The organism is Streptomyces sp. NPDC031479 (assembly GCF_055581065.1).
In genome coordinates, this window is sequence record NZ_JBVIKC010000050.1 from 1 (window position 1) to 56391 (window position 56391).

Here is a 56391-nt window from a genome sequence, read left to right on the forward strand (position 1 = left end):
CCCCCCCCCCCCCCCCCCCCCCCCCCCCCCCCCCCCCCCCCCCCCCCCCCCCCCCCCCCCCCCCCCCCCCCCCCCCCCCCCCCGCCCCGCTGCCGGCCCCGGCCGTCCCCGGTCCCGCGTACCCCGGGAAACCCGGCGCCCGGGGACTCGTAGAATCGGGGGATCATGGCCTACCTCGACCACGCCGCGACCACGCCGATGCTCCCGGAAGCCGCTGCGGCGATGACCGCGCAGTTCGCCGCCACGGGTAACGCGTCCTCCCTGCACGCCGCCGGCCGCCGGGCCCGCCGCACCGTCGAGGAGGCCCGCGAGTCCCTCGCCGAGGCACTCGGCGCGCGCCCGAGCGAGGTGGTCTTCACCGCGGGCGGCACCGAGGCGGACAACCTCGCCGTCAAGGGCCTCTACTGGGCCCGCCGCGACGCCGACCCCGCCCGCACCCGCATCCTCGCCAGCCCCGTCGAACACCACGCCGTCCTCGACGCCGTGCACTGGCTGGGCGAGCACGAGGGCGCGCGGGTCGAGTACCTGCCCGTCGACCGCTACGGGCGGGTCCACCCCGAGGCCTTCCGCGAAGCCGTCGAGCGGGCTCCCGAGGACGTGGCCCTGGCCACCGTCATGTGGGCCAACAACGAGATCGGCACCGTCATGCCGGTCCGTGAACTCGCGGCCGTCGCCGACGAGTTCGCGATCCCGCTGCACTCCGACGCCGTCCAGGCCTTCGGGCAGCTCGACGTCCGCTTCGGCGACAGCGGGCTCGCCGCCATGACCGTCAGCGGCCACAAGATCGGCGGACCCTACGGCATCGGCGCGCTGCTCCTCGGCCGCGACCAGAGCCCCGTCCCCGTCCTGCACGGCGGCGGCCAGGAGCGGCACGTCCGCTCCGGCACCCTCGACGTGCCGGCCGTCGCCGCCTTCGCCGTCGCGGCCGTACTCGCCGCCGAGCGGCGCGAACGCTTCGCCGCCGAGGTCGGCGCCCTGCGCGACGAGCTCATCGGCGCCGTCCTGGCGGCCGTCCCCGACGCCGTCCTGGGCGGCGACCCCGAGGACCGCCTCCCCGCCAACGCCCACTTCAGCTTCCCCGGCTGCGAGGGCGACTCCCTGCTGCTGCTCCTGGACGCCCAGGGCATCGAATGTTCCACCGGCTCGGCCTGCACCGCGGGCGTCGCCCAGCCCAGCCACGTCCTGCTGGCGACCGGCACGGACCCGCAGCTGGCCCGGGGCACCCTGCGGTTCTCCCTCGGCCACACCTCCACCCGCGACGACGTCGCCGCGGTGGCCGCCGCCATCGGCCCGGCCGTCGAACGCGCCCGTACGGCGGGCCTCAGCTAGGCCGTCGGCGAAGCGGCGGCCGGCGTGGCGGTCGCCGTGAGCTCGGTGCGGACCAGCCCGAGGTAGCGGTCCCAGTCCCAGTGGGGGCCCGGGTCCGTGTGGTCGGCGCCCGGGACCTCGGAATGCCCCAGGAAGTGGGTGCGGTCCACCGGTATGCCGTACCTCCGGCAGACATCGGCGGCCAGCCGGGCCGACGCCGCGTACAGCGCATCGGTGAAGTCCTGCGGCCGGTCCACGAAACCCTCGTGCTCGATGCCCACGCTGCGCTCGTTCATCGAGCGGTTCCCGGAGTGGAAGGCCACGTCCAGCTCGCGCACCATCTGCTCCACGTGGCCGTCCTGGCGGACGATGTAGTGCGCGGAGGCCTTGTGGAACGGATTCCTGAAGGCGTCCACCGAGGACGCGAAACTGCCCTGGGTGACGTGCACGACGATCCGGTCCACCCGGTAGTCGTCGGGCCGGTCCGCCATCCGCCAGTTCGCCGGGGAAGCCGCGGTCCAGCTCGCCCCCGCGTGGTCCAGCTCACCCTCCTTGCGCGGCTTGCGCACGCCCGGCAGCAGCCACCAGGCCCGCCCGATCTCCTCCCGGCCCACGAGCGCCGCCGCCCCGAGCACCCCGAGCCCGCCGAAGAGCACCGCCCTGCGGGTCCGGCCCGCCGGGCGCCCGCCCGGCTTCCCCGGCCCCTTCGTCCCCTGCTCCGTCATGTGATCCACCCCCCAGAGCCGATAACGCGCTGTGACCCCGCGCGGTTCCCCGTACTCTGGACGGTGCTATGACTGAGAACCTGCCGCGCACCGCCCGCCCCCTTCGCGTCCTGGCCGCCATGTCCGGCGGCGTGGACTCCGCCGTCGCCGCCGCCCGCGCGGTCGAAGCCGGGCACGACGTCACCGGCGTCCACCTGGCGCTCTCCGCGAACCCGCAGTCCTTCCGGACCGGCGCCCGTGGCTGCTGCACCATCGAGGACTCCCGCGACGCCCGCCGCGCCGCCGACGTCATCGGCATCCCCTTCTACGTCTGGGACCTCGCCGAGCGCTTCCGCGAGGACGTCGTCGAGGACTTCATCTCGGAGTACGAGGCAGGCCGCACCCCGAACCCTTGCCTGCGCTGCAACGAGAAGATCAAGTTCGCGGCGCTGCTCGACAAGGCCCTGGCCCTCGGCTTCGACGCCGTCTGCACCGGCCACTACGCCACCGTCGTCCTGAACGAGGACGGCACCCGCGAGCTGCACCGCGCCTCCGACATGGCCAAGGACCAGTCCTACGTCCTCGGCGTCCTCGACGAGAAGCAGCTCGCGCACGCCCTCTTCCCCCTCGGTGACACCCTCACCACCAAGGACGAGATCCGCGCCGAGGCCGAGGAGCGCGGTCTGGCCGTCGCGAAGAAGCCCGACAGCCACGACATCTGCTTCATCGCCGACGGCGACACCCAGGGCTTCCTCGCGAACCGCCTGGGCCGGGCCGAGGGCGACATCGTCGACGAGAGCGGCGAGAAGGTCGGCACCCACGAGGGCGCCTTCGGCTTCACCATCGGCCAGCGCAAGGGCCTGCGGATCGGCCACCCCGCTCCCGACGGCAAGCCCCGCTACGTCCTCGACATCTCCCCGGTGAACAACACGGTCACCGTCGGCCCCGTCGAGGCCCTCGACGTCAGCGCCCTCACCGCGATCCGCCCCCGCTGGTGCGGTTCCACCGCGGCCGCCCCCGGCACCTACACCGCGCAGCTGCGCGCCCACGGGGGCGAGACCGAGGTCTTCGCCGAGGTGGTGGACGGCGAGCTGCGCGTCACCTTCACCGAGCCGGTCCGCGGCGTGGCCCCCGGCCAGGCGATCGTGCTCTACGACGGCACCCGCGTGGTCGGCTCCGCCACCATCGCCACCACCACCAAGGCCGCGGCCGCCGCGGTCTGACCCGGGCGTCCCGCCCCGCTCCCGCCCCCGCCCCCGTCCAGGGCGCGGGCGGGAGCGGGGGCGGGGCGATCCCTCTCCCGACCGCCGCCGGGCCGGGCCGGCCGCCCTCAGGCGACGGTCAGGACGATCTTGCCGGTGGTGCGGCCCCGCTCGCCGATCTCGTGGGCCTTCGCGGCCTCCTCCAGCGGCAGCACCGTGTCGATCAGCGGCTTGAGCAGACCCCGCTCGACCAGGGCGGAGATCTCCTCCAGCCCCTTCAGGTCCGGCTCCACCAGGACCCAGGAGGCGTGCACGCCCCGCGGGTCGGCCGGGATCCCGTCCGGGCCGGGCAGGGTCACCAGGTGCCCGCCGGGCTTGAGCACCTTCAGCGAGCGCTCCCCGTGGTCCCCGCCCATGGCGTCGATGACGACGTCCACGTCCGCGACCGCGTCCTCGAAGTCGGTGGTGCGGTAGTCGATCACCTCGTCGGCGCCGAGTCCGCGCAGCAGCTCGTGCTTGCCGGCGCTCGCCGTGCCGATCACGTACGCGCCCCGGGCCTTCGCGATCTGCACGGCGAGGTGACCGACCCCGCCGGCCGCGGCGTGCACCAAGACGCGCTGCCCGGCCGAGACCCGGGCGGTGTCCACCAGCGCCTGCCAGGCGGTCAGCGCGGCCAGCGGCAGGGCCGCCGCCTCCACGTGGCTCAGCGAGGCCGGCTTGCGGGCGAGGTGCCGGGCGGGGGCGGTCACGTACTCGGCGTACGCGCCGGCCTGCTGCGGGAAGCGGGGCATCCCGTACACCTCGTCGCCCACCCGGTACAGGGTCACGCCCGGTCCGACGGCCTCCACGGTGCCCGACACGTCCCAGCCGACCGCCGGAACCGGACCCCAGGGGATCAGGCCGCCGCTCTCGCGGGTCTTCCAGTCCACCGGGTTCACCCCGGCCGCGTGCACCCGGACGAGCACCTCGCCCATGCCGGGCTCGGGACGCTCGGCCTCGGTCTCGACGAGGACCTCGGGTCCGCCCCACTTGCTGACGACGACGGCGCGCATGAAATGTCTCCTTGCTGGGTTTCCGTACCGGTATCACCGGCCGACGGGTCCACTCTGGCCGCTCCCCCGACCGCACGGTATTGGCCGTCCGGCCACCATGTGACAGAATCTGGCCATGCACCGTGTCGCCGTACTCGCCCTCGAAGGCGTCCCCCCGTTCGAGCTCGGCATCCCCTCCCGGGTCTTCGGCAACGCCCACGACGAGGCCGGGAACCCGCTCTACGAGCTCACCGTCTGCACCGCCGACGGACAGCCCGTGACCAGCGACGCGGGCTTCACCATCGGCGTCTCGGCGGGCCCCGAGGCCCTCGCCGCGGCGGACACCGTGATCGTCCCGCCCACCCACGCCATGGACGAGCTCGCGCACGGCGCGCCCCTGTCGCAGGTGCTCGTCGACGCCCTCGCCGCGATCCGGCCCGGCACCCGGCTCGTCTCCCTCTGCACCGGCTCCTACGTCCTCGCCGCCGCCGGCCTGCTCGACGGGCGGCCCGCCACCACGCACTGGCTGCACGCCCCCGAGTTCCAGCGGGGCTTCCCGCGCGTCCGGCTCGACGAGGAGGTCCTCTTCGTCGACGACGGCGACGTCCTCACCTCGGCGGGCGTGGCCGCGGGCGTCGACCTCTGCCTCTACATGATCCGCCAGGACCACGGCACGGCCGTGGCCAACCGCGCCGCCCGGCTGTGCGTCGTCCCGCCCTGGCGCGACGGCGGCCAGGCCCAGTACATCGACCGCCCCGTCCCCGCCCCCACGGTCGCCACCACCACCGCCACCCGCGCCTGGGCCCTGGAACGACTCGCCGAGCCGGTCACCCTCGCCGAGCTCGCCGCCCACGCCCGGATGAGCCTGCGCACCTTCACCCGGCGGTTCCGCGACGAGGTCGGCATGACCCCCGTCCAGTGGCTCACCGCCCAGCGCCTGGAAGCGGCCCGCCACCTGCTGGAGTCCAGCGACCTGCCCGTCGACCTGGTCGCGCACCGGTCCGGCTTCGGCTCCGCCAACTCCCTGCGCCAGCACATGCGGACCGCCTTCGGAGTCTCCCCGATCGCCTACCGGCGCACCTTCCAGCCCGCGTCGGCATGACCCCGGAGGTAATCGCCGCCGCGCCCGCCCCCTGACACGATCGGTGCAACGGCCCGGAACCCACCGGCCGTACGACAGGGGAGACCGACATGACCGCCTACGCCATCGGCCACATCCGCCCCGAGACCATGAACCAGGACATCCTCCGCTACATCGAGGGGATCCAGGCCACCATGAACCCCTTCGGAGGCCGCTTCCTCGTCCACGGCCGGGAGGTCGAGGCCAAGGAGGGCCCCTGGCCCGGCACGGTCGTCGTCATCGCCTTCCCCGACATCGAGGGGGCCCGCGCCTGGTACGACTCGCCCGCCTACCGGGCCATCCTGCCGCTGCGCACCACCCACATCGAGGGCGAGGTCATCCTCGTGGAGGGCGTCCCCGCCGGCTACGACGCCTCGAAGACGGCCGCGTCCCTGCGCGCGGCCGCCGGACTCTGACCGCTCCCGGGACGGCGGCGGCGACCGGGGCGGCGCACCGGGCGGACCCCGGGCCCCGAAGGGGTGCGAGCATGGTCCGTATGGCTACTCACCTGATCACCGGTGCCGGATCCGGCATCGGCGCCGCCGTCGCCGCCCGCCTGCACGCCCGCGGCGACGACCTCGTCCTGCTCGCCCGCGACGCCGCCCGCGCCCGGCAGCTCGTCGAGCGCTACCCCGGCGCGCGGACCCTGGTGGGCGACCTCGCCGATCCCGACCGGCTGTCCTGGGCCTTCTCCAAGCAGCCGATCCCCGAGCGGATCGACTCCCTCCTGCACATCGCCGGGATCGTCGACCTCGGACCCGTCGCGGAGCTACGCCCCAAGACCTGGCACCAGCAGCTCAACGTCAACCTGATCGCCCCCGCCGAGGTGACCCGGCTGCTGCTGCCCACCCTGCGGGCCTCCAAGGCCACGGTCGTCTTCGTGAACTCCGGCGCCGGCCTCACCGCCCACGCGGACTGGAGCGCCTACGCCGCCTCCAAGCACGGCCTCAGGGCCCTCGCCGACTCCCTGCGCGCCGAGGAGAAGCAGAACGGCATCCGCGTGACCTCCGTCTACCCGGGCCGCACGGCCAGCCCGATGCAGGCCAAGGTGCACTCCCAGGAGGGCAAGGAGTACGACCCCGCCCACTGGATCGACCCCGAGTCGGTGGCGACCACCATCGTCATGGCCGTGGACCTCCCGCGCGACGCCGAGGTCAACGACCTGAGCGTCAGGCCCGGCCGATGACCGCGAGCGCCACCGGCGTCGGCTCGCTGCCCGGCGGCGACGCCCGCGAGGCCGCCAAGACCGTCACCGGGTCCTTCGAGGAGTTCCCCTACCTCGCCGAACTGCCCGCACGCGGGCCCGGCGCGGACATGATCGGCCGCTCCCTCGGCCTCCTCGTCGACCTCTACGCCCACGTCGAGCCGAGCGGCTGGCGGATCAGCGACCGACCGGGCCGCGACACCCGCCGCTCCCGCTCCTGGCTCGGCGAGGACCTCGACGCCCTGGAGGAGTTCACCCAGGGGTACACCGGCCGGCTCAAGGTCCAGGCCGTCGGGCCGTGGACCCTGGCCACCGCGCTGGAGCTGCACGGCGGCGAGGCGCTGCTCCAGGACCCGGGCGCCTGCCGGGACCTCGCCGGATCCCTCGCCGAGGGCCTGCGCGACCACCTGGCCGACGTGCGCAAGCGGATCCCGGGCGCCGAAATCGTCCTCCAGTACGACGAGCCCTCGCTCACCGCCGTCCTGCTCGGCCGGGTCCGCTCCGCCAGCGGCTACCGCACCTACCGGGCCGTCGACCGGCAGGTCGTCGAATCCACCCTGCGGGACCTGTTCGCCGTCCACGACGGGGAGGTGATCGTGCACTCCTGCGCCCCCGAGGTCCCCTTCGGCCTGCTGCGCCGGGCGGGCGCCACGGGCGTGTCGTTCGATTTCTCCTTGCTCACCGAGCGCGAGGACGACGCCATCGGGGAGGCCGTCGAAGGCGGTGTGAAACTCTTCGCCGGAGTGGTGCCCGGCACCGACGGCCCGTTGTCGGACCCGGGCGGTAGCGTCATGGGTGTCAGGAAGCTCTGGCGCAGGCTGGGGCTGGCTCCGGGGACTCTCGCCGAGTCCGTCGTGGTCACCCCCTCGTGCGGTCTGGCGGGCGCTTCGCCCGCGTACGCCCGCGCGGTGCAGGCCCATTGCGTCAGGGCGGCGAGGTCGCTCGCCGACAACCCTGAGTGACGGTCGAGACGGGCCACGGGAGGACACGGCATGGCAGCCGAACAGCAGGACACGGCGGTACCGACGGCGGTGCGTGAACAGCACGCGCTGCTCGCCGAGCAGGTCGAGGAGCACCGCTTCCGGTACTACGTCAACGACCAGCCGGTCGTCAGCGACGCCGAGTTCGACCGGCTGCTGCGCTCGCTGGAGGCCCTGGAGGAGCAGTACCCCGAGCTGCGCACCCCCGACTCGCCCACCCAGAAGGTGGCCGGGGCGTACGAGACGGACTTCGCCTCCGTCGAGCACCGCGAGCGGATGCTCTCCCTCGACAACGCCTTCGACGACGAGGAACTGGCCGCCTGGGCCGAGCGCGTGGCCCGCGACGTCAACACCCCGGACTTCCACTACCTGTGCGAGCTCAAGGTGGACGGCCTCGCCGTCAACCTCACCTACGAGAACGGCCGCCTGACCCGGGCCGCCACCCGCGGCGACGGCCGCACCGGTGAGGACATCACGCCCAACGTCCGCACCATCGCCGAGATCCCGGACCGGCTGAAGGGCGACCGGATCCCGGCCCTCGTCGAGATCCGCGGCGAGGTCTTCTTCCCGATGGAGAAGTTCGAGGAGCTCAACGCCCGGCTCGTGGAGGCCCAGGGCAAGCCCTTCGCCAACCCGCGCAACGCGGCCGCCGGTTCGCTGCGCCAGAAGGACCCGAAGGTCACCGCGAGCCGCCCGCTGCACATGGTGGTGCACGGCATCGGCGCCCGCGAGGGCTTCGGGATCGAGCGCCAGTCCCAGGCGTACGAGCTGCTCCACGAGTGGGGCCTGCCCACCGCCCGGCACAACAAGGTCGTCTCCTCGCTCGCCGAAGTCCGCGATTTCATCGCGTACTTCGGCGAGAACCGGCACTCGGTGGAGCACGAGATCGACGGAGTGGTCGTCAAGCTCGACGAGATCGCGCTCCAGGGCCGGCTCGGCTCCACCGCCCGCGCCCCGCGCTGGGCGATCGCCTGGAAGTACGCGCCGGAAGAGGTCAACACCAAGCTGATCGACATCAAGGTCGGGGTCGGCCGCACCGGGCGCGTGACCCCGTACGCGCAGGTGGAGCCGGTCACGGTGGCGGGCTCCGAGGTGGAGTTCGCGACCCTGCACAACCAGGAGGTCGTCAAGGCCAAGGGCGTGCTCATCGGGGACACCGTCGTGCTCCGCAAGGCGGGCGACGTCATCCCCGAGATCCTGGGCCCGGTGGTGGACCTGCGCGACGGCGGCGAGCGGGAGTTCGTGATGCCCGCGGAGTGCCCCGAGTGCGGGACGGCGCTGCGGCCGATGAAGGAGGGGGACATCGACGTCCGCTGCCCCAACGGGCAGTCCTGCCCGGCGCAGTTGCGCGAGCGGCTCTACTACCTCGGCGGCAGACAGAGCCTGGACATCGAGAACTTCGGGATCGTCGCGGCGGCCGCGCTCACCGGCCCGCTGGAGCCCGCCGAGCCGCCGCTCCTCGACGAGGGCGACCTCTTCGGCCTCACCATCGAGCAGCTGCTTCCCATCAAGGCGTACGTCCTCGACCAGGACAGCGGGCTGCCCAAGCGGGACCCGAAGACGGGCGAGGAGAAGATCGTCACGGTCTTCGCCAACCAGAAGGGCGAGCCGAAGAAGAACGCCCTGGCCATGCTGGAGAACATCGCGGCGGCCAAGCAGCGCCCGCTCGCCCGCGTCATCAACGGCCTGTCGATCCGGCACGTCGGCCCGGTCGCGGCGGAGGCCCTGGCCCGGGAGTTCCGGTCGATCGAGCGCATCGAGCAGGCCACCGAGGAGGAGCTGACCGCCACCGAGGGCGTCGGGGCGATCATCGCCGCCTCCCTCAAGGAGTGGTTCGCCGTCGAGTGGCACCAGGAGATCCTGCGCAAGTGGCGGGAGGCCGGTGTCCGCATGGAAGAGGAAGGTTCCGCCGAGGAGGAGGGCCCGCGTCCGCTGGAGGGGCTGACCGTGGTCGTCACCGGCACTTTGCAGAGCCACACCCGGGACGGCGCCAAGGAGGCCCTGCAGAGCCGGGGCGCCAAGGTGACCGGATCGGTGTCGAAGAAGACCTCCTTCGTCGTGGTCGGGGACAACCCCGGCTCCAAGTACGACAAGGCGGTGCAGCTGGGGCTGGCCGTCCTCGACGACGCCGGCTTCGCCGTCCTGCTGGAGCGGGGACCGGACGCGGCCCGCGAGGCGGCGCTGCCGATCGAGGGCGGGGGCGCGGCGGGGGAGTAGCCCGAACGGGAATCGCCCGCAGGGAGTGGCGAAGGCGAACGGATGCGTGGCGTGCGGCCGTACGGGCGGGCGCACGCCCGGCGCGGAGTCCGGTGGTAAACGGCCGGTACAGGGCTGGTCCTGGGGCGGTGAGCTGTCGGATCATCGGATGGGTGAGCCGGGGGTCCTGGTCCAAACTCACCCGTTCGGCGGATACCGTACTGATGAGGATGGCTGGGTCGCATTCGGGCAACCACCGCCGACAGCTGCCCCTGGGAGCCTCTCGCGTCCTACTGTTGTGGGGTGCGCCTGTCGTGCACGGCTGCCTGATGCGCTTCCGGCCGTGATGGCATGACATCGGGGCCATCGCGTGACATCGGCATCGCCGGCTGTGAGAGGGACGGGCATGAAACCCACCGAAAGCGCCGACCCGTCACCTGAATTCGGCGGGGACATCCCGCCCATGCGGGCGGGCCGGCTCGGTGTCCTGGGGGCCAGGACACCGGAGACCCGTGCCCTCGACACCGGATCGGGCGGCGGGACGGGGCAGGGGCGGCGGCGCACCGTGCTGCCCCTCGTCGTCGTGGGCCTGTCCGCCGTCGTGCTCCTCGGCGGCATCGCCCTGGCACTGACCGACCGTCAGGCACTGTTCCCCGGAGGCACCGTCGGCTGGGCGCTGGCCCTGCTCACGGGCATCATTGTCGGCCACCTCGTGGCACTGGGCCGGGACCGCTGGTGGGGCGGCACCGGGTCGGGCGCGGCCCTCACCCTGGGCGTACTCATCCTCTACGGGTGGATTCCGGCCGGACTCGTCTCGCTCGCGGTGGTCTCCCTGGTCGGCGCCGCCCGCCGGCACCGCTGGCGCCAGGGCCTGCTGCACGGCTCCGTCGACATCCTCGGCATCGGCGCGGGGGCCCTCGTCCTGGCCGCCTTCGGCGACGCCCCGACCGTCGGGGAGCCCTGGTCGCCCACCACCTGGGACCTCGCGGCCGTCCCCGAGGTGGTCCTGGTCGCCGTCTCCTACCTGCTCGTCACCCGGGTCCTGCTGTGGTTCGCGCTGACCCCGCGCGGCGGCGGGCTGCCCACCGTGGCCCGTACCGCCCTGATCCGGCAGGCGCTCGTCGCCGCGGCCCTGCTCGGCATCGCCCCGCTGATCTGCGTGGTCGCCAGTACCCAGCCGGTGCTGCTGCCGCTGTTCGCGGTACCGCTCATCGCCCTCGACTCCACCCTGTGGATCGCGCGGGCCCGAGCCGAGGAACAGCTGCGCGACCCGCTGACCGGGCTGCCGAACCGGCAGTGGCTGCTGGAGCGGGCCTGGTCCGCGCTGGACGAGGCCGAACGGCTGGGCACCCGGTCGGCCCTGGTGCTGATCGACCTGGACCGCTTCCGCGCCGTCAACGACACCCTCGGCCACCTGGCGGGGGACCGGCTGCTGCTCCAGATCGCCGACCGGCTGCGCCAGGCCCTCCCGCCCGACGCGGAGGCGGCCCGTCTGGGCGGCGACGAGTTCGCCGTCCTGCTGCCCTTCGCGGACTCCACCACCAGCGCCCAGCGGGTCGCCCGCCACCTGGTCGCCGAGCTCAGCTCCCCCCTCGACCTGGACGGCCTCACCCTCGTCCTGGAGGCCAGCGCAGGCCTCGCCGTCTTCCCCGACCACGCGCTGGACGCGGAGGGGCTGCTGCGGCGGGCCGACGTGGCCATGTACCAGGCCAAGCGCGACCGCACCGGCGTGGAGGTCTACGAGTCCAAGCGCGACAGCAACACGCCCGACCGGCTCGGCCTCCTCGGCGACCTGCGGCGGGCCCTGGACGCCGGCGAGGTGGAACTCCACTACCAGCCGAAGGTCCGCTTCGACGGCCAGGTGGCGGGGCTGGAGGCCCTCGTCCGCTGGGTGCACCCGGAGCGTGGCAGGGTCCCGCCCGACGAGTTCATCGCGATCGCCGAGACCTCCGGACTGATGCCGCACCTGACGGAGTACGTCCTGGAGACCGCCCTCGCGCAGGTCGCGCGCTGGCGGGCGCAGGGCCTGAAGGTCCCGGTCGCCGTCAACGTCTCCCCGCGCGACGTCCACACCCCGGGCTTCGCCGGAGCGGTGGCGGCGCGCCTGGCCCGGCACGGGGTCCCGGCGAGCGGCCTCCAGCTGGAGATAACGGAGCACGTGCTGCTGGAGGACCCCCAGCGGGCGGCCGACACCATGGCCGGGCTGACCGGCCACGGGGTGAAGATGTCCCTGGACGACTTCGGCACCGGCTACTCCTCGCTCGTGCACCTGCGCCGGCTCCCGGTGAGCGAGCTGAAGATCGACCGGTCCTTCGTCGCCCGGCTGGCGGTGGACGCGCAGGACGCGGAGATCGTGCGGTGCACGGTGGACCTGGCGCACTCCCTGGGGCTGCTGGTCGTCGCCGAGGGCGTGGAGGACGACGAGACCTGGGAACGCCTGCGGGACCTGGGCTGCGACGCCGTCCAGGGCTGGCTGGTCGCCGCCGCCATGCCTCCCCAGGAGGCGACGGCCTGGCTGCTGGCGCGCGGCGAACGCGGCTGGCGCCGCCCGGCCGACATCACGGCGGAACTCGCCGCAGCGGCCGCCGCCACGTCGGAGACGCCGACCGGTTCCCCCTCCTGACGCGGGGGTCCGGGGGTAACCGTTTAGTGGGTCGGGGCCGGGCCCCATAGGATTGGGCCCGAAACCTACACACTCACCACCCCCAGAGGATCGCTGCATGCCTGGCATCACGCGCGAGGAGGTCGCCCACCTCGCTCGGCTGGCGCGTCTGGAGCTGAAGAGCGAAGAGCTCGACCACTTCGCAGGACAGCTCGACGACATCATCGGCGCGGTCGCCCGCGTTTCCGAGGTCGCCGACCAAGACGTCCCGCCGACCTCCCACCCGCTGCCGCTGACGAACGTCATGCGCGCGGACGAGGTCCGTCCGTCGCTCACCCCCGAGCAGGCGCTTTCCGGCGCTCCCGCCCAGGAGCAGCAGCGTTTCAAGGTGCCGCAGATCCTGGGGGAGGACTAACAGTCATGATCGACATCATCAAGCTCACGGCCGCGCAGACCGCCGAGAAGATCGCCTCCGGCGAGCTCACGGCCGTCGAGGTCACCGAGGCCCACCTGGCCCGGATCGAGGCGACCGACGAGAAGGTCCACGCCTTCCTGCACGTCGACCGCGAGGGTGCCCTCGCGCAGGCCCGTGCCGTCGACGCCAAGAAGGCCGCCGGCGAGGAGCTCGGCCCGCTGGCCGGCGTCCCGCTCGCGCTCAAGGACATCTTCACCACCGTCGGGGTCCCGACCACCGTCGGTTCGAAGATCCTCGAAGGCTGGATCCCGCCGTACGACGCCACCCTGACGCGCAAGCTGAAGGAAGCCGACGTCGTCATCCTCGGCAAGACCAACATGGACGAGTTCGCCATGGGGTCCTCCACGGAGAACAGCGCCTACGGCCCCACCGGCAACCCCTGGGACCTCACCCGGATCCCCGGCGGCTCCGGCGGCGGCAGCGCCGCGGCCCTCGCCGCGTTCCAGGCCCCGCTCGCCATCGGCACGGACACCGGCGGTTCCATCCGTCAGCCCGCCGCCGTCACGGGCACCGTCGGCGTCAAGCCCACCTACGGCGGCGTCTCCCGCTACGGCATGGTGGCCTTCTCCTCCTCCCTGGACCAGGGCGGACCCTGCGCCCGTACGGTCCTGGACGCGGCGCTGCTCCACGAGGTCATCGCCGGCCACGACCCGCTCGACTCCACCTCCATCGACGCCCCGGTCCCGCCGGTCGTCGAGGCGGCCCGCAACGGCTCCGTCGCCGGCATGCGCGTCGGTGTGGTCAAGCAGTTCGCCGGCGAGGGCTACCAGGCCGGCGTCGTCCAGCGCTTCAACGAGTCGGTGGAGCTCCTCAAGGAGCTCGGCGCCGAGATCGTCGAGCTGGACTGCCCGTCGTTCGACCTCGCGATGGCCGCGTACTACCTGATCGCGCCGTCCGAGTGCTCCTCGAACCTCGCCCGCTTCGACGCCATGCGCTACGGCCTGCGCGTCGGCGACGACGGCACCAGGTCCGCCGAGGACGTCACCGCCCTGACCCGCGAAGCCGGCTTCGGCGACGAGGTCAAGCGCCGCGTCATCCTCGGCACGTACGCGCTCAGCTCCGGCTACTACGACGCGTACTACGGCTCCGCCCAGAAGGTCCGCACGCTCATCACGAAGGACTTCGAGAAGTCCTTCGAGCAGGTCGACGTGATCGTCTCCCCGACGACCCCGACCACCGCCTTCGCCATCGGTGAGCGCACCGACGACCCGCTGGCGATGTACCTCGCGGACCTGTGCACCATCCCGACCAACCTGGCCGGCAACTCCGCCATGTCGCTCCCCTGCGGCCTGGCACCGGAGGACGGTCTCCCGGTCGGACTGCAGATCATCGCCCCCGCGATGAAGGACGACCGGCTGTACAAGGTCGGTGCCGCCGTCGAGGCCGCCTTCGTCGAGCGCTGGGGGCACCCGCTGCTTGAGGAGGCACCGTCGCTGTGAGTTCGAGTGCGCTGTCCAAGGCCAAGGGCTTCAAGAAGTCCAAGTCCGGTACGTACCTGTCGATCGGCACCACCGCTTTCGGTGCCATCAGCGTGCTCAAGCAGGCCCGCAAGGCCCGCACCGAGCACGACACGCTGAAGCTGGTCGACGCCGTCGTGTCCGCCGCCGCCATCGTCACCGGTCTCGCGATCCTGTACCGCGAGCTGAAGCGCCTGGGCGACGACGACGTCCTGCTGGGCTGAGAGGGAAAGTTTCACCGTGACCACCTTCACCGAACTGCTGTCGTACGAAGACGCCCTCGCGTCGTACGACCCCGTCATGGGCCTTGAGGTCCATGTCGAGCTCGGCACCAAGACCAAGATGTTCTGTGGCTGTTCCACCGAGCTGGGCGCCGAGCCCAACTCGCAGACCTGCCCCACCTGCCTCGGTCTGCCCGGCTCGCTCCCGGTCGTCAACGCGATCGGCGTCGAGTCGGCCATCAAGATCGGTCTCGCGCTGAACTGCGAGATCGCCGAGTGGTGCCGCTTCGCCCGGAAGAACTACTTCTACCCGGACATGCCGAAGAACTTCCAGACCTCCCAGTACGACGAGCCGATCGCCTTCAACGGCTTCCTCGACGTACAGCTGGAGGACGGCGAGATCTTCCGCGTGGAGATCGAGCGCGCCCACATGGAGGAGGACACCGGCAAGTCGCTGCACGTCGGCGGTGCCACCGGCCGCATCCACGGCGCGTCGCACTCCCTGCTGGACTACAACCGCGCCGGCATCCCGCTCATCGAGATCGTCACCAAGCCGATCGAGGGCGCGGGCGAGCGCGCCCCCGAGGTCGCCAAGGCGTACGTGGCCGAGCTGCGCGAGGTCATCAAGGCGCTCGGCGTCTCCGAGGCCCGCATGGACAAGGGCCAGATGCGCTGCGACGTGAACCTGTCGCTGCGCCCGACCCCCGAGTCCGAGTTCGGCACCCGCAGCGAGACGAAGAACGTCAACTCGCTGCGCTCCGTCGAGCGTGCGGCGCGCTTCGAGATCCAGCGCCACGCGGCCGTGCTGTCGTCCGGCGGCACGATCGTGCAGGAGACCCGGCACTTCCACGAGGAGGACGGCTCCACCACGGCCGGCCGCATCAAGGACAACGCCGAGGACTACCGGTACTTCCCGGAGCCCGACCTGGTCCCCGTCGCCCCGGCCCGTGACTGGGTCGAGGAGCTGCGCGGCGGCCTGCCCGAGATGCCGCGCGTGCGCCGCAACCGGCTCCGTGAGGAGTGGGGCGTCAGCGAGCACGACATGCAGTCCATCCTCAACGCGGGCGCGGTCGACTCCATCGTCGCCACCATCGAGGCGGGCGCCGACTCGGCCGCCGCGCGCAAGTGGTGGATGGGCGAGCTGGCCCGCAACGCCAACGAGCAGGGCGTCGTCGTCGACGAGCTGCCGATCACCCCGGCCCAGGTGGCCCGGGTCGCGGCCCTGGTCGCGGCCGGCGACCTGAACGACAAGCTGGCCCGTCAGGTCATCGAGGGCGTTCTCGCCGGCGAGGGCACCCCGGACGAGGTCGTCGAGAAGCGCGGCCTGAAGGTCGTCTCGGACGAGGGCGCGCTCGGCGCGGCCGTGGACGAGGCCATCGCGGGCAACGCGGCCATCGCAGACAAGATCCGCGGTGGCAAGGTCGCCGCTGTCGGCGCCCTGGTCGGCGCGGTCATGAAGACCACCCGCGGCCAGGCCGACGCGGCGCGCGTCAAGGAGCTCATCCTGGAGAAGCTCGGCGTCTCCGAGTAACTCCACGGGCTGTGAGGTGGCGGCCCGTACCGATCGACCCGATCGGTACGGGCCGCCCGTCTGCGTACAGGGGGTGTGCGGGTGGAGATCGGTGCGGTGGTCATCGCGGTCGTGGGCGTGGCGGGGACCCTGGGCGGGGCGCTGCTCACCCAGCGGGGTGCGGCGCGGGCGAAGCGCCGCGAGATAGAACTCGTGCGCGGGCACGAGGAGGTCCGCGCCGGCCTGACGCTGCGGCGCGCCTGCTACACGGCCCTCAACCGGGATTCCCGCCAGTTCGCCACCGCCCTCAACCGCCACCTGCACGTGATGCGGGAACGCGCCGTCGAGGAGACGGACCGGGAGGCGCTCGACGCGGCGAAGGCCGCGCACCGGGACAGTTACTCGGAGGCGCAGATGATCGCCCCGGACACGGTGCTGGAGCGCGCGTCCGCCGTCAACCGGTCCCTGAACGCCGTCTACGGGCAGGTCAAGCGCCTGGAGCGGGACGCCCCCGAGGCGGGCGAGACGATGGCGACGGCCTCTCGGGCCCAGCACGGCATCTGGGCCCTGACCCGGGAGATGCGCACCGCCATGCGCGAGGACCTCGGGGTGCCGGCGGGCTGAAGGCGCACGGGGGCGGCGGCGCGCTCGTGCCGCTCGCCCTCCGGCGGGAGCCGGCCGCGCCGTGCCGGGTGCCCGGTACGCGGAACCGCCCACCGGGCACCTCCCCTTCGCCGGGCGCCCGGCCGAACGGGCCGGGCTGGTCGAGGAGTTCCTCAGCGAGCGGCCCGCGGGCTGAGGAAGGCGAGACGGGCGGGCTTGGCCGGCAGGTGGACCTCGGGGAGGTCGATCTCCGGGAGCTCCACCTCCGGACCGAGCACGAAGCCGGAACGCTCCAGCAGGGAGATGGCCTTGGCGTTGCGGGCGTCCGGCTCGGCGACCACCCGGCGGGCGCCCGCATCGGAGAACAGGTAGGCGACGAAGGTCGCGACCAGGGTTCCCGTGAAGCCGTGCCGGGCCGCGCCGCCGGTCGGCCCGATCAGCAGGTGCACGCCGACGTCGCCGGGCCGGACCTCGTAGCACTCGCCGACCCGGTCCTCGGCGCAGTCGTACGTCTGGAACAGGGCCACCGGCTCCCCGTCGAGGCCGACCAGGAACGCGTGGTGGGTGGTGCGGCGGTCGACGTCCTCGTAGATCTCCTGGACCAGCTCGCGGCTCGCCCCGCCCATGCCCCAGAAGCGGGCGCGTTCCTCGGTGACCCAGCTGTGGATCAGCGCGGAATCGGCGGCGGGGTCCACGGGGGTGATGGTGACCGTCCCGAAGCCCTCGACGGGGTGGGTGTGGACGGGGGTGCGGGTGGAGGCGGTGGTCATGCGGACTCTTCCTTGGTGAGCAGGGCCCAGTCGGTGACGACGGGGACGAGGGCGCAGTCGGCCCAGAGCGGGAGCTGGTCGCGGTGGTGGGGGGAGCCGGTGACGCCGTCCGCGCCCAGCGGGACGGCCCAGAGGCTGTTCCGGCGGTCGGCCAGGTCCCAGACGTAGCGGGCGGCCGAGGCGCGGGCGGTGCGGTCGGTGAACCCGGGGACGGAGGAGGTGGCGTTGACGCAGTCGTGGTCGCCGCCGAGGCCGGGCCACTGCGCCCGCGGGTCGGGGACCGCCTGCCACGGGGCGAGGACGTGCACCCGGGACCAGGGGGTGTCGGGGAGGTCCGCGGCGGCCGTCTCCTCCAGGGCGGCCCGGACGTGCGCCGCCCGGTCCAGGGCGGGCAGGAGGGAGGTGGTGAGCAGGCCCTCCAGGGCGTAGCCGACGCGCGGGACCAGGTACAGCCACGGGTGGAACACGTCGGGGCCGGCCGGGGCACCGGCCAGGCCCGCGAAGACCGGGTCGGCCGCGAGACGGCGTACGGTCGCGGTGCGCAGGGCCGAGAAGGCGGTGGCGTCGGTGCTGTCGGCCTCCATGTGCCGGTCCCACGCGAGCAGCCGGGCCCGGAGCCGGTCGGCGGCGGGGGAGAGGCCGTCGAGCGCGGCAAGCAGGTCGAGCAGGGGCGCTGCCGACGCGAGGTGCGTGTCCCGGTGCACGTCGGCCATCGCGCCGGGCGTCCAGTCCGCCGAGCCGCTGAGCAGCGCGCGGATGCGGTTGGCGCGGTGCGGGGGCGCGAACTCCACGCCGAGGGGGGAGGCGATGCCGCGTGCGTTCGCCATGACGGCGAAGCCCTGCACCGGCTCGGCGGGGGTGGGCGTCCAGCCCCGCCAGGCGTGCCGCGGCTCCCAGGCGGGCACCGGGCGGAGCCGGTTGGCGGGGTCGCGCAGCGGGACGGCGCCCGCGACGCGGTGCAGGAGGCCGCCCTCCGTGTCGGCGGCGTGGACGACGTTGACGGGCTCGGCCCAGCCGTCGAGGGCGCGGTCGACGTCGGCGACGGTGCGGGCGCGCAGCAGCGCGGGGAGGGCGGCGAAGCCGAGGTCCGCGCGGACGCGGGGCGGGTAGCGGAGGGAGAGGGTCTGGGGGGTGTCGGGGGCGTCGGGGGCGTCCGGAGTGGTCACGGCGTCGGCGGGGGCCGTGGTGGTGGTGGTGCGGACGGTGATCGGGGCGTCCGGGGCGTCCGGGGCGTCCGGGCCTTCCGGGGCGTCCGGGCGGATGATCACCGGGCCGCGGCGGGTCTCCAGGACCTCGACCTCCACCTCCGGTCCCCCGGCCACGGTGACGGTCTCCGTGTGCCGGGCCACTGGCTCCCAGGTGCCGTCCGGGCCGAGGGCCTCCACCCCGTCCCCGTCGGCCGCGGCCCTGAGCCGCTCGACGTAGAGGTCCTGGTAGTCGGCCATGGCGTTGGTGATCGCCCAGGCGACGCCGCCCGTGTGCCCGAAGTGGCCGAGCCCGGGGACGCCCGGGACCGCCAGGCCGAGGACGTCGTACTCGGGGCAGGCCAGGCGTATCTGCTGGTAGACACCGGGGTCCTCGATGAACCGGTGCGGGTCGCCGGCGATGATCGCCGCGCCGGTGGCGGTCCGCCCGCCCGGGACCAGCCACCCGTTGCTGCCCGCGGTGCCCGGTCCGTCCGTCGCGAAGAGGGTGGTGGCCCCGTGGCCCAGGACGCGGGCCACGCGCTCGCGCCAGAGCTTGGTGGCGAAGCCCGCGAAGAGGATGTGGGTGCCGATCCAGATCGAGAGCGGGACCCAGGGCTCCCAGGGGGTGGGGGTGTGGCCGGTGCGCGCGAACCGGTCGTCGCGGGCGGCGCCTTCGGCGAGGCCGGCGTTGACCCCGTCGACGTAGGCGCGCACCCAGGCCGCGGTGTCGGGGTCGAGGGCCTCGTGGCAGCGCTGGGCGGTGTCGTCGAGGCGGGCCTGGCGGGCGAACCGGTCCCAGGTGACGCACTCGGGCCCGAGGAACGCGGCGCTGGAGCCCTGGGCGCGGTGCCGTTCGACCTCCAGCTGCCAGGCCCGGTCCACGGCCGTGACGCGGCCCTGGGCGTAGGAGAGCCGGAGGGGGTCGGACGCACGGAGGTGGGGGATGCCCCAGCTGTCGCGGTAGACCTCGTAGGCCTCGGTAGTCACACTGCTCACACTCTTCCCCCAGAGTTTTAGGTTAGGCTGCCCTAACTATAAGGGTGTGGGGGGAGGGGCGGACGCGGCGGTGGGTGAGGGCTGGGAGGGCGTGGTCCTCAAGCTCATGAGGGGCGAGGACTTCACGTTCACGGTGACCGGGGCGGAGGAGGCCACCGAGCGCGTCCGCCGGGTCCACGTCACCGACGACGGCCCACCGGCGGCTGTCGGGGGCTCCGCACACCCCACGATGTGGGGCCGCGCCCGGTTCGGACGCGGAGCCGCCCGTACGGGCCGGCGAGGCCCCGCGCGACGTCCGGCGGGTGCCGCGCGCCGGCACGGCCCTGGCCGACCGGGTCCGGGCCGGGCTGCCGGAGCTGCTCGGTTCGGACCCGGCGCCGGCGTACGTCTGGCCGGCCCGCGACACCGCCACCCCCCGCGCCCTGACGGCGTACCCGCGCAGGAAGCTCGCCCTGCCGAAGCGGTGCGTGCGCGGACGGGGCTACCGGCGTCCGGCCTGAGCGCCCGCGCCCCGAGCGCCCGTGCCCCGGGTGTTCACGCCCCGACGGTGCCGTCGATGGCCTCGCGGAGGAAGTCCGCGTGGCCGTTGTGGCGGGCGTACTCGTGGATCATGTGCAGCATCACCAGCCGGAGCGAGGCGTCCGCCTCCCACTTCGGGACGTGCGCCGTCACCTCCAGGGACGCTGCGGCGGCCTCGACGGCGCGGGAGTGCTCGACCTCCGCCTCCCACGCGGCGAACGCCTCGGCGCGGGTCGCGCCGGAGGCGTCGTAGGCGGCCTGGAAGTCGTGCTCCTCGGACCACAGGTGCGGGACGACCGCCCCGCCGATCGTGCGGCGGAACCACTGGCGCTCCACCTCCGCCATGTGCCGGACGAGACCGAGCAGCGACAGGGTGGACGGCGGTGAGGCCGGGCGGCGCAGCTCCTCGTCGGTGAGGCCCTCGCACTTCCAGGCGAGGGTGGCCCGGTGGAAGTCGAGGTACGCGCGCAGCGTCTCGCGTTCGTTCCCGGTCAGGGGAGGTCCTATGCGTTCCATGCGCCCGATCCTGCCCCCTCGGCCCCACCGGGGGGCGAGTTCCGGCCACGGGGGTCCGTCCGTCGTGGGCCCCGGCCGGGACGGTCCGGGACCTCCGCGACGGGTCCCCACCGCCACCCCGGTCCCCCGTCAGCGCCGCCGGATGTACGGGGTCGTCACGCCCAGGACCCCGAAGCCCAGCCGCTCCAGGATCGGGCGGCTGTCCTCCGAGGCGTCCACCTGGAGGTACGGGATGCCGCGGGCCGCCGCGACGCGGGCCCGGTGGGCCACCAACAGGCGGTAGATGCCCCGCCCGCGCCACTGCGGGTCGGTCCCGCCGCCCCACAGGCCGGCGAAGGAGCAGCCGGGTCGCATCTCCATGCGGGCCGCGCTGACCGGAACGTCTCCGGCCATCGCGAGGACGGCCTCGATCGTGTCCGGCTCGTCCCGCAGCAGACTCAGCATCCCCTCCCGGATCCGCGGCCGCTCCCTGCCGAAGGCCCGCCGGTGGACCTCCATCATCAGGTCCACCCCGGCCTCGTCCGTGACCACCCGCAGGGTGATCCCCTCCGGCGGCTCCGCCGACAGCGCGGCGAGCTCATCGGACCGGCCCACCAGCAGGGTCTCCGGCGGTTCCGGCACGAAGCCCGCCGCCCGCAGCCGGTCCCCGAGGTCGGCGGGCCGGTCGTGGGAGTAGAGCTTCCACTCGAACTCCTCGTCGCCCCCGGCGTCGGCGTGCGCCCCGAAGTGCGCCACCTGCGCCGCGATCTCCGCGTCCGCCGTGTCCGCGTCGAGGTCCGACCACAGCACGCCGTTCCAGCCGAGCCCCGGCACGGTCTGCCGGACGACCGCCCCCACCCGTTCCACCCGCGCGTTCGCGGCGTCGGGCACGGCGTCGCGCCGCATCTGCGCGTCGTACCGGTCGCGCACCTTCAGCAGTTCGTCCTGATCCATCGTCATCGGGCCAGCTCACCAGCTGTCGGCCCGCTTCCACAACTGCAATAGCCTCGGCCCGTGAACGACGAAACCGTGATCTACACCGGCAAGGCCGCGCCCGACGCCGCCGCCGACCGGGGCTGGCTGCTCGGTCACTTCAAGGAGCCCGGCGACCCCCGCCACAGCGAGGACGTCGAGATCAAGTGGGGCGTCCACCCCAAGGGCGAGGAACGCGCCCGGTGGGTCACCGGTGAACACCGCACCGCGCTCCAGGTCCTCATCAGCGGCCGGTTCCGGCTGGAGTTCCCCGGCCGGACCGTGGTCCTCGCCGAGCAGGGGGACTACGTGGTCTGGGGGCGCGGGGTCGACCACTCCTGGTACGCCGAGGAGGACGCGGTGGTCCTCACCGTGCGCTGGCCCTCGGTCCCCGGCTACCGCGCCGACCCGCCTTCCGTCCCGCCCGCCCCCTGACCGGGAGCCCCGCACCCGCGCGGGCCTGTGACGATGCACACGAAATGCGCCAAGGATCACCGAACGCTGAGATCGTGGCGTTTTGAGGTGTAGACCACCCCGCCTTTTCACAAATCCAGCAGTTCACGAGTTCACGAGTTCTTTGCGTCGGGCCGCCTCCCGCTGAAGATCCGAACCACCAGGGAGCACGTCCGTTGGCAGCAATCGCACGGTGGTGCATGCGGCACCGACTGGTCACCGTCCTGATCTGGCTGCTCGCCCTCGGCGCCACCGCCGCCGCGGCCGGCGCGGCCGGAACCGCGTTCTCCAACGACTACGAGGTTCCCGGCACGGAGTCGGCGAAGGCCAACGCCCTCCTGCGGGAGGGTTTCCACGGTCAGGGCGGTGACACCGACACCATCGTGTGGCGGACCCCGGACCACCAGAACGCGCGGACCCCGGACGTCGAACGGCGCATGACCCGGGCCCTGGACGCCGTCGCCGCCCTGCCCGGCGTCGGATCGGTCGTCGGGCCCTACGGGCCGGGCCCCGCCGGCGCCGCGCAGATCAGCCCCGACGGCCGCACCGCCTACGCCGTCGTCACCTTCGACCGGCCGGCCGACTCCGTACCCCGCTCCCAGGCCAAGGCGGTCGTGGACACGGTCCGCGACCCGGCCACCCGGGCCGACGGACTCCAGGTCGAACTCGGCGGCCGCGCGATAGGGCTGACCGAGGCGCCCAGCGCCCACCTCGCCGAGGTCATCGGCGTCGTCATCGCCGCCGTGGTCCTCTTCCTCGCCTTCGGCTCCCTCGCCGCGAGCCTGCTGCCCATCGCGACCGCCCTGGTGAGCGTCGGCAGCGCCTACTTCGCAATCACCCTCCTCGGGCACGCCATGCCCGTCGCCGACTTCGCGCCGATGCTGGGCACGCTCGTCGGCCTCGGTGTGGGCATCGACTACGCCCTGTTCATCGTCACGCGGCACCGCAAGGGGCTGACCCGCGGGCTCACCGTCGCCGAGGCCGCCGAGAACGCCGTCGCCACCACGGGCCGTGCCGTCGTCTTCGCCGGGGCCACCGTCTGCATAGCCCTGCTCGGCATGCTGGTGCTGCGGCTGGACTTCCTCGACGGCGTCGCGCTGGCCGCCTCCCTCACCGTGGTCCTCACGGTGGCGGCCTCCGTCACCCTGCTGCCCGCCCTCCTCTCGTACATAGGCCCCCGGGCCCTCTCGCGCCGCGAACGCCGCAAACTCGCCGCCGAGGGCCCCCGCCCGGAGTCGCCCACCGGATTCGCAGCCCGCTGGTCCGCCTTCGTGGAGCGCCACCCCAAGCCGCTCGGCCTGCTCGCCACGCTGGTCATGCTGGTGCTGGCACTGCCCACCCTCTCGCTCCACCTCGGCACCTCCGACCAGGGCAACAATCCGGCCGGATCCACCACCCGCAAGGCGTACGACCTGCTGGCCGAGGGGTTCGGGCCCGGCACGAACGGCCCGCTCGCGATCGTCGCCCGCCTCGACGGGGCCGGCGACCACGTCGCCGTCGACCGGCTGACCGAGGCCCTGCGCACCACCGGGAACGTCGCCTCCGCCGGTCCCGCCGTCTTCAACCGCAGCGGAGACACCGCCGTCCTCACGGTCGTACCGCGGTCCGCGCCGCAGTCCCGGGCCACGAGCGAGCTGGTCGACACCCTGCGCCGGGACGTCATCCCGCGCGCCGCGCAGGGCAGCACCATGGAGGCCCACGTCGGCGGCGTGACGGCCGGCTACGACGACTTCGCCGGGGTGATCGTCGGCAAGCTGCCCCTCTTCGTCGGGGTGGTCATCACCCTGGGCTGCCTGCTCCTGTTGCTGGCCTTCCGCTCCCTCGGCATCCCGCTCAAGGCGGCCGCCATGAACGTCGCGGCCGTCGCCTCGTCCTTCGGCGTGGTCGTCGTGATCTTCCAATGGGGCTGGGGGAGCGAGCTGCTGGGCCTCGGCAGCGCCGGCCCGATCGAGCCCTTCCTCCCGGTGATCATGGTCTCCGTGCTGTTCGGGCTCTCCATGGACTACCAGGTGTTCCTGGTCAGCCGGATGTACGAGGAATGGCTGGAGACCGGTGACAACCGGCGGGCCGTCCGGGTGGGACTCGCCGAGACCAGCCGGGTGATCAACTCCGCGGCCGTCATCATGATCTCCGTCTTCCTCGCGTTCGTGCTCAGCGGCGACCGCCTCATCGCGATGTTCGGCATCGCCCTCGCCGCCGCCGTCGCGCTGGACGCCTTCGTCCTGCGCACCCTGCTCGTCCCCGCCCTCATGCACCTGCTCGGCGGGGCGAACTGGTGGATACCCCGCTGGCTGGACCGCCGGCTGCCCCGCATCAGCATCGAACCCCCGGAGTGCCGCCCCCGTGCGACACTTCCGACGCAGCGGCCGAACGCGGACCACGCGCCCTCGGCCCCCCTTTCCCGCTGACCGGTTACGAGCCGCAAGGAAGCACGCATGTTCGCGATAGACCTCGCCGACGACGCCCAGCTGTTCCCGCTGGAGATCTGGCACGCCGAGGAGTTCCTGGCCCACATCGACCGCGGCCGCGAGTTCATCGGCCGGTACGTCGGCTTCCCGGACCGCGCCACCGACCTCGAATCCGCCCGCCGCCTGCTCGGCTCGAACGCGGAGTCCGCGGCCGCCGACGGACGCCGCCTGTACGGCATCCGCGTGGACGGCACCCTCGTCGGCGGGGTCCTCTTCCCGAACTTCGACGCCGCCTCCGGCAACTGCGAGGTCGGCTGCTGGATGGAGCCCGCCGGGGCCGGCCGCGGCCTGGTCACCAAGGCCTGCCGGGTCCTGATCGACTGGGCCGTGCGGGAGCGCGGCATGCACCGCGTGGAATGGCACGTCGCCTCCGGCAACAAGAAGAGCATCGCGGTCGCCGGGCGCCTCGGCATGACCCGCGAGGGCGTCATGCGGCAGAGCCACCTCCACCGCGGGGTCCGCCAGGACATCGAGGTCTGGTCGCTCCTGGCCCACGAATGGACCGACACCCCCGCCGTGTAGCCGCCGGGGCCGCGGGCGTTTCACCGGGCCCGCGGCCCGCCGGCCGCCCCGGGCCGTGAGCCCTCTCAGGAACCTCTCAGAAACGCCGCCTACGGTGCCCGCCATGGACACCACGAAGACCCTCGCCCCGACCGTCGCCGAGACGGACGCCGCCGAGGAGCAGGCGGCGCCGGACACTGCGGCCGCCACCACCGCGGCCGACGAGGCCGCCCCCGCCGACGCGACCACCGGGTCCGCCGCACGGGACGCCGCCGACGGCGGAACCGCGGCCGGCGCCGAGGCCGCCGGGGACGCGGACGAGGAGTTCGACGAGGACGGGGCGGACCGGGAGGACGGGGAGGACGCCGGGCACGGCTCCGGAGTCGGCGCCGCGGCCTCCGCCATCGTCGCCGCCGGCCTCGGGCTCGTCGCCCTCAGCGGCAGCTGGGTGTCCCGTGTGATCGCCGAACGCCAGACGCTCATCGGCCAGATCGAGTCGGTCAACGCGACCACCGCCAAGGAGAAGATCGCCGCCCTGTACGGCGACGCCTGGCACATGACCGCCCTCGTCAACGGTGTCCTGTCCACCCTCGCCCTCCTCCTCGCCGCCTTCGTCCTCGCCCGCCCCGCCTTCGGCACCCCCGGCCGGGTGCTGCCGGTCTGGGTCCGCTCCGTCTCCTGGGCCGCCGTCGCCCTCGGCGTCCTCGGCGTCCTGGTGTTCGGCCTCATGTACTTCGACCTCCTCGTGGCCCTCCCGACGGCCGCCCAGTAGGCACCGCCTTACGCCCGCTCCACTCCCTCTCAGGCCGGACCTAAGTCCCTTCGGGGATCCTGGGTCCGGTACTAAGGCCCCCCGCACCGCAGAGATGCGGCATGAGCCCCATGCGGCGGACCCCTCTGGGAAGCGAATCTTGGATCACACCGAACGAGGTGCCGGAGAAACGCGACAAGGGAGTACGAGATGTTCGAGTACGAGATGGCCACCGCCCGCCGCGCCGACCTCATCCGCGAGGCCGACCGCTTCCGGATGGTCCAGCTGGCCAAGCAGGCCGACCGCGCCTCTCGCGGCCAGGAATCCGAAAGGACGGCGAGAGGACACCGCAGCCTCTTCACCCGCGCCGCGTAAACAGCGTCGCGGAACAGGTGAGCTGACGCGTGATGAGAAGCGCAGCGATAAGCAGTGCCGCCGACCCGCACCTCTGTGCGATCCTCGGCGGTGTGGAAACCAGATCCGTCAGCCCGGTGTTCGTCGGCCGAGCCGACGAACTGGCCGCACTCGTGGACGCCCTGACCCGCGCCGCCGAACAGGAGCCGCAGGCCCTGCTCATCGGCGGAGAGGCCGGGGTCGGCAAGACCCGGCTGACCGAGGAGTTCCTCGGTGAGGCCGCCCGCCGCGGAGCCGTGGTGGCGGTCGGAGGCTGTGTGGAGATCGGGGCGGAGGGACTTCCCTTCGCCCCGTTTTCGACTGCCCTGCGCACCCTGCTCCGCCAGCTGCCCGACGAACTCGCCGCCGCGGCCGCCGGCCAGGAGGACGAACTCGCCCGGATCCTCCCCGAACTCGGCGAGACCCCCCGCGGCCCGCACGACGAGGAGAGCACCGCCCGGCTCTTCGAGCTGACGGCCAGGATGCTGGAACGCCTCGCCGCCCACCGCACCGTCGTCCTCGTCCTCGAAGACCTCCACTGGGCCGACACCTCCACCCGGCACCTGCTCGCCTACCTCCTGCGCACCCTCGGCAGCGGCCGCCTCGTCCTCGTCGCCACCTACCGGGCCGACGACATCCACCGCCGCCACCCGCTGCGCCCCCTCCTCGCCGAACTCGACCGGCTGCGCACCGTCCAGCGGATCGAACTGCGCCGCTTCAACCGGGCCGAGGTCCGCCGCCAGCTCGCCGGGATCCTCGCCACCCAGCCCGAAGAGAGCTTCGTGGACTCCGTCTTCGACCGCTCCGACGGCAACGCCTTCTTCGTCGAGGAACTCGTCGCCTCCCGCGAGAGCGGCTGCCGCACCGGGCTCACCGAATCCCTGCGCGACCTGCTGCTCGTCCGCGTCGAAGTCCTCCCCGACGCCGCCCAGCGGGTGGTGCGCGTCGTCGCCGAGGGCGGCTCCACCGTCGAGTACGCCCTGCTGCGCGCCGTGGTCCAGCTCGGCGAGGACGAACTGATCGAGGCCCTTCGGGCGGCCGTCGGCGCCAACATCCTCCTCGCCACCTCCGACGGCGACGGCTACCGCTTCCGCCACTCCCTCGTCCGCGAGGCCGTCAGCGACGACCTGCTCCCCGGCGAGCGCGCCCGCGTCAACCGGCGCTACGCCGAGGCCATGGAAGCCGACGAGAGCCTGGTGCGCGCCGAGGAGCGGGTCATCCGGCTGGCCAACTACTGGTACGCGGCGAACAGCCCGGCCAAGGCCCTGCCCGCCGTCCTCGCCGCCTCCGTCACCGCCCGCCGCCGGCACGCCTACTCCGAGCAGCTCAGCCTGCTGGAGCGAGCCATGGAACTGTGGGAAAGCACCCCCGAGGAGGTCCGGGAGGAACTGCGCCCCGCGGACTACACCGACGTGTACCCGCCCTGCGGCTGCGACCCGGAGACCACCCCGCTCCAGCGCCTCGACCTGTTCGCCGAGGCCACCGTCGCCGCCCGGTTCGGCGGCGAACGTGAACGCGCCCTGAAACTCGTCAAGCTCGCCCTGCGGATCCTCGACGAGGACGGCTCCGACCCGCTGCGGGCCGCCTGGTTCTGGACCGAGCGCTCCCGGCTGGTGGCCAACCTCGCCCGGGGCGACGGCTGGGAGGAGATCGCCAGGGCGCAGGAACTGGTCAAGGGGCTGCCCCCGTCCCAGGTGCACGCCGACGTCCTGGTCCGCGCCGCCGGCTGGGGCATGCTCCACAACCCCGGCCCCGCCAACCTCGCCGCCGCCGAACGCGCCGTCGAGTACGCGCGGATGGTCGGGGCCGAGGAGACCGAGCTCAACGCACGGATCACCCACGGCAGCCTGCTCGCCGACTCCGGCGACCCGGACGCCGGACTCGCCGAGATCCACGAAGTCCTGCTCCGCGCCTCGGAACTCGGATTCACCCTGCTCGCAGGTCGTGCTCACATCAACCTCAGCTCTCAACTCGAAGGACTCGGACGGTCCCGGGAAGCGGTGGAACTGGCCGAACAAGGGATCCGGCTCGTCGCCAAATCCCGGCTCCTGGACACCGAAGCCTGGCTCCGCGGCAACATGGCGGAGAGCCTGTACAGCCTCGGCCGCTGGGACGAGGCCGCCACGGAGGCCCGCCGCACCCTGCGCGACGGCCAGGGCGCACCCCCGCGCGGCACCGCCGCCGCACACCTGGTCCACCTGGCCCTGGCCCGTGGCGAACTGACCGAGGCAGCCCACCAGCTGGCCGCCGCCCACACCCACTTCGGCACCCACGACGCCCAGCCCCAGCACCGGCTGCCGCTCTACCGGCTGGCGATCGGCATCGCCGAGGGCGAAGGCCGGATCGCCGACGTCCGCGCCGAGACCGCCGAGGCCGTCGCCCTCGGGTTCGCGCTCGGCCAGCACCGCTACGCCTGGCCGCTGCTGCTGGCCTCCGCCTCCGCCGAGGCCGACGCCCGCGGCCTGCCCGCCGCCGACGAGGGCCGCGAGGCGGCCCTGACGACGCTCCGCACCGGCGCCAAGGGCCTGCCGACGCCGGCACCCGTCTGGGCCGCCCACGCCGAGTACCTGCGGGCCGAACTGCTCCGCGCCGAGGACCGCGACACCCTCGCCGACTGGACCGCGGTCGAGGCCGCCGTCCGCCCGCTCCAGCGCCCCTACCTGCTGGCCCGGGCCCGCCACCGCCTCGCCGAGGCGATGCTGGCCTGCGGCACCGACCGGGAGGAGGCCGCCGACCTGCTGCGCGACGCCCACAACGCCGCCGACCGGCTCGGCGCCCGCCGCCTCCGCGAGGAGCTGGCCCTGCTCGCCCAGCGCGCCCGGCTCCCGCTGACCGCCGACGACACCGGCCCGCACCGGCCCGGCCGGGACACCGCCGACCCCCTGGAGGCCCTCGGCCTGACCAGCCGCGAGCGCGACGTCCTGCGCCTGGTCGCCACGGGGAGCACCAACCGGCAGATCGCCGAGGAACTCTTCATCTCCCCGAAGACGGCCAGCGTGCACGTCTCGAACATCCTGGCCAAGCTGGGCGTCGCCGGCCGGGGCGAGGCCGCCGCACTCGCCCACAGGCTGCGCCTGTTCACCCCCGTGGAGCCGGAGCCCGCCACCCCGGCGGGCCGCGGCTAGTGCGCTGACCGGGGCGCGTCCGCGGCCGCCTCCGGCCCGTCCTCCCTCGGACGTATGAGCACCCGGCCGGAGTCGAGGTCTATCGGGCCCCGTCCCGGATCGCCGTCACCGACGTCGGTCCGGGACAGCTCCAGTCGTTCACGTTCCTCGTGCGCATGCCGAGAACCGGGGTTGAAGAGCTCCTGGATCGCGTTGAACACCGTGCCCACCGTGCCTTTCCGCCCCCCTCCGGGGCCGCTCGGGTCACCGCACCGTCAGGGTCAGGATCCTGTCGTCGCCCGCTTCCGGCGACCCGCGCCCGTCCGTCTCGCTCGTGACCAGCAGCAAGCGGTCCCCGCCGAGGGACACCACCGTCCGCAGCCGCCCGTACTTCCCCTGGAGGAAGGCCTCCGGCTCCGCCACGGGCACGGCACCCTTCAAAGGGATCCGCCACAGCCGCTCGCCCTTCAGCCCGGCCATCCACATCGAGCCCTGCGCCCAGGCGATCCCGCTCGGAGACGCCTCGTCCGGCTTCCACACCGCCACCGGATCCCGGAACCCCGCCCGGCCCGCCTTCCCCTCCACCTCCGGCCAGCCGTAGTTGCCGCCCGGCTCGATCAGGTTCAGCTCGTCCCAGGTGTTCTGGCCGAACTCGGCCGCCCAGAGCCGCTTGTCCTTGTCCCAGGCGAGGCCCTGCACATTGCGGTGCCCGTACGAGTACACGACGGAATCGGCCTCCGGATTGCCGTGCACCGGTTGTCCGTCCGGGGTCATCCGCAGGATCTTGCCGCCCAGCGACTTCCTGTCCTGGGCCAGCGCGGTGTCCCCGGTCTCGCCGGTGCCCGCGTAGAGCATCCTGTCCGGCCCGAAGGCGATCCGGCCGCCGTTGTGGACGACGCCCTTGGGGATGCCCCGCAAGACCGTGTCGGGTGCGCCCAGCTGCTGCCCGGCCTGCCTCTGCTCGTCGTACCGCATCCGGGCGATGCGGTTGTCGGACTCGGTCGTGAAGTACGCGTACACCAGCCGGTCCGAGGCGAACGTGGGGGACAGGGCCAGGCCCAGCAGCCCGCCCTCCCCGCCCGGCGCGACCCCGGGCACCCTGCCGATCTGCGTCACCGCCCCCGTGTCCGTCCGGACCCGGCTGATGGTGCCCTTGTCACGGGAGGCGACCAGCAGGTCCCCGCCCGGCAGCGGGGCCACGCCCCAGGGGGACTCCAGGCCCTTGGCCACCTCCCCCGACACCGTCACCGAGCCCCGGGCCGGAGGTGCCCCCGCGTCCTGCGCCGTCCCCGAAGGCCCCGGCGAGGCCGTTCCCGGCGGAGACCCGGGTGGGGAGCCGCCCGCCCCGCTCGGCACACCGCCGGAGGAGCAGCCGGCCGTCAGCAGGACCCCGCACCCCGCCAGCGCGAGCGCCACCGGCACGCCCCGACCGCGCGGTCCCGGTCCGGCGCGGCGCCCCGCACCGGCGTCCCGCTCCCCTCCGGCCCCCGCCTCCCCGATCCCGCCGTCCGAGGTCCCGTACGCCCCGTTCCCGTACGCCCCGCTGCCGTCCCGCCGGTTCCGTCCGTATCGCATGGTCCCGCTCCCCTCCGGTCCGCCGATCCCGCCTTCCACCCCTCTCAACAGGTCCGGCACATCCTGAAGTTCCACCGCTCGTACACCCGATCGAGTGGTTGTGCGGGATCAGGCCGGACCGTCCGGTCGGCCCGCGCCCCGGCTCACTCCCAGGCACCCACCGCCGCCGGCAGCGCCGCGATCTCGGCCAGTTCCCCGGCCGTCAGCCGCACCTCCGCCGCCCGGGCGTTCTCCGCGGCCCAGCGCGCCCGCTCCGCCCCCGGCACCGGCACCACGTGCGGCCCCTGCGCCAGCACCCACGCCAGCGCCACCTGCGCCGGCGTGACCTCCGGCCCGTGCCGCAGCGCCACCCGACGCAGCGCCGCCACCAGCACCTGGTTCGAGGCCATGGCGTGCGCCGTGAACCGGGGATGCCGCGCCCGCACGTCCGCGTCCTCGAACCCCTGCCCGGGCGTCAGCGTCCCCGTCAGGAACCCGCTCCCCAGCGGCATCGCCGCCAGCATCCCCACGCCCCGCGCCGCGCACCACGGCAACAGCTGCCACGCGGCCTCCGGCGACCACACCGACAGCTCCGCCTGCACCGCGGTCACCGGGAACACCTGCTGGACCCGCTCCAACTGCCGCACCGTCGACCGGTAGCCCCGGTCCCCGCGCCGTCCGGCCCCGGGCCCGGCCCCCGCGCCCAGCGCGCAGAACCCGAGCGACCGCACCTTCCCCGCGCCGACCAGCTCCGCCATGGCGCCCCAGGTCTCCTCCACCGGCACGTCCGGATCCACCCGGTGCAACTGGTACAGGTCTATGACGTCGGTCCGCAGCCGCCGCAGCGAGGCGTCGCACGCCCGGCGCACGTACCCCGGCCGCCCGTCGGCCACCACGTGCTGCTCACCGGCGCGCAGCCCCACCTTGGCGGACACGAAGGCCTCGGCCCGCCGCTCCCGCAGCACCCGTCCGACCACCAGCTCGTTGGTGAACGGCCCGTACAGGTCAGCGGTGTCCAGGAGGTTGGCCCCCAGGTCCAGCGCCGTGTGCACCGTCCGCAGCGACTCCTCGCCCCGGCGTCGTGAAGGCGCGTAGGCCCAGCTCATCGGCATGCACCCGAGCCCGATGGCTCCGACCGTCAGCGGCCCGGCCCCGATCGCCCTGCGCTCCACCCCTGCGTCCCCCTCCCGGTACGGACCTCAAAGTAACGGCTTGATCCAGTTCCCTTCGCATAGCCTCGTGATCATGACTGCTGCGACCGGGGACGTCTGGCTCCCCTTCCCCGCCGAGGAGATCGAGGGTCTCCCCACCTCCTTCCGCTACCGACGGTGGGACGGTGAGGAATCGTTCCCGGCCGACCCGGCCGACTGTGTCTTCTACGTCACGCCGTACATGAAGTCCCGGGCCGTCACCCTGCGCCCGCTCGCCGGAATGTCCGCCCTGAGGGTCGTCCAGACGCTCACCGCGGGCATCGACCACCTCGCCGGCGGCCTCGACGGGCTGCCCTCCGGAGTCCGGGTCTGCAACGCCCGCGGCGTCCACGAGGCGAGCACCGCGGAGCTCGCCCTCACCCTGACCCTCGCCTCCCTGCGCGGCATCCCCGGCATGGTGCGCGGCCAGGACCGCGAGGAATGGCACGGCGGCTTCTACGGGGCCCTCGCCGACAAGGCCGTCCTGATCGTCGGCTACGGGTCGATCGGTGCGGCCGTCGAGGACCGGCTGATCCCCTTCGAATGCGGGTCCGTCACCCGTGTGGCCCGCTCCGCCCGCGACGCTCCGCACGGCCCGGTGCACGCCCTGGCCGACCTGCCCCGCCTGCTGCCGGACGCGGACGTGGTGATCCTCTGCACCCCGCTGACCGAGGACACCCGGGGCCTGGCCGGCGCGGGCTTCCTCGCCCGGATGAAGGACGGGGCCCTGCTCGTGAACGTCGCGCGCGGCCCCGTCGTCGACACCGAGGCCCTCCTGGCGGAACTGCTACCCGGCCGGCTGCGCGCCGCGCTCGACGTCACGGACCCCGAACCGCTGCCGCCGGGCCACCCGCTCTGGCACGCCCCGAACGTCCTGATCACCCCCCATGTGGGCGGCAGCAGCTCGGCGTTCGAACCCAGGGCGAAGCGGCTGGTCGCCCGCCAGCTCACCCGGTTCGCCGCCGGGGAGCCCGTGGACAACACCGTCCTGGTCACGGACTAGATCACGCCGCACACGGTCCACAACCACCCGTATGCGCGGGGTGTCCACAACACTCCCGGTGGTGACGGAGAGTAGAGAGGCTATGTCGCTGAGTGACGAAAGTGGTGTATCGTCCGGAACCAGGGGCTGCGCCACGTACGTCTGGCGCTGGGGAGTGATCGGACACTTTGGGGGGCGACGGGCGATGTACGGCCAATGGACGAAGGATCCGATGCGGCAGAGCCGCCGGAGGCGACGATGGGGCGCGCCGGAACCAGCCGGCGAGGGGGACCGGTGAACCCCCCGGGGGCGGCGCTGCTGACCCGGCCGCCCGTGGCGGGCGGCGGCGGGGGCCTGGCGGCGCAGCTCCTCCTCGCGGTGGTCAGCGGCGGGTACGCCGTGGGAGCCGCCCTCGGCTGGGGGTCCGAGGAACTCGCCAAGGTCATGGGCGACTTCGGCCTCAGTACGGCAGGGTTACTGGCCGCCGTCTCCTGCTACCACTACGCCAGGACGATCGACCGGCGTGAGCGCCCCGCCTGGCTGATGTTCGCGTTCTCCTCGCTCATGGGAGCCCTCGGGAACGCCGTCTGGGGCTGGTACGAGGTCATCCTCGGCCAGACGGTCCCCGAGCCCTCGCTCGCCGACTTCGCCTTCCTCTGCTTCGCCCCGCCCGCCATCGTGGGCCTGCTCGTCCTCGCCAAACGCCCTGTCACCCGGGCCGGCTGGGTCTGTCTCGGACTCGACTCCTGGCTCATCGGCGGCTCGCTCCTGACCCTCTCGTGGAGCCTGGCCCTCGCCAACGCCGCGCGCACCGCCCAGTCCGGAGAGCCCGGCAGCGTCCCGCGCGCCGCGCTCTCGCTCGCGTACCCGCTCCTGGACATCGCGCTCGTCTCGATGGTCCTGGTCCTGCACTTCCGCCGTTCCGCGAACAACCGCTCCGCCGTCAACACGGCCATCGCGGCGCTCGCCCTGACCGTCCTGAGCGACGCGCTGTTCACCTCGCCGCTGCTGAACACCACCTACCGCTCCGGCGAGATCCTCGACGCCGGCTGGTTCGCCGGCTCCCTGCTGCTCGCCTACGCGCCCTGGGGGGCCCGCCGGACCGACGGCGTCGACCGGGCCGCGCCCCCGCGCGCGGAACGGCCCCACAGCCGTCCCATCACCGGCTCGCTGCCCGCCCTCACTCCCTACCTCGCCGCCGCCGTCTGCACCCTCGGGATCCTCTACAACGTCGTCGACGGCCGGAAGGTCGACCGGATGGTCGTCTTCACCGGCTGCACCGTGGTCCTCGCCCTCGTCATCCGTCAGGGCATCATGCTCCTCGACAACATCGCGCTCACGCAGGAACTGGCCCAGAAGGAGAACCACTTCCGCTCCCTGGTCCAGGGCTCCAGCGACGTCATCATGATCGCCGCGCCCACCGGGACCCTGCGCTACGTCAGCCCCGCCGCGGCCGGGGTCTACGGCCGCGAGGCGGAGGAGCTCATCGGCAGCGAGCTGGCCAGCCTGATCCATCCCGACGACCTCGGACGCGTGGTCCACGAGGTGCGCCGCTTCCTGGCCGCAGCGCCCGCCGAGGAGCCGACGACCCGCATCGAGTGCCGGTTCGAATCGGGCAGCGGTGAATGGCTCAACGTGGAGTCCACCGTCAACCGGCACCAGGGCGGGCTCATCCTCAACAGCCGGGACGTCACCGAGCGGGTCCGCCTCCAGGCCCAGCTCCAGCACAGCGCCGAACACGACCCGCTGACCGACCTGCCCAACCGGGCCCTGTTCACCCGCCGGGTCCGCCAGGCGCTCACCGGCCGCCGGGCCGGGGACCACAGCACCGCCGTGCTCTTCATCGACCTGGACGGCTTCAAGGCGGTCAACGACACCATCGGCCACCAGGCCGGCGACGAGCTGCTCGTCGAGGCCGCCCACCGCCTCCAGGACGCCGTCCGGGCGGGGGACACCGCGGCCCGGCTCGGCGGGGACGAGTTCGCCGCCCTGATCCTCGGCGACGGCAGCCGCGACCGCAGTGCCCGCGAGTACCAGGTGCACGAGATCGCCGAGCGGTTGCGCAGCACCCTCTCCCAGCCCTACCGCATCGGGGGCAGTGAGGTCAGGGTCGCCGCCAGCATCGGTGTGGCCTTCGCCGACCCCGGCATCACCCCTTCGGACCTGATGCGCAACGCGGATCTGGCGATGTACCGGGCCAAGGCCGGCGGCAAGGACCGCGTCGAGCTGTACGCCCCCCAGATGCAGGCCGAGGTCGTCCGCAAGGCCGAGCTGGCGGGCCGGCTGCGCACCGCGCTCCACGAGGGCGATTTCGCCCTGTTGCACCAGCCCGTGGTCTCGCTGGCCACCGGTGAGGTCACCGCGGTGGCCGCCCAGGCCCGCTGGCGGTCCGCCCAGGGGATCCTCTTCACGCCGGCCGAATTCCTCCGGGTGGCCGAGCACGGTGAGGCGGGGGCCGCCGGGCAGGACGCCGCGCGCACCGCCGAACTGGGCCGCTGGCTGCTGGAGGAGGCCGTCGAGCGGGCCGCCGAGCGCCACCGGGCCGGACACGACGTACCAGTGGCCGTACGGATGACCGCGCAACGGCTGCTCGACCGGTCCATGCCCCGCGGTTCCGTGGAGGCGCTGCTGGCCCGGCACGGCCTGCCCTCCGGGGCGTTGGTGCTGGAACTGGCCGCCTCCGACCCCAGAGTGCCCTTCGACGAGCTGGAGCGCCGCCTGACGGCCCTGCACCGGCTCGGCGTCCGGATCGCCCTCGACGGCTTCGGCAGCGGCTACGCGGCCATCAGCGCCCTCCGCAGGCTTCCCGTGGACCTCCTCAAGCTGGACCGGGGGCTGGTCGAGGGGGTGGTCGAGTCCGCCCGGCTGCACAAGATCACCGCAGGATTGTTGCGTATCGCAAATGACCTGGGCATGCAGTCCGTGGCGGACGGCCTGGACCTGCCGGAGCAGGTGCTGGCCCTGCGGGCCATGGGGTGCACCCACGGCCAGGGAGCGGCCTTCTCCGGACCACTCGACGAATACAGGCTGCGGCGCGCGCTCGTGAGGAGTACGTTCCCAGTACCGGGCGGTACGGCCCAGCCGGCCTTGGCCGGTGGCTCGTCCGGTGGTTCGATGGTCATCCGTAGAGGCTCAAATAATGAGACGCCCGTCCCACCCGCTTGACATCGACCTCCCGCCGGAGGGAGGGTCAGTGCCATGCGCACCCGAATTCTCGTACTTGGAAAGCGCGTCGGCTGAAGCTGGGACCACCATGTCCCCGCTCAACGCTACCGACGCGCTCCCCTCGCTTGCCACCAGGCACGAGGGGTTTTTTGTTGCACTGGCACACGCCCCCGGTCCTGATCCGGGGGATCCCCGCCCCTCGTAAAACCCTCAGCTTCGAGAAGAGAATGCCGATGACCGAGCAGGCCACCGGGGCCCACCATCCGCAGCCGCGGCCCCGTACGGGTGGACACCAGCCCACCGCAGTTGAGCACGTCACGGGCGCCCAGTCCCTCATCCGCTCTCTCGAAGAGGTGGGGTGCGACACCGTCTTCGGCATCCCGGGCGGCGCCATTCTCCCCGCGTACGACCCGATGATGGACAGCAAGAAGGTCCGTCACATCCTGGTCCGCCACGAGCAGGGCGCCGGACACGCCGCCACCGGCTACGCGCAGGCCACCGGCAAGGTCGGCGTCTGCATGGCCACCTCGGGCCCGGGCGCCACCAACCTGGTCACCCCGATCGCCGACGCGCACATGGACTCCGTCCCGCTCGTCGCCATCACCGGCCAGGTCTCCTCCAAGGCGATCGGCACGGACGCCTTCCAGGAGGCGGACATCGTCGGCATCACGATGCCGATCACCAAGCACAACTTCCTGGTCACCAGGGCCGAGGACATCCCGCGGACGATCGCCGAGGCGTTCCACATCGCCGCCAGCGGCCGTCCGGGCCCGGTCCTGGTGGACATCGCCAAGGACGCCCTCCAGGCGAAGACCACCTTCTCCTGGCCGCCGGCCATGGACCTGCCCGGCTACCGGCCGGTCACCAAGCCGCACGCCAAGCAGATCCGCGAGGCCGCCAAGCTCATCTGTCAGGCCAAGCGCCCGGTCCTGTACGTCGGCGGCGGCGTCATGAAGTCCGGCGCCACGGCCGAACTGAAGGTCCTCGCCGAGCTGACCGGGGTCCCGGTCTGCACCACCCTGATGGCGCTCGGCTCCTTCCCCGACAGCCACCCGCTGCACGTCGGCATGCCGGGCATGCACGGCAGCGTCACCGGCGTCACCTCGCTCCAGAAGTCGGACCTGCTGATCGCGCTCGGCACCCGCTTCGACGACCGCGTCACCGGCAAGCTGGACAGCTTCGCGCCGTTCGCCAAGGTCATCCACGCGGACATCGACCCCGCGGAGATCGGCAAGAACCGCGAGGTCGACGTTCCGATCGTCGGCGACGCCCGCGAGGTCATCGCCGACCTGATCCAGGCCGTCCAGGCCGAGCACACCGAGGGCAACGCGGGCGACTACACCGCCTGGTGGAAGGACCTCAACCGCTGGCGGGACACCTACCCGCTGGGCTACGACCTGCCCGAGGACGGCATGCTGTCCCCCCAGCAGGTCATCGAGCGGATCGGCGCGCTCGCGCCGAAGAGCACGATCTTCGCGGCGGGCGTCGGCCAGCACCAGATGTGGGCCTCGCACTTCGTCAAGTACGAGGAGCCCCGCACCTGGCTGAACTCCGGGGGCGCCGGAACCATGGGCTACGCGGTCCCGGCCGCGATGGGCGCGAAGGTCGGCATGCCGGAGCGCACCGTCTGGGCGATCGACGGCGACGGCTGCTTCCAGATGACCAATCAGGAACTGGTCACCTGCGCGCTGAACAACATCCCGATCAAGGTCGCGATCATCAACAACGGTGCGCTGGGCATGGTCCGCCAGTGGCAGACCCTGTTCTACAACCAGCGGTACTCCAACACCGTGCTGCACGCGGACGAGACCGGCCACGACACCGTCGGCTCCCAGCTCGGCGAGTCCGTCGCACCCCGCAAGGGCACCCGCGTCCCGGACTTCGTCAAGCTGTCCGAGGCCATGGGCTGCGTCGCCCTGCGCTGCGAGGACCCGGCGGACCTGGACAAGGTCATCGCCGAGGCCAACGCGATCAACGACCGCACGGTCGTGATCGACTTCATCGTCCACGAGGACGCCATGGTGTGGCCGATGGTCGCCGCCGGCACCTCCAACGACGAGGTCATGGCAGCCCGGGGCGTCCGCCCCGACTTCGGCGACAACGAAGACGACTGAGCCGAGAGAGCCTGAGAGAGAGAACGCCTCACATGTCCAAGCACACGCTCTCCGTCCTGGTCGAGAACACGCCCGGCATCCTCGCCCGGATCGCCGCGCTGTTCTCCCGCCGCGGGTTCAACATCGACTCCCTCGCGGTCGGCGTCACCGAGCACCCCGACATCTCCCGCATCACCATCGTCGTGAACGTGGAGGACCTCCCGCTGGAGCAGGTGACCAAGCAGCTCAACAAGCTGGTCAACGTGCTCAAGATCGTCGAGCTGGAGCCGCACAACGCCATCGAGCGCGAACTCGTCCTGGTGAAGGTCCGCGCCGACAACGAGACGCGCTCGCAGATCGTCGAGATCGTCCAGCTGTTCCGCGCCAAGACGGTCGACGTCTCCCCGGAGGCCGTCACCATCGAGGCCACCGGCGGCACCGACAAGCTGGGCGCCATGCTCAAGATGCTGGAGCCCTTCGGCATCAAGGAGCTCGTGCAGTCCGGCACCATCGCCATAGGGCGTGGCGGCCGGTCCATCACGGACCGCAGCCTGCGCTCGCTCGACCGCAGTGCCTGACCGCAGCGCCTGACGTCAGAGCCCGGCCGCGGTCGCCCGCCGGCCGCGGCGCTCCGGGGCGCGAATGCCCCGGTTCGAATGGCGAGACCGACAAACTCAGATTCCGTTCCCCGCCGTACGGTGGGAGCAACACCAGCGCACCAAGGAGATATCCCAGTGGCCGAGCTGTTCTACGAGAACGACGCCGACCTGTCCATCATCCAGGGCCGCAAGGTCGCGGTCATCGGTTACGGCAGCCAGGGCCACGCCCACGCGCTGTCGCTCCGTGACTCCGGCGTCGACGTCGTCGTCGGCCTCAAGGAGGGCTCGAAGTCCAAGGCCAAGGCCGAGGAGCAGGGTCTGAAGGTCGTCTCCGTGTCGGAGGCCGCCGAATGGGCGAACGTCATCATGATCCTGACCCCGGACCCGCTCCAGGCCGAGATCTACGAGGAGTCCATCAAGGACCACCTCAAGGAGGGCGACGCGCTCTTCTTCGGCCACGGCTTCAACGTCCGGTACGGCTTCATCAAGCCCCCCACCAACGTCGACGTCGCCCTGGTCGCCCCGAAGGGCCCCGGCCACCTGGTCCGCCGTCAGTACGAGGAGGGCCGCGGCGTTCCGTGCATCGCCGCCGTCGAGCAGGACGCCACCGGCAAGGCCTTCGACCTGGCGCTGTCCTACGCGGCCGGCATCGGCGGCACCCGCGCCGGCGTCATCAAGACGACCTTCACCGAGGAGACCGAGACCGACCTGTTCGGTGAGCAGGCCGTCCTCTGCGGTGGCGCCTCCGCTCTGGTCAAGGCCGGTTTCGAGGTCCTGACCGAGGCCGGCTACCAGCCGGAGATCGCGTACTTCGAGTGCCTGCACGAGCTGAAGCTCATCGTGGACCTCATGTACGAGGGCGGCCTGGAGAAGATGCGCTGGTCGGTCTCCGAGACCGCCGAGTGGGGCGACTACATCACCGGCCCGCGCGTCATCACCGACGCCACCAAGGCCGAGATGAAGAAGGTCCTGGCCGAGATCCAGAGCGGCGAGTTCGCCAACACCTGGATGGCCGAGTACAAGGCGGGTCTGCCGAAGTACAACGAGTACAAGAAGGCCGACGAGGCCCACCTGCTGGAGACCACCGGCAAGAAGCTGCGCAAGCTGATGAGCTGGGTCGACAGCGACGAGAGCTGATCTCGTGGGCGGCGGGGCCGGGACGTGTCGTTCCGGCCCCGCCGCGCACTGCCCCCACGGGTGGAGATGGCCGGAATGTAGGCCTCGTGTAGCGCGGATTGTCCACCCCGGCCAATCTCGGACGGGTGATCCTTCCGTACAGGCGGAATTCCGGCCCGGATCCGCTACTACACTGCACAACACAACGCGTCAGGCCCACAGTGTCGTGCGTCTTCCACGCGGCTACCCCCTCCACCGCCTGCGGCCGTCGGGACGGCCGTCCGCACTGGACTTGTGAGGACCCACGTGAGCTCGAAACCTGTCGTACTCATCGCCGAAGAGCTGTCGCCCGCCACGGTGGACGCGCTCGGTCCGGACTTCGAGATCCGGCACGTCAACGGCGCCGACCGCGCCGAGCTGCTCCCCGCGATCGTCGACGTCGACGCGATCCTCGTCCGCTCCGCCACCAAGGTGGACGCCGAGGCGATCGCCGCCGCCAAGAAGCTGAAGGTCGTCGCGCGCGCCGGTGTCGGTCTCGACAACGTCGACGTCTCCGCCGCCACCAAGGCCGGCGTGATGGTCGTGAACGCCCCGACCTCCAACATCGTCACCGCCGCCGAGCTCGCCTGCGGTCTGCTCGTCGCCACCGCCCGCAACATCCCGCAGGCCAACACCGCCCTGAAGAACGGCGAGTGGAAGCGGAACAAGTACACGGGCGTCGAGCTCAGCGAGAAGACCCTCGGCGTCGTCGGCCTCGGCCGCATCGGCGTCCTGGTCGCCCAGCGGATGTCGGCCTTCGGCATGAAGATCGTGGCCTACGACCCCTACGTGCAGCCCGCGCGCGCCGCCCAGATGGGCGTCAAGATGCTGACGCTGGACGAGCTGCTGGAGGTCGCCGACTTCATCACCGTGCACCTGCCCAAGACCCCCGAGACCCTCGGTCTCATCGGGGACGAGGCCCTGCACAAGGTGAAGCCTTCCGTCCGCATCGTCAACGCCGCCCGCGGCGGGATCGTGGACGAGGCCGCGCTGTACTCGGCCATCAAGGAGGGCCGCGTCGCCGGCGCCGGTCTCGACGTGTACGCGAAGGAGCCCTGCACGGACTCCCCGCTCTTCGAGCTCGACCAGGTCGTCTGCACCCCGCACCTCGGCGCGTCCACGGACGAGGCCCAGGAGAAGGCCGGCATCTCGGTCGCCACGTCGGTGCGCCTCGCGCTCGCCGGCGAGCTCGTGCCGGACGCGGTCAACGTCCAGGGCGGCGTCATCGCCGAGGACGTCCGTCCCGGTCTGCCGCTCGCCGAGAAGCTCGGCCGCATCTTCACCGCCCTCGCGGGCGAGGTCGCGGTCCGCCTCGACGTCGAGGTCTGCGGCGAGATCACCCAGCACGACGTCAAGGTGCTCGAACTCTCCGCGCTCAAGGGTGTCTTCGAGGACGTCGTCGACGAGACGGTCTCCTACGTCAACGCCCCGCTGTTCGCGCAGGAGCGCGGCGTCGAGGTCCGTCTGACCACCAGCTCGGAGTCCCCGGACCACCGCAACGTGGTGACCGTGCGCGGCACCCTGTCGGACGGTCAGGAGGTCTCGGTCTCCGGCACCCTGGCCGGCCCCAAGCACCTCCAGAAGATCGTCGGCGTGGGCGAGTACGACGTGGACCTGGCCCTGGCCGACCACATGATCGTGCTCCGCTACACCGACCGCCCGGGTGTGGTCGGCAAGGTCGGGCAGCTGCTCGGCGAGGCCGGTCTGAACATCGCGGGCATGCAGGTCGCCCGTGCCGAGGAGGGTGGTGAGGCGCTCGTCGTCCTCACCGTCGACGCCGAGGTCCCGGTCGACGTCCTCGCGGCCATCTCCGCCGAGATCGGCGCCGCGTCGGCCCGTACGGTCAACCTCGGCTGACCGCCGCACCGCATCCGAAAGGGCCCGGGGTGTTCCCCGGGCCCTTTCGCGTCCTCCTCCTCCCGCCGCTACGGGCCTCAGACCGTCGGTGCGGCGGCCGGGACGGCCCGCTCCGCCGCGGCCGGGGCGGCGGCCTTCCCGCTCCGGGCCAGGGCCAGGGCGCCGGCCGCCGCCACGAGGAGCAGGGCCGCACCGCCCCAGGCCGCGTACTGCATTCCGTGGACGAAGGCCTCACGGGCCAGGGCCAGCAGCTGTGCGCCGGCCGCTCCGCCGGTCTGCGCGGCGGTGGCCACCGCGCCGCCCAGGGTCTCCCGGACGGCGGGCTCGGCGCCCGACAGGTCGGAGCGGTAGACGGCGGTGCCGAGGCTGCCGAGCAGCGCCATGCCGAGGGCGCCGCCGAACTCCTGGCCCGTCTCCAGCAGTGAGGCGGCCGAGCCGGCCTTCTCGGCGGGGGCCGAGGCCAGTGCCATGTCGGAGACCAGCGACATCACCACCACGATGCCGGAGGCCAGCACCCCGGCGCCGGCCAGCAGCAGCCACAGGGAGTCGGTGCCCACCAGGGAGATCAGGCCGAACCCGGCGGCCGCCAGCACGAAGCCGCCGGCGATGACGCGGGCCCGGTCGGTCTTCTGGGCCAGGGCCGCTCCGACAGGGGCCGCGGCGCCGATGAAGAGGGAGGGCGCGAGGCTCCACAGGGCCGCCTCCAGGGTGCCCATGCCGAGCACCGACTGCAGGTACTGGGTGGTGAAGTAGGCCGAGCCCATCATCGCGAACGCGGCCACGGTGTTGAGGCCGATGCCCGCCCCGAAGCCGCGCCCCCGGAACAGCGCCCGGGAGACCATCGCGTCCTCGGCGCGGTGCTGGCGGCGGACGAAGGCACAACCGAACGCCAGGCCGACGAGCAGGCAGCCGAGGGAGAGGGGCTCGAAGCCCTCGGCGGCGATCTCCTTGAGCCCGTAGACCACCGGCAGGACGGCGGCCGTCGACAGCGGGATGCTCAGCAGGTCGAAGCGGCCGGGCGCCGGGTCCTTGAACTCCGGCACCAGCGCCGGGACCAGGAGCAGCAGGAGCAGCATCGCGGGCACGTTGATCAGGAAGACCGAGCCCCACCAGAAGTGGTTCAGCATCACGCCGCTGAGCACCGAGCCCAGGGCGATGCCGCCGGTCATGGCCCCGGACCAGAGGGCGATGGCCTTGCCGCGCTGCCTGTCGTCGCGGAAGAGGTTGCGCACGAGGGCCAGGGTGGAGGGCATCAGGGTCGCGCCGCCGATGCCGAGGAGCACGCGGGCCGCGATCAGCATCCCGGCGCTGGTGGCGTAGGCGGCGGCGACGGAGGCGAGGCCGAAGGCGCCGGCTCCCATCAGCAGCAGCTTGCGGCGGCCGATCCGGTCGCCGAGCGAGCCCATCGTGATCAGCAGGCCGGCGAGGGCGAAGGCGTAGCTGTCGAAGATCCACAGCTGCTGGGTGGCGCTCGGGTCGAGCTCCCGGGTGATGGCCGGGATGGCGAAGTAGAGGACGGAGGTGTCCATCGAGACCAGGAGCAGGGGCAGCAACAGGACCGTGAACGCGGTCCATTCGCGGCGGCCGGCGAGGCGCGTCGTAGCGGCGGGGTTCGTCATGAGAAGGAATGTACATCCGTCATAAACGCTTGTCTATGACGGATGTATGGAACTTCTGTATGGGACGGTTGTCTTGCTACCGTGACGCCATGGGACATCGCGAAGATCTGCTCGAAGGCGCGAAGAAGTGCCTGGCCGAGAAGGGGTTCGTGCGGACGACGGCGCGTGACATCGTCAACGCCTCCGGCACCAACCTGGCGTCCATCGGCTACCACTACGGCTCCAAGGACGCCCTGCTCACCCAGGCCTTCATCGCCCTGATGGAGGAATGGGGCGAGGGGTTCGGGGGCGCCCTGGGCGGTGCGGACGGCTCGCTGGAGCGCCTGCACGGCCTGTGGGAGGGGGTCGTGGACCGGCAGGAGGAGACCGCTCCCGTCTGGGCGGCCAGCCTGGAGATCGCGCTGAGCCGTGGTCGGCACGCCGAACTGCGGGCCATGCTCGGCGCCTCGCAGCGGGAGGGGCGCAGGGGCCTGATCTCCATGCTGACCGGGATCCCGGAGGACGAGGTGACCGACCGCGACGAGCGCACCCGCGGCACCGTCTACCAGGCGCTGCTCAACGGCCTGATGATCCAGTGGCTGTTCGACCCGGCGAGCGCCGCCACGGCGGAGGAGTTCACCGAGGGCCTGCGGCGGGTGGCCGAGGGGGTCACGGCCCAGGCGGAGGGCGGGGAGGGGTGAACGAGGTCTGAGCGAGCGCTGAGCGAGGTCCGGGCGAAGGCCGAGCGAGGTCCGGGCCGTGCCCGCCGCCGCACCGTCGGCCGGACCCGTGCGGCGGCCGGCGGGGAGGAGCCGGCCGGCCCCCGCCCCGCCGCCGCTTCCGCCGTTCCGGTCGTTTCCGTCGGTCAGCCGTGCAACCGGGAGGCCTTGAGGGCCATGTGGAGCAACAGGCGGTCCTCGCCGTCGTCCAGGTCGAGCCCCGTCAGCTGCTCCACCCGGCCCAGCCGGTAGTACAGGGTCTGGCGGTGGATGCCCAACGCGGCCGCCGCACGGCCCGCCTGGCCCGCGCAGTCGAGGAACACCTCGGCGGTGCGGGCCAGTTCCCGGTGGGCCGGGCCGAGCAGGGCCCGGGTCGCCGGGTCGTCCGCCGGGCCCGCCGCCAGGGCGGTCAGCATCCGGTACGGGCCGATCTCCGACCACTGCGCCACCGGCCCCGGCAGGGGCCGGGCGGCGGCCGTCCGGGCCGCGGCGGTGGCCTGCGTCCAGGCGGCGGGCAGCTCCGCGAGCGTCCGGACCGGGTCGGACAGGCCCGCGGTCGGGCCCGGCGCGCCATCCGCCGCGGCCGCCGCGGCTCCGGAGCCCGTGGGCCCGGGGCGGGGCAGCAGCCGTCCCACCGCGGTCAGGGCCGGGGCCAGCGCGTCCGTCGAGCGCAGCCGGAGCAGGACGGCGAGCGCCCCGCCCCCGGAGCCTCCGGGCCCCCCGCCGGACGCACCCGCCACGCCGTTCGCGTCGGCGGCGTCACCCGGTACGACGCACACCGCCGCCGCCCCCGGCACCGACGCGGGAGCCTCCCCGGCCCACGGCGCCACGCACACGGCGGCGTGCAGTCCCTCGGCCCCGGGCCCCAGGGCCACCCGCAGCGCGGCCACCGCCATGTCCTGCTGCCAGCCCCGCCCGGCGGTGAGGACCGCGAGGAACTCCCGGGACAGGCCGGCGCCCGCCTTGGCCTCCTCGGCGAGCAGCACCCCGATCCGCTCGGCCACCTCCATCGCGGCGGCCAGGGCCTCCGCCCCGGGACCCGGCTCCTGGTCGAGGAGCCACACGTAGCCCTGCACGATGCCCCGGTAGCGCACCGGCAGGCAGATCCGCCCGCGGAAGACCCCCGCGTCCGGGGCGGCCGGGATGCGGACGGGGCCGGTCGCGCGGGTGATCCCGTAGGCCTCGAACCAGGACCGCACGGCCGCCGTGGACTGCCGGGTCAGGATCGAGCGGGTGCGGACGGGGTCCATGACGAGGTCGTCGTCGCTGTCGTGGGCGCCGAAGGCGATGAGGCGGAAGTCCCGGTTCTCCAGTGTGGCCGGGGCGCCGAGCAGCGCCGAGATCTCGTCGACCAGGTCCTGGTAATCGCCCTTCACGCGCCCATTCTCCCATCTCGCACACGGGTCTTCAGACAGATGTATGACATCCGGACCACGGATGCGTGACAGCTGTCGATGGCAGAGGATCGTGGAGATCCTTAGGTTTCACGGTGGTTTCACTCGCGTTTTCCCACGGCCGCGGCCCACCCCGCACGGCGGCCGCAGTCCGCTTCTGCCACCCGTTGGAGGTGCCCCGTGCTGGGTCCCGTGATCCTCGCCGCTTCGCGCAGCGACAAGATGCGTCGAATCGTCTCCGCCGCCCCCGTGACCAAGCCCGTGGTGAACCGCTTCATCCCGGGTGAGACGGTCGACCAGGTCATCCCGATCGTGGAGGACCTCACGCGGCGCGGCCTGGAGATCACGCTCGACGTCGTCGGCGAGGACATCACCGCCGTGGAGCAGTCCCACGCGGCCCGCGACGCCTACCTGGAGCTCATCGAGCGCCTCGGCGCGCTGGGCCTGGGCGAGACGGTCGAGATGTCCGTCAAGCTGTCCATGTTCGGCCAGGCGCTGGAGGGCGGCCACGAGCTGGCCCTCGCCAACGTCCGCCCGGTCGTCGAGGCCGCCGCGGCCATCGGCACCACCGTGACCCTGGACGCCGAGGACCACACCACCCTCGACTCCATGTTCGCCATCCACGAGGAGCTGCGCCGGGACTTCCCGCAGACCGGCTGCGTGATCCAGGCCTACCTCTTCCGCACCGAGGCCGACGCCCGCCGCCTGGCCGCCGCCGGCAGCCGCGTCCGCATCGTGAAGGGCGCCTACAAGGAGCCGGCCGAGGTCGCGTACCAGGACAAGGCCGAGATCGACAAGGCGTACGTCCGGATCATGAAGATCCTGATGGAGGGCGACGGCTACCCGATGATCGGGTCCCACGACCCGCGTCTCATCGCCATCGGCCAGGAGCTGGCCCGCCAGGCAGGGCGCAAGCTGGACGAGTACGAGTTCCAGATGCTGTACGGCATCCGCAGCGAGGAGCACCTGCGGCTGGCCGCCGAGGGCCACCGGATGCGCGTCTACACGGCCTACGGCACCGACTGGTACGGCTACTTCATGCGCCGCCTCGCGGAGAAGCCGGCCAACCTGCTGTTCTTCCTCCGCTCGATGATCACCAAGAACTAGGCACCCCACTAGCTCAAGGAGTTACCAGCCCCATGGATGCTGTGACCCAGGTCCCCGCGCCGGTCAACGAGCCGGTCCACTCGTACGCTCCCGGCAGCCCGGAGCGTACGCGCCTCGAATTCCAGCTCAAGCAGCTGTCCGAGAACCCGATCGACCTCCCCATGACGATCGACGGCGTCAAGCGGATGGGCGGCGGCGAGCGTTTCGACGTCGTCCAGCCGCACGACCACAAGTCCGTCATCGGCACCTACGCCAACGCCACCGAGGCCGACGCCCAGGAGGCCGTCGACGCCGCCCTGGCCGCCGCCCCGGCCTGGCGCGCGATGTCCTTCGACGACCGCGCCGCGATCATCCTGCGCGCCGCCGAGCTGCTCGCCGGTCCGTGGCGCGAGAAGCTGGCCGCCTCCACCATGCTGGGCCAGTCCAAGACGGCGCAGCAGGCCGAGATCGACACCCCGTGCGAGCTCGTCGACTTCTGGCGCTTCAACGTCCACTTCGCCCGGCAGATCCTGGCCGAGCAGCCCGCCGCGAACTCCGCGGGCGTGTGGAACCGCAGCGACCACCGCCCGCTCGAAGGCTTCGTCTACGCGATCACGCCGTTCAACTTCACGGCCATCGCCGGCAACCTGCCGACCGCCCCGGCCCTGATGGGCAACGTGGTCGTCTGGAAGCCGTCCCCGACGCAGACCCACTCCGCGGTCCTCCTCATGGAGCTCCTGGAGGCGGCCGGCCTGCCCAAGGGCGTCATCAACCTGGTGACCGGCGACGGCATCGCCGTCTCCGAGGTGGCCCTGAACCACCCGGAGCTGGCCGGCATCCACTTCACCGGCTCGACCAAGACCTTCCAGTACCTGTGGAAGACGGTCGGCAACAACATCGAGAAGTACCGCTCCTACCCGCGCCTGGTCGGCGAGACCGGCGGCAAGGACTTCGTCGTCGCGCACCCGTCCGCGGACCGCGCGATCCTGAAGACCGCCCTGACCCGGGGCTCCTTCGAGTTCCAGGGCCAGAAGTGCTCCGCCTCCTCGCGCGCCTACGTTCCGGCCTCCATCTGGAACGACGGCTTCAAGGAGCAGTTCGCCACCGAGGTCGACGGCATCACCATGGGTGACGTCCGCGACCTGACCAACTTCATCGGCGCGGTCATCGACGAGCGCTCCTTCGCGAAGAACAAGGCCGCGATCGACCGTGCGAAGGCCGACCCGACCTGCACGATCGTCGCCGGTGGCACGTACGACGACGCCGAGGGCTACTTCGTCCGCCCGACCGTCATCGCGTGCACCGACCCGGAGAACGAGGTCTTCACGACCGAGTACTTCGGCCCGATCCTCGCGATCCACGTCTACGAGGACGACAAGTACGACGAGATGCTCGCCCAGATGGAGAACGTCTCGGCGTACGCCCTGACCGGCGCCGTCATCGCGCAGGACCGCTACGCGGCCGCCGACACGATGGAGAAGCTCCGCTTCGCGGCGGGCAACTTCTACATCAACGACAAGTCGACCGGCGCCGTCGTCGGCCAGCAGCCCTTCGGCGGCGGCCGTGCCTCGGGCACCAACGACAAGGCGGGCGCGGCCTCGAACCTGCTCCGCTGGACCTCGACCCGCTCCATCAAGGAGACCCTGGTCCCGCCGACCGAGTACGGCTACCCCCACATGGGCTGACCGGCCCCTCGCTGAACCCCGCCCCCGCTCCGGTACCCCCAAGTCCGGAGCGGGGGCGGTATCCATTTGCCGGGCGCCGCTACCGGGCCCGCTCCAGCTCGGCGATCTCCGTCGCCGTCGCCGTGGCCCGACGCCCCGCCTGGACCTGCTGGAGCCGCTTGATGGTGGCGGCCAGCACGTCATGGGCGTCCTTGGGGTCCCCGCCCGCGTCTTCGACATGGATCCGCACGACGACCGTGCCGGACCGGCTGTAGCCGGCGACCGAACCGCCCGATCCGCGGTGCGCGAGGAAAATCGATTCCTCTCCGACTTGGCTGGACCCCTTGACCTCAGTCACTTCGTCCTTGTCCGGCCACAGGTCGTACGCCGCTTTCGCGTTCTGGGCGTTGTCGAACTGGCAGACCTTCACTCTGATCCCTCGGGAGAGGGTCGAGCCCTGGAAGTCGTAGTCGCCGCGGCCCGCCCGCTGCCAGCCGGACGGCGCGGGGCCGTTCAGCGGGGCGCAGTCGTCGGCCTTACCCGGCTGGCTCTTGTGCGAGCTGCCGCGGTAGTAGCCGGGGACCACGTCGGGTGCGTCGGGAATCGCCTGGGTGAGTTCGCTCTGGCCGAGCTGCTTGGTCAACGGTACGTCGGTGTCGTCCTTGAAGGGCTGCACCGCGGCGGACCCCTTGGCGGACGGGGCTCCGGCGGCTGCGGGCGGACCCCCCTGCGGTTCCTTGTCCGCCGCGCAGGCGGAGAGAGCGAGGCAGGCCAGAAGGGTTGAGGTCAAGGGGATGTGACTGCGTGTCATGTGATCAACATAGCCCGGCTCCGGTGGGTGTCCGGCCCGCCGGAGCCGGACCGCCGCTCCCGGATCCCGCCGGGCGGTGCGGGCCGGGCAGGATCCGGGAGGGACCCGCTCAGACCTCCACCAGCACCTGGTCCAGGGACTTGCGGATCAGGTCCGGGACCTCGCAGTCGGCGGACGGGTAGCCGATCGGGATGACCGCGAAGGCCTTCTCGTTCTCCGGGCGGTTCAGGACGTGGCCCAGGAACCGCATCGGGCTCGGGGTGTGGATGAGGGCCGCCAGGCCCGACAGGTGCAGGGCGGACAGCAGCATCCCGACGGCGATGCCGACCGACTCGTCGACGTAGTAGTGCTTGCGCTTCGTGCCGTCCGGGCCGAGCCAGTACCGCTGCTGGAAGACCACGATCAGCGCCGGGGCGTCCGTCAGGTGGGTCTTGACCGCGTCGGTGCCGATCGGGCGCAGGGCGGCCAGCCACTCGTCGCCGAGGCGGCCGTCGTAGGAGATCTCCTCCTCCTGCTCGGCCGCGGCGCGGATCTGGCGCCGCACGCCCGGGTCCTTGACCAGGACGAAGGTCCACGGCTGCTGGTGCGCCCCGGAGGGGGCGGTGGCCGCGCAGGCGACGGCGTCGAGGACGACCTGGTCGGGTACCGGGTCCGGGGAGAAGTGGCGTACGGTGCGCCGCTCGTCCATCCGGGCCCGCAGCTCCGCCGCGCGCGCGAGGGATTCCTCGCTCGGCATGCGCGCGGGCCGGTAGGCGACGGGCCGGTAGGGCTGGCCATGGGTCGGGGTCCACTGCTGGGTACGGGGCGACATGCGCAGATCTTCACGCGGGGGAACCCCTGAGGCCAGAGCCGCGTCCTCGATGACTGTCCGATGTGTACTGACAGGGGGGCTATGACCGTGACGAACGTCGGTCGATTCGTCGACTGGGAGGGCTGCTTCAACGCCCGCGACCTCGGCGGCCTCGGGAGCCTGCCGCCCGGGGTCCTGGTACGCGCGGACAGCCTCGACGACCTCACCGCCAAGGGCTGGACCACCCTCGCCGCGCACGGCGTGCGGACCGTCATCGACCTGCGCAACGACGACGAGCGGCCGCTGGACCACGCACCCCGCCCGGCCGGGATCACCACGCTGGGGATCCCGCTCGACGGCATCGAGCACCGGGACTTCTGGGACGTGTGGTGGGGCACCCCGGGTTTCGCGACCCCCGCGTATTTCCGGCCTTTCCTGGACCGCTTCCCCGACCGGGTCGCCACCGTCGCGCGCGCCGTCGCCGACGCCCCGCCGGGCGCGGTGGTCTTCCACTGCGGTCTGGGCCGCGACCGCACCGGGATCGTCGCGCTCGTCCTGCTGCGGCTCGCGGGCGCGAGCGCCGAGGAGATCGCCGACGACCACGGGCTGAGCGAGCCGCGCGTACGCGCCCGGTACGCCGCGCAGGGCAGTCCCTACGACGCCGCCGAGATCGAGGACTACGTCACCGGACTCGGCACCACCGTCCACGCCCTCGCCCGCGACGCCGCCCAGCGCCTGGACGCGGCGGCCTACCTGCGTGCGGCGGGCCTGACCGGGGCCGAGCTGGGGCGGCTCCGCGGCAGGCTGCGGGGGCGTTGATACCGTCCCCGGATGGAGATCTGGGACGCGCGCGCCGTACGGGAGCGGCTGCGGGAGAAGGCCGCCCGGGATCCGGGGCACGCCCGGCACGGGGCGCGGACGCACCGGTACGCGCTGGCCGCCCCGCTCGCCCCGGCGGCGGTCGACGGCTTCGAGGAGCTGCACGGGATCCGGCTGCCGCCGCAGTACCGGGCCTTCGTGACCGCGGTGGGCGACGGCCCGGCGGGGCCCGGCCACGGGCTGCTGCCGCTGGTCACCCCGCGCCCGGGGGCGGCGGCCGGGGAGGACTGGGCGGTGGACGGGGAATGGGAGGACGACCGGCGGCCGGGCCGTGCGGCGGCGCCCTTCCCGCCGGCCGCGCCGCGCCCCGGGCCGCTCGGCCGCGCGGCCGCGGAGCTGACCGCAGGCACGCTCACCCTCGCCGAGGAGGGCTGCGGGATGTACCTCCGGCTGATCCTGAACGGCCCGTTCGCCGGACAGGTGTGGTGGCTGGACCCGGACTGGGGAGGATTCGTCCCCGCCGCCCCCGACTTCCGCACCTGGTACACCGACTGGCTGGAGAAGCCGTGACCGTACGCCTCGTCCACACCGCCGAACTGCGCGCCGGGGAGCTGCGCGCGATCCGGGAGCTGCTCGACCGCGCCTTCGAGGGGGACTTCGGCGACGAGGACTTCGAGCACGCCCTCGGGGGTGTGCACGCCCTGCTCCACCGGGACGGGGAGCTCGTCGCGCACGGCAGCGTCGTCCAGCGCCGGGTGCTGCACCGGGGCCGCGCCCTGCGCACCGGGTACGTGGAGGCCGTGGCGGTACGGCCCGGCCTGCGCCGCGCAGGGCTGGGCGGGGCGGTGATGGCCGGCCTGGAGGGGGTGATCGGGCGGGCCTACCTGCTGGGCGCCCTGTCCGCCTCCGAGGCCGGGGCCGCCCTGTACGCGGGCCGCGGCTGGCGCCCCCACCCCGGGCCCGTCGGCGTGCTCGGCCCGGACGGCCCCGAGCGGCTCCCCGACGAGGAGGGCTCGACGTACGTGTGGACGCTGCCCGGCGGGGCCGTGCTGGACCCCGCCGGGCGGCTCGACTTCGACTGGCGCAACGGCGACGTGCTCTAGACCCGACAGGGTCCGGTCAGGACCCGGAGACGCTCGCGGCGCCCGTCTCTATGTGGCCGGTGTAGCGGCGCGACCAGGTGCCGTCGGCGTCGGTCAGGATCGTGAAGTCGTACCACCCCTTGCTGTACGCGACCGCGTTGAAGAAGTCCTCGCGCGAGGAGTTCGCCGGGACGGTGTACGTCCACGGCCCGTCCGTGCGGTAGGCGTTCGAGCGGACGGTGAAGGTGACCGGCGAGGCGGACGCGTTCGTCATCTTGAACCAGATGGCCATCTTGCCGGTGCCCGACTCGACCGCGAAGCGGGCGGCGACCTCCAGGGACTTGCCCGCCTTGGTCGCGTCGCCGATGAAGCGGCGCAGGAAGCGGTTGGGTCCGTACATGGAGATGTCGTACTTGCCGGATCCGTTGCCGATGCCGACGCTGAACCAGTCCGTGGCGGTGGTGCCGGGGTCGACGGTGTACTGCCAGGCGGTGGTGTCCCGGTGCTGGTGCGGGTGGATGGAGAAGTGCGCCGCCTGCTTCGCCGGGCCGCCCTGGTTGGTCATCGAGAACCAGGCCGTGATCTGGCCGAGCGTCCCGAACTCGAAGCGGTCCAGGTTGCCGTTGACCTGGTACGGCAGCGCCCGCGCCGGGCGCGTTCCGGGCTCCTGCGCCGGGAGGGCGTTGTCCTGGGGGGCCGGGTTGGGCAGCGGGCCGCAGGTCGCCTGCCCGATCACCTTGGCGGTTCCCGGCAGGCCCGAGGGGACCCCGTAGACGGGGTGCGCGAAGTCGAACACGCCGGTCAGGTCGCCGACCACCTTGCGGCGCCAGGGGCTGATGTTGGGACAGGTGGCCGGAGTGCCCAGGGCCGTCGTCCAGGTCTCCATGAAGCGGAGCACCGAGGTGTGGTCGAAGACCTCGGAGCTGACCCAGCCGCCCCGGGTCCACGGCGACATCACGAGCATCGGGACGCGGAAGCCGAGGCCGATCGGGACGCCGTCGAGGAACTCTCCGGCGGTCCCGGGCGGGGCGACCGGCGGCGGGACGTGGTCGAAGAAGCCGTCGTTCTCGTCGTAGTTGAGGAACAGGACGGTGGAGTCGAAGACCTCCGGGTTCGCGGCGAGCGCCCGGTAGACCAGGTCCACGAAGTGCGCGCCGTCACCGGGCGGGGCGTACGGGTGCTCGGAGAAGGCCTCGTTCGCCACCACCCAGGACACCTGCGGCAGCGTGCCGGCGACGACGTCCGCGCGGATGGCGGCGGCGATGTCGTCCGGGGTGGAGCCGGTGACCTTGGGGACCGAGGCCATGCCCCGGTCCCACAGCGGGTCGCCGGGCTTGGCGTCGGTGAACTGCTTGAAGTACGCGAGGCCGTTGTCCCCGTAGTTGTCCTGCGCGTTCTGGTAGACCTTCCAGGTCATCCCGGCCCGCTGGAGCGCCTCCGCGTACGTCTCCCAGGTCAGCCCGGACTCCTCGCCGCCGTCCTTGCTGCCCGCCTCGACCTTGCCGCTCCACAGGAACGTGCGGTTGGGGCCGGTGGCGCTGAGGGTGGAGCAGAAGTAGGCGTCGCAGATCGTGTAGTTGTCGGCGAGCCCGTAGTGGAAGGGGATGTCCCCGCGGTCCAGGTAGCCGAGGGTGTGGGTCTTGCCGACGCCGTAGACCCAGTTGTCCATCCGGCCCTTGTTCCAGGCCGCGTGCTGCGAGGTCCAGCTGTGCGGGAGGTCGCCGGTGCACTGGGCCAGGGTCTCGCTGTCGGCGCCGCCGGCCGCCGGGGTGGCGGAGAGCTTCCACGGGTACTGGCGTCCGACCCAGTTGGCCTGGTTGAACGTGCCCCAGCCGCCGGGGATGTTGCCGGCGGCGCGGTCGCCGAAGCCGCGGACGCCCTTCAGCCTGCCGAAGTAGTGGTCGAAGCTGCGGTTCTCCTGCATCAGGATCACCACGTGCTTCACATCGGTGATCGTGCCGGTCGCGGCGGCCGCGGCCGCCGTCGTCGGCGTGATCGCGGGCAGGGTCGCCCCTGCCACGAGCCCGGCGCCGATTCCCACGAAACCTCTGCGGCTGATCGGTGTCACTGGCTGCTCGCCTCCAACTCAAGTGCCCCGCTGGCACATTGACCGCAAGAGTGACGGCAGCCGCCGCAAAGGTCTACATCCGTGCGGTAAGAACTCGGTGAACATCCGGTTGGGCCGGATTCAGTCCTTGAGACGGACCAGCATCTTGCCCAGGTTCTCCCCGCGCAGTACGCCCAGGAATGCCTCCACGGTCCGGTCGAATCCCTGGACAACGGTGGTGTCGGTGCTCACCCGCCCGCTGCGCAGGTGGGGGACCAGGAAGTCCTCCAGCTCGTCCTGCAGATTGGTGTGATTTCGAACCAATACCCCTTCCAGGCGAAGCGACTTGTGTACGACCTCGAAGAGGTTGCGGGGTGCGGCGGGGGAGCGGTCGCCGTTGTACATCGAGATGCCGCCGACCCAGGCGATCCGCCCGTACTCCCGCAGGACGTCGATCGCGCCTTCCAGATGGTCTCCGCCCACGTTGTCCACGTAGACGTCGATGCCCTCCGGGGCGGCCTGCGCCAGCTGCTCGCCGACCGGCCCGTCGTGGTAGTCGAAGGCGGCGTCGAAGCCGAGGGCCCCGGTGAGGTGGCGGACCTTCGCCGCCGAGCCCGCGCTGCCGATGATCCGGCGGGCGCCGAGCAGCCGGGCGATGTGCCCGGTGGCCGTGCCGACCCCGCCCGCGGCGGCCGAGACGAAGAGGTCCTCGCCCTCGCGCAGGGCCGCCGTCCGGGTGAGGGCGGCGTACGCGGTCAGGCCGGTCCCGCCCAGGATGGACAGGTACGCCTCCAGGGGGACGCCCGCGTGGCCGCGCAGCTTGCGCGTGCCGTCCACTCCCAGGGTGACCAGGGCGTGGGTGCGCCAGCCCGAGCGGTGGAAGACCAGGTCGCCCTCGGCCAGGCCCGGATCGCGGGAGGCGGTCACCCGGCCCACCGAGCGGCCTTCGAGGGGGGAGTGGAGGTCGAAGCCGCCCTCGCCGCCGTCCATCATCCCGCGGTGGTACGGGTCCACCGACAGCAGCAGGTTCTCCACCAGTGCGGTGCCCGGGGCGGGTTCGGGAACGGGATGGGAGACGTGGGCGAACCCGGAGGGGGAGGGGAAACCGACGGGGCGGGCGGTCAGGTGGACGGCGGAAGCGGTGTGCGTGGTCATGGCGACGACCGTAGGAAGGAATCCCGAGGCCGGGCAGGGGGTTGGGCTCATGGAAGCCGCGCACCCATGAACACGGCTCATACACCGAGGTGGGACCCCGTGACCGAGCTCGCCCCGCAGGAACTGAGGGTGCTGGTCGCCGTCGCCGAGACGGGTGGCTTCTCCGCCGCCGCGAACCGGCTCGGCATCAGCCAGTCGGCCGTCTCCCACTCGGTGCGCGGCAGTGAGGCCAAGGTCGGCGCGGTGCTCTTCGACCGCGGGCGCGCCGGCGCCTCGCCCACTTTGGCGGGGGAGCGGGCCGTGGCGCTGGGCCGGCGCATCCTGCGGCTCTACGAGGTGCTGGGCGCGGAGGCCCGCGCCGCCGGCCGGGCCCCCGCCGGGCCGGGGGTGCCGGACGGGGTCCTGCGCATCGCCGCCTTCCGCAGCGCGGCCCTGCACCTGCTGCCGCCCGCGCTGGAACGGCTGACCGCACGGCACCCCGGGATCCGGCCCGAGGTCAGGGTGGTGCGCGAACTCGGCGCCGGGACCGCGGGGGAGGTGGCGGCGGGGCGGGCGGACCTCGCCATCGCGACCCTGGGCGCGTCCAGCGACGTACCGTCGGCCGGGGGATCCGCCGGGCCGTCCACCGGTCTGCCGGTCGGCCTGCTGAGCGGGGAGCTCACCCGGGAGGCCTACTCCCTCGTCCATCCGGTCGGGCACCCCGATCCGAAGGCGCTGCCGCTGCTGGACTGGGACGAGAACTGCGGCTCCTACACCCGGGACTGGTGGCGGGCCCAGGACTGGATCCCGCGGGCCACCGTGAAGGCCGAGGACGACGCCATGGTGCTGACCATGGTCGGCCGGGGGCTGGGTATGGCGATCCTGCCGGAGCTGTCGCTGCGCGAGGCCACGGACGCCGTCGAGATCGCCGGATTGGGCCCTGCGGGGCCGGTGAGGCGCGTGGGATACGTCACCACAACGGAATTGGCGTCCACTCTCGCCGTCAGGGCTCTGATCAGGGAACTCAGGGCCGACAAGGGCTGAAAACGGAGCCTCTGGAAGGGGTCTTCCGGGGGCTCGGGCGTCTCAGATAGTAGGAAGTCCGAGTAATTGCCGAGACATACAGCCGCACCTGGCCTAGCTTTGTAGGAGCCGAACGTCTCGCTGATCCAGCGAATGGCGGTCGATAGCGCGCGCCCCTGGGCAGGCAACCCCTGCCGCGCCGCTTCCCGCCTCTTCCGGCGCCTTGAAGGAACCCCTCATCCGTGGCCCCGCCACGCCGTGATCTCAAGGAGTCGATCACCATGACCCCCACCTCCGCCGCCACCCGTCGCGTCCGCCACTCCTCCCCGGCCGACGCCGACCGCAAGAACGCCGCGGCCGCCCTCCAGCGCGCGCTGGACCGCCGCGACAACGGCGGCTCGACCGGC

48 protein-coding genes and 1 pseudogene (1 of these 49 only partly in view) are annotated in these 56391 nt (G+C 72.8%); 34 read left to right on the plus strand and 15 right to left on the minus strand.

What is annotated here, in order from left to right; all coding sequences use genetic code 11:
- The first annotated feature begins 165 nt into the window (after positions 1-165).
- Complete coding sequence (locus tag ACZ5D2_RS34420) at positions 166-1329, plus strand: cysteine desulfurase family protein (protein ID WP_468934916.1); 1164 nt, start codon at positions 166-168, stop codon at positions 1327-1329.
- On the opposite strand, the gene ACZ5D2_RS34425 is transcribed toward ACZ5D2_RS34420, so the two are convergent.
- Entirely contained in the window at positions 1326-2033 is a 708-nt protein-coding gene (locus tag ACZ5D2_RS34425; protein WP_371676553.1) for an N-acetylmuramoyl-L-alanine amidase, read from the minus strand. The genes ACZ5D2_RS34420 and ACZ5D2_RS34425 overlap by 4 nt on opposite strands.
- Before the next feature lie 68 nt (positions 2034-2101).
- On the opposite strand from ACZ5D2_RS34425, the gene mnmA reads away from it, so the two are divergent.
- Positions 2102-3235: a tRNA 2-thiouridine(34) synthase MnmA gene (mnmA, locus tag ACZ5D2_RS34430; RefSeq protein WP_371676552.1), complete on the plus strand. Its 1134-nt coding sequence runs from the start codon at positions 2102-2104 to the stop codon at positions 3233-3235.
- Between the two features lie 107 nt (positions 3236-3342).
- Here the strand turns inward: mnmA and ACZ5D2_RS34435 are convergent, their stop codons facing one another.
- Positions 3343-4266 carry an NADP-dependent oxidoreductase gene (locus ACZ5D2_RS34435; RefSeq protein ID WP_468934920.1) on the minus strand — a complete coding sequence of 308 codons (924 nt, stop codon included), beginning with the start codon at positions 4264-4266 and terminating at the stop codon, positions 3343-3345.
- A gap of 115 nt (positions 4267-4381) precedes the next feature.
- On the opposite strand from ACZ5D2_RS34435, the gene ACZ5D2_RS34440 reads away from it, so the two are divergent.
- The 11 genes from ACZ5D2_RS34440 (at position 4382) to ACZ5D2_RS34490 (ending at position 16634) form a co-directional block, all read left to right on the plus strand.
- Positions 4382-5347: a GlxA family transcriptional regulator gene (locus ACZ5D2_RS34440; RefSeq protein WP_468934924.1), complete on the plus strand. Its 966-nt coding sequence runs from the start codon at positions 4382-4384 to the stop codon at positions 5345-5347.
- Between the two features lie 89 nt (positions 5348-5436).
- The gene (locus tag ACZ5D2_RS34445) at positions 5437-5781 is read left to right on the plus strand and encodes a DUF1330 domain-containing protein (protein WP_468934928.1); all 345 of its coding nucleotides are present in this window, start codon (positions 5437-5439) and stop codon (positions 5779-5781) included.
- A gap of 80 nt (positions 5782-5861) precedes the next feature.
- Positions 5862-6551, plus strand: a complete 690-nt coding sequence (locus ACZ5D2_RS34450; protein WP_468934930.1) for an SDR family oxidoreductase — start codon at positions 5862-5864, stop codon at positions 6549-6551.
- On the plus strand, positions 6548-7531 hold the full coding sequence (locus tag ACZ5D2_RS34455; protein ID WP_371676547.1) for a methionine synthase: 984 nt from the start codon (positions 6548-6550) through the stop codon (positions 7529-7531). The genes ACZ5D2_RS34450 and ACZ5D2_RS34455 overlap by 4 nt, the downstream gene beginning before the upstream one ends.
- A gap of 30 nt (positions 7532-7561) precedes the next feature.
- Entirely contained in the window at positions 7562-9766 is a 2205-nt protein-coding gene (gene ligA / locus ACZ5D2_RS34460) for an NAD-dependent DNA ligase LigA (protein WP_468934933.1), read from the plus strand.
- Positions 9767-10151: 385 nt separating this feature from the next.
- Complete coding sequence (locus tag ACZ5D2_RS34465) at positions 10152-12368, plus strand: putative bifunctional diguanylate cyclase/phosphodiesterase (RefSeq protein ID WP_468934936.1); 2217 nt, start codon at positions 10152-10154, stop codon at positions 12366-12368.
- A gap of 97 nt (positions 12369-12465) precedes the next feature.
- A complete protein-coding gene (gene gatC, locus ACZ5D2_RS34470) occupies positions 12466-12762 on the plus strand; it encodes an Asp-tRNA(Asn)/Glu-tRNA(Gln) amidotransferase subunit GatC (RefSeq protein WP_007266718.1) in 297 nt (98 codons plus the stop codon).
- A 5-nt stretch (positions 12763-12767) separates the two neighbouring features.
- Positions 12768-14261 (plus strand): Asp-tRNA(Asn)/Glu-tRNA(Gln) amidotransferase subunit GatA, encoded by a 1494-nt coding sequence (gatA, locus tag ACZ5D2_RS34475; protein ID WP_371676544.1) that lies wholly within the window; start codon positions 12768-12770, stop codon positions 14259-14261.
- Complete coding sequence (locus ACZ5D2_RS34480) at positions 14258-14503, plus strand: hypothetical protein (RefSeq protein ID WP_280916273.1); 246 nt, start codon at positions 14258-14260, stop codon at positions 14501-14503. The genes gatA and ACZ5D2_RS34480 overlap by 4 nt, the downstream gene beginning before the upstream one ends.
- A 16-nt stretch (positions 14504-14519) precedes the next feature.
- On the plus strand, positions 14520-16031 hold the full coding sequence (gene gatB / locus ACZ5D2_RS34485) for an Asp-tRNA(Asn)/Glu-tRNA(Gln) amidotransferase subunit GatB (protein WP_356209863.1): 1512 nt from the start codon (positions 14520-14522) through the stop codon (positions 16029-16031).
- Between the two features lie 81 nt (positions 16032-16112).
- Positions 16113-16634 carry a hypothetical protein gene (locus ACZ5D2_RS34490; RefSeq protein WP_371676543.1) on the plus strand — a complete coding sequence of 174 codons (522 nt, stop codon included), beginning with the start codon at positions 16113-16115 and terminating at the stop codon, positions 16632-16634.
- A gap of 152 nt (positions 16635-16786) precedes the next feature.
- Here ACZ5D2_RS34490 and ACZ5D2_RS34495 read toward each other — a convergent pair whose 3' ends face one another.
- Together ACZ5D2_RS34495 and ACZ5D2_RS34500 are read right to left on the minus strand one after the other, a co-directional pair.
- A complete protein-coding gene (locus ACZ5D2_RS34495) occupies positions 16787-17383 on the minus strand; it encodes a GNAT family N-acetyltransferase (RefSeq protein WP_371676542.1) in 597 nt (198 codons plus the stop codon).
- Positions 17380-19566: a penicillin acylase family protein gene (locus ACZ5D2_RS34500; RefSeq protein WP_468934943.1), complete on the minus strand. Its 2187-nt coding sequence runs from the start codon at positions 19564-19566 to the stop codon at positions 17380-17382. Before ACZ5D2_RS34500 ends, ACZ5D2_RS34495 begins: the two co-directional genes overlap by 4 nt.
- Positions 19567-19636: 70 nt before the next feature.
- Here ACZ5D2_RS34500 and ACZ5D2_RS34505 point away from each other — a divergent pair.
- Positions 19637-20066, plus strand: a pseudogene (locus tag ACZ5D2_RS34505) (hypothetical protein).
- A gap of 34 nt (positions 20067-20100) precedes the next feature.
- On the opposite strand, the gene ACZ5D2_RS34510 reads toward ACZ5D2_RS34505, so the two are convergent.
- Positions 20101-20601: a DinB family protein gene (locus tag ACZ5D2_RS34510; protein WP_371676540.1), complete on the minus strand. Its 501-nt coding sequence runs from the start codon at positions 20599-20601 to the stop codon at positions 20101-20103.
- A 129-nt stretch (positions 20602-20730) separates the two neighbouring features.
- The gene (locus tag ACZ5D2_RS34515) at positions 20731-21534 is read right to left on the minus strand and encodes a GNAT family N-acetyltransferase (RefSeq protein WP_371681150.1); all 804 of its coding nucleotides are present in this window, start codon (positions 21532-21534) and stop codon (positions 20731-20733) included.
- Between the two features lie 60 nt (positions 21535-21594).
- On the opposite strand from ACZ5D2_RS34515, the gene ACZ5D2_RS34520 reads away from it, so the two are divergent.
- The 6 genes from ACZ5D2_RS34520 (at position 21595) to ACZ5D2_RS34545 (ending at position 29243) form a co-directional block, all read left to right on the plus strand.
- Positions 21595-21987: a cupin domain-containing protein gene (locus ACZ5D2_RS34520; RefSeq protein WP_468934945.1), complete on the plus strand. Its 393-nt coding sequence runs from the start codon at positions 21595-21597 to the stop codon at positions 21985-21987.
- A 194-nt stretch (positions 21988-22181) separates the two neighbouring features.
- Positions 22182-24413 carry an MMPL family transporter gene (locus ACZ5D2_RS34525; RefSeq protein WP_468934948.1) on the plus strand — a complete coding sequence of 744 codons (2232 nt, stop codon included), beginning with the start codon at positions 22182-22184 and terminating at the stop codon, positions 24411-24413.
- A gap of 27 nt (positions 24414-24440) precedes the next feature.
- Positions 24441-24995 (plus strand): GNAT family N-acetyltransferase, encoded by a 555-nt coding sequence (locus ACZ5D2_RS34530; RefSeq protein ID WP_468934951.1) that lies wholly within the window; start codon positions 24441-24443, stop codon positions 24993-24995.
- A gap of 103 nt (positions 24996-25098) precedes the next feature.
- The gene (locus ACZ5D2_RS34535; protein ID WP_371676536.1) at positions 25099-25746 is read left to right on the plus strand and encodes a hypothetical protein; all 648 of its coding nucleotides are present in this window, start codon (positions 25099-25101) and stop codon (positions 25744-25746) included.
- Positions 25747-25935: 189 nt separating this feature from the next.
- The gene (locus ACZ5D2_RS34540; RefSeq protein ID WP_371676535.1) at positions 25936-26100 is read left to right on the plus strand and encodes a hypothetical protein; all 165 of its coding nucleotides are present in this window, start codon (positions 25936-25938) and stop codon (positions 26098-26100) included.
- A gap of 32 nt (positions 26101-26132) precedes the next feature.
- A complete protein-coding gene (locus tag ACZ5D2_RS34545) occupies positions 26133-29243 on the plus strand; it encodes a helix-turn-helix transcriptional regulator (protein ID WP_468934993.1) in 3111 nt (1036 codons plus the stop codon).
- Here ACZ5D2_RS34545 and ACZ5D2_RS34550 read toward each other — a convergent pair.
- The 3 genes from ACZ5D2_RS34550 to ACZ5D2_RS34560 all read right to left on the minus strand — a co-directional run bounded on the left by ACZ5D2_RS34550 (position 29240) and on the right by ACZ5D2_RS34560 (position 31948).
- Complete coding sequence (locus ACZ5D2_RS34550) at positions 29240-29452, minus strand: DUF6191 domain-containing protein (protein WP_468934955.1); 213 nt, start codon at positions 29450-29452, stop codon at positions 29240-29242. The two genes, ACZ5D2_RS34545 and ACZ5D2_RS34550, sit on opposite strands and share 4 nt — an antisense overlap.
- Before the next feature lie 34 nt (positions 29453-29486).
- A complete protein-coding gene (locus tag ACZ5D2_RS34555) occupies positions 29487-30797 on the minus strand; it encodes a PQQ-dependent sugar dehydrogenase (RefSeq protein WP_468934958.1) in 1311 nt (436 codons plus the stop codon).
- 143 nt (positions 30798-30940) lie between these two features.
- Entirely contained in the window at positions 30941-31948 is a 1008-nt protein-coding gene (locus tag ACZ5D2_RS34560; RefSeq protein WP_371676531.1) for an aldo/keto reductase, read from the minus strand.
- A 73-nt stretch (positions 31949-32021) separates the two neighbouring features.
- On the opposite strand from ACZ5D2_RS34560, the gene ACZ5D2_RS34565 reads away from it, so the two are divergent.
- The 6 genes from ACZ5D2_RS34565 (at position 32022) to serA (ending at position 41817) form a co-directional block, all read left to right on the plus strand.
- Positions 32022-32969, plus strand: coding sequence for a 2-hydroxyacid dehydrogenase (locus tag ACZ5D2_RS34565; protein WP_468934962.1), 948 nt, complete (start codon positions 32022-32024; stop codon positions 32967-32969).
- Positions 32970-33206: 237 nt separating this feature from the next.
- Positions 33207-36113 carry a putative bifunctional diguanylate cyclase/phosphodiesterase gene (locus ACZ5D2_RS34570; protein ID WP_468934997.1) on the plus strand — a complete coding sequence of 969 codons (2907 nt, stop codon included), beginning with the start codon at positions 33207-33209 and terminating at the stop codon, positions 36111-36113.
- Between the two features lie 227 nt (positions 36114-36340).
- Entirely contained in the window at positions 36341-38227 is a 1887-nt protein-coding gene (locus ACZ5D2_RS34575) for an acetolactate synthase large subunit (RefSeq protein ID WP_371676529.1), read from the plus strand.
- A gap of 32 nt (positions 38228-38259) precedes the next feature.
- Positions 38260-38784 carry an acetolactate synthase small subunit gene (gene ilvN / locus ACZ5D2_RS34580; RefSeq protein WP_030236168.1) on the plus strand — a complete coding sequence of 175 codons (525 nt, stop codon included), beginning with the start codon at positions 38260-38262 and terminating at the stop codon, positions 38782-38784.
- A gap of 156 nt (positions 38785-38940) precedes the next feature.
- Positions 38941-39942 carry a ketol-acid reductoisomerase gene (gene ilvC, locus ACZ5D2_RS34585; protein WP_030236170.1) on the plus strand — a complete coding sequence of 334 codons (1002 nt, stop codon included), beginning with the start codon at positions 38941-38943 and terminating at the stop codon, positions 39940-39942.
- 285 nt (positions 39943-40227) lie between these two features.
- Positions 40228-41817: a phosphoglycerate dehydrogenase gene (serA, locus tag ACZ5D2_RS34590; protein WP_371676528.1), complete on the plus strand. Its 1590-nt coding sequence runs from the start codon at positions 40228-40230 to the stop codon at positions 41815-41817.
- A 77-nt stretch (positions 41818-41894) separates the two neighbouring features.
- Here serA and ACZ5D2_RS34595 read toward each other — a convergent pair whose 3' ends face one another.
- A complete protein-coding gene (locus ACZ5D2_RS34595; RefSeq protein ID WP_371676527.1) occupies positions 41895-43436 on the minus strand; it encodes an MFS transporter in 1542 nt (513 codons plus the stop codon).
- 89 nt (positions 43437-43525) lie between these two features.
- Here ACZ5D2_RS34595 and ACZ5D2_RS34600 point away from each other — a divergent pair, with 89 nt between their 5' ends.
- Positions 43526-44116 carry a TetR/AcrR family transcriptional regulator gene (locus ACZ5D2_RS34600; RefSeq protein WP_371676526.1) on the plus strand — a complete coding sequence of 197 codons (591 nt, stop codon included), beginning with the start codon at positions 43526-43528 and terminating at the stop codon, positions 44114-44116.
- Positions 44117-44280: 164 nt separating this feature from the next.
- Here the strand turns inward: ACZ5D2_RS34600 and ACZ5D2_RS34605 are convergent, their stop codons facing one another.
- Positions 44281-45510, minus strand: a complete 1230-nt coding sequence (locus ACZ5D2_RS34605) for a PucR family transcriptional regulator (RefSeq protein ID WP_371676525.1) — start codon at positions 45508-45510, stop codon at positions 44281-44283.
- A 198-nt stretch (positions 45511-45708) separates the two neighbouring features.
- Between ACZ5D2_RS34605 and ACZ5D2_RS34610 the strand changes: the two genes are divergently transcribed.
- Both ACZ5D2_RS34610 and pruA read left to right on the plus strand, forming a co-directional pair.
- A complete protein-coding gene (locus ACZ5D2_RS34610; protein ID WP_371676524.1) occupies positions 45709-46635 on the plus strand; it encodes a proline dehydrogenase family protein in 927 nt (308 codons plus the stop codon).
- Positions 46636-46667: 32 nt separating this feature from the next.
- Positions 46668-48299: an L-glutamate gamma-semialdehyde dehydrogenase gene (gene pruA, locus ACZ5D2_RS34615; protein WP_468934969.1), complete on the plus strand. Its 1632-nt coding sequence runs from the start codon at positions 46668-46670 to the stop codon at positions 48297-48299.
- Positions 48300-48378: 79 nt separating this feature from the next.
- Here the strand turns inward: pruA and ACZ5D2_RS34620 are convergent, their stop codons facing one another.
- Together ACZ5D2_RS34620 and ACZ5D2_RS34625 are read right to left on the minus strand one after the other, a co-directional pair.
- Positions 48379-49089 carry a hypothetical protein gene (locus ACZ5D2_RS34620; RefSeq protein ID WP_371676522.1) on the minus strand — a complete coding sequence of 237 codons (711 nt, stop codon included), beginning with the start codon at positions 49087-49089 and terminating at the stop codon, positions 48379-48381.
- Between the two features lie 109 nt (positions 49090-49198).
- On the minus strand, positions 49199-49900 hold the full coding sequence (locus ACZ5D2_RS34625) for a nitroreductase family protein (RefSeq protein ID WP_030236191.1): 702 nt from the start codon (positions 49898-49900) through the stop codon (positions 49199-49201).
- Positions 49901-49981: 81 nt separating this feature from the next.
- Here ACZ5D2_RS34625 and ACZ5D2_RS34630 point away from each other — a divergent pair, with 81 nt between their 5' ends.
- Genes ACZ5D2_RS34630 through ACZ5D2_RS34640 form a run of 3 tightly spaced genes read left to right on the plus strand, consistent with a single transcriptional unit; the run spans position 49982 to position 51801 of the window.
- Entirely contained in the window at positions 49982-50698 is a 717-nt protein-coding gene (locus ACZ5D2_RS34630) for a tyrosine-protein phosphatase (protein ID WP_468934974.1), read from the plus strand.
- 12 nt (positions 50699-50710) lie between these two features.
- Positions 50711-51268, plus strand: coding sequence for an SMI1/KNR4 family protein (locus tag ACZ5D2_RS34635; protein WP_468934977.1), 558 nt, complete (start codon positions 50711-50713; stop codon positions 51266-51268).
- Complete coding sequence (locus ACZ5D2_RS34640; RefSeq protein WP_371681148.1) at positions 51238-51801, plus strand: GNAT family N-acetyltransferase; 564 nt, start codon at positions 51238-51240, stop codon at positions 51799-51801. The genes ACZ5D2_RS34635 and ACZ5D2_RS34640 overlap by 31 nt, the downstream gene beginning before the upstream one ends.
- Positions 51802-51817: 16 nt before the next feature.
- Here the strand turns inward: ACZ5D2_RS34640 and ACZ5D2_RS34645 are convergent, their stop codons facing one another.
- Both ACZ5D2_RS34645 and ACZ5D2_RS34650 read right to left on the minus strand, forming a co-directional pair.
- Complete coding sequence (locus ACZ5D2_RS34645) at positions 51818-53848, minus strand: phosphocholine-specific phospholipase C (RefSeq protein WP_468934980.1); 2031 nt, start codon at positions 53846-53848, stop codon at positions 51818-51820.
- A gap of 120 nt (positions 53849-53968) precedes the next feature.
- Positions 53969-55033 (minus strand): NADP-dependent oxidoreductase, encoded by a 1065-nt coding sequence (locus ACZ5D2_RS34650; RefSeq protein ID WP_468934983.1) that lies wholly within the window; start codon positions 55031-55033, stop codon positions 53969-53971.
- 48 nt (positions 55034-55081) lie between these two features.
- Between ACZ5D2_RS34650 and ACZ5D2_RS34655 the strand changes: the two genes are divergently transcribed.
- Together ACZ5D2_RS34655 and ACZ5D2_RS34660 are read left to right on the plus strand one after the other, a co-directional pair.
- On the plus strand, positions 55082-56005 hold the full coding sequence (locus ACZ5D2_RS34655; RefSeq protein ID WP_371676517.1) for a LysR family transcriptional regulator: 924 nt from the start codon (positions 55082-55084) through the stop codon (positions 56003-56005).
- 260 nt (positions 56006-56265) lie between these two features.
- Positions 56266-56391, plus strand: the 5' portion of a protein-coding gene (locus ACZ5D2_RS34660; protein ID WP_256462237.1) for a hypothetical protein. 6 nt of this gene lie beyond the right edge of the window; only the first 126 of its 132 coding nucleotides appear in the window; the start codon lies at positions 56266-56268; its stop codon lies off the right edge, out of view.

What these genes read in the sequence shown, in the direction of transcription:
- ACZ5D2_RS34420 (WP_468934916.1), top strand. Translation starts at nt 166, where the DNA reads ATGGCCTACCTCGACCACGCCGCGACCACGCCGATGCTCCCGGAAGCC.
- ACZ5D2_RS34425 (WP_371676553.1), bottom strand. Translation starts at nt 2,033, where the DNA reads ATGACGGAGCAGGGGACGAAGGGGCCGGGGAAGCCGGGCGGGCGCCCG.
- mnmA (WP_371676552.1), top strand. Translation starts at nt 2,102, where the DNA reads ATGACTGAGAACCTGCCGCGCACCGCCCGCCCCCTTCGCGTCCTGGCC.
- ACZ5D2_RS34435 (WP_468934920.1), bottom strand. Translation starts at nt 4,266, where the DNA reads ATGCGCGCCGTCGTCGTCAGCAAGTGGGGCGGACCCGAGGTCCTCGTC.
- ACZ5D2_RS34440 (WP_468934924.1), top strand. Translation starts at nt 4,382, where the DNA reads ATGCACCGTGTCGCCGTACTCGCCCTCGAAGGCGTCCCCCCGTTCGAG.
- ACZ5D2_RS34445 (WP_468934928.1), top strand. Translation starts at nt 5,437, where the DNA reads ATGACCGCCTACGCCATCGGCCACATCCGCCCCGAGACCATGAACCAG.
- ACZ5D2_RS34450 (WP_468934930.1), top strand. Translation starts at nt 5,862, where the DNA reads ATGGCTACTCACCTGATCACCGGTGCCGGATCCGGCATCGGCGCCGCC.
- ACZ5D2_RS34455 (WP_371676547.1), top strand. Translation starts at nt 6,548, where the DNA reads ATGACCGCGAGCGCCACCGGCGTCGGCTCGCTGCCCGGCGGCGACGCC.
- ligA (WP_468934933.1), top strand. Translation starts at nt 7,562, where the DNA reads ATGGCAGCCGAACAGCAGGACACGGCGGTACCGACGGCGGTGCGTGAA.
- ACZ5D2_RS34465 (WP_468934936.1), top strand. Translation starts at nt 10,152, where the DNA reads ATGAAACCCACCGAAAGCGCCGACCCGTCACCTGAATTCGGCGGGGAC.
- gatC (WP_007266718.1), top strand. Translation starts at nt 12,466, where the DNA reads ATGCCTGGCATCACGCGCGAGGAGGTCGCCCACCTCGCTCGGCTGGCG.
- gatA (WP_371676544.1), top strand. Translation starts at nt 12,768, where the DNA reads ATGATCGACATCATCAAGCTCACGGCCGCGCAGACCGCCGAGAAGATC.
- ACZ5D2_RS34495 (WP_371676542.1), bottom strand. Translation starts at nt 17,383, where the DNA reads ATGACCACCGCCTCCACCCGCACCCCCGTCCACACCCACCCCGTCGAG.
- ACZ5D2_RS34510 (WP_371676540.1), bottom strand. Translation starts at nt 20,601, where the DNA reads ATGGAACGCATAGGACCTCCCCTGACCGGGAACGAACGCGAGACGCTG.
- ACZ5D2_RS34515 (WP_371681150.1), bottom strand. Translation starts at nt 21,534, where the DNA reads ATGGATCAGGACGAACTGCTGAAGGTGCGCGACCGGTACGACGCGCAG.
- ACZ5D2_RS34530 (WP_468934951.1), top strand. Translation starts at nt 24,441, where the DNA reads ATGTTCGCGATAGACCTCGCCGACGACGCCCAGCTGTTCCCGCTGGAG.
- ACZ5D2_RS34535 (WP_371676536.1), top strand. Translation starts at nt 25,099, where the DNA reads ATGGACACCACGAAGACCCTCGCCCCGACCGTCGCCGAGACGGACGCC.
- ACZ5D2_RS34540 (WP_371676535.1), top strand. Translation starts at nt 25,936, where the DNA reads ATGTTCGAGTACGAGATGGCCACCGCCCGCCGCGCCGACCTCATCCGC.
- ACZ5D2_RS34545 (WP_468934993.1), top strand. Translation starts at nt 26,133, where the DNA reads ATGAGAAGCGCAGCGATAAGCAGTGCCGCCGACCCGCACCTCTGTGCG.
- ACZ5D2_RS34555 (WP_468934958.1), bottom strand. Translation starts at nt 30,797, where the DNA reads ATGCGATACGGACGGAACCGGCGGGACGGCAGCGGGGCGTACGGGAAC.
- ACZ5D2_RS34565 (WP_468934962.1), top strand. Translation starts at nt 32,022, where the DNA reads ATGACTGCTGCGACCGGGGACGTCTGGCTCCCCTTCCCCGCCGAGGAG.
- ACZ5D2_RS34570 (WP_468934997.1), top strand. Translation starts at nt 33,207, where the DNA reads ATGGGGCGCGCCGGAACCAGCCGGCGAGGGGGACCGGTGAACCCCCCG.
- ACZ5D2_RS34575 (WP_371676529.1), top strand. Translation starts at nt 36,341, where the DNA reads ATGCCGATGACCGAGCAGGCCACCGGGGCCCACCATCCGCAGCCGCGG.
- ilvN (WP_030236168.1), top strand. Translation starts at nt 38,260, where the DNA reads ATGTCCAAGCACACGCTCTCCGTCCTGGTCGAGAACACGCCCGGCATC.
- ACZ5D2_RS34595 (WP_371676527.1), bottom strand. Translation starts at nt 43,436, where the DNA reads ATGACGAACCCCGCCGCTACGACGCGCCTCGCCGGCCGCCGCGAATGG.
- ACZ5D2_RS34600 (WP_371676526.1), top strand. Translation starts at nt 43,526, where the DNA reads ATGGGACATCGCGAAGATCTGCTCGAAGGCGCGAAGAAGTGCCTGGCC.
- pruA (WP_468934969.1), top strand. Translation starts at nt 46,668, where the DNA reads ATGGATGCTGTGACCCAGGTCCCCGCGCCGGTCAACGAGCCGGTCCAC.
- ACZ5D2_RS34620 (WP_371676522.1), bottom strand. Translation starts at nt 49,089, where the DNA reads ATGACACGCAGTCACATCCCCTTGACCTCAACCCTTCTGGCCTGCCTC.
- ACZ5D2_RS34625 (WP_030236191.1), bottom strand. Translation starts at nt 49,900, where the DNA reads ATGTCGCCCCGTACCCAGCAGTGGACCCCGACCCATGGCCAGCCCTAC.
- ACZ5D2_RS34630 (WP_468934974.1), top strand. Translation starts at nt 49,982, where the DNA reads ATGACCGTGACGAACGTCGGTCGATTCGTCGACTGGGAGGGCTGCTTC.
- ACZ5D2_RS34635 (WP_468934977.1), top strand. Translation starts at nt 50,711, where the DNA reads ATGGAGATCTGGGACGCGCGCGCCGTACGGGAGCGGCTGCGGGAGAAG.
- ACZ5D2_RS34650 (WP_468934983.1), bottom strand. Translation starts at nt 55,033, where the DNA reads ATGAGCCCAACCCCCTGCCCGGCCTCGGGATTCCTTCCTACGGTCGTC.